This window comes from Ensifer sp. NM-2, assembly GCF_003024455.1.
In the GTDB taxonomy this organism is placed as follows: domain Bacteria; phylum Pseudomonadota; class Alphaproteobacteria; order Rhizobiales; family Rhizobiaceae; genus Ensifer; species Ensifer canadensis.
Genome location: NZ_PVZR01000001.1, coordinates 505888 through 563558 on the forward strand (window position 1 = coordinate 505888; position 57671 = coordinate 563558).

The following is a 57671-nucleotide window of genomic DNA, read 5'->3' on the forward strand; positions in this document are numbered from 1 at the left end:
GCCCATCACGTGCTGGTGCCGCTGAAGCCGGAGTTTGGTTTTCACATGCAGGCCGCCGATATCGAGAAGGCGATCACGCCGGAATGCCGGGTGCTGCTGCTCAACACGCCGCACAATCCGACCGGGGCCGTACTGACCGCGGCTGAAATCGCCGAGATCGGCGAGGTCGCGCGCCGCCACGATCTCTGGATCGTCTGCGACGAGGTCTACGAGGAATTGGTGTTCGACGCCGTGTTTGCCTCTCCGTTCGACAATCCGGATCTGGCCGAGCGCACTATCGTCGTGTCGTCGATCTCCAAGTCGCATGCAGCGCCAGGCTTCCGCAGCGGCTGGGCCGTCGGGCCGGAGGAGTTTACCAATAGGCTTCTGCCGGTGTCGGAAACCATGCTGTTCGGCGTGCAGCCGTTCATTGCCGATATGACGGCTTACGCGCTGACGCATGACATCGATACGGCGCGGCGGATGCGCGAGACCTACAAGTCTCGCTCGCGCCGCATCGTCGAGGGCCTCGCCAATGCGCCAGGCATCCTGGTCTTGCCACCGGAGGCTGGCATGTTCACGCTGATCGACGTGTCGGCCACCGGCATGACCGGCGAAGCCTTCGCCTGGGCGCTTTTGGAGGAAGAGGGGGTCGCGGTGATGCCGGGATCCTCCTTCGGTGACGAGGCGCAGAACTTTCTGCGCGTCAGCCTGACCGTGCCCGACAAGGACATCGACGAGGCTTGCCGTCGCATCACCGTGCTTGCCGAGCGCGCCACACTGCGTCAGGAGCGCCGCGCATGACCACGAAAACAGTAGGCGAAGCCCTGGTCGATCTGCTCGAGGCCAATGGCGTCGAGATGGTGTTCGGTATTCCGGGCGTTCATACGGTCGAGCTCTATCGCGGCCTGGCGGCATCGAAGATCCGCCACGTCACCCCCCGTCACGAGCAGGGCGCCGGCTTCATGGCCGATGGCTATGCCCGCGTCAGCGGCAAGCCGGGCGTCGCCCTTGTCATCACCGGACCGGGCTTGACCAACACCATCACCGCCATGGCGCAGGCCCGGCAGGATTCGATCCCGATGCTGGTAATTTCAGGCGTCAATCGTCGCGATTCGCTTGGGCACGGTCGCGGGCTGCTGCATGAGCTTCCCGACCAGCACGGCATGATCAAGACGCTGGCGCTCTATTCGCACACCTTGCTCAATCCCGACGACCTGCCTTTTGTCGTCGACCGGGCTTTCTCTGTGCTGCTGTCCGGCCGGCCAGGGCCGGTGCATATCGAGATCCCGACCGACGTCATGACGGCACGGATCGAGCCGAAGACGATCCGCTCGGCCGCCGCGACCCGTCCGCGCTCCGACAGCGAGACGCTACAACGCGCCGCGATCCTCTGCGCCGACGCGACCCGCCCGGTGATCATCTGCGGCGGCGGCGCTCTGACTGCCGAGGCGGAGGTCAGGGCACTTGCCGAGCAGATCGGCGCGCCCGTCGTCACGACGGTGAATGCGCGCGGCATGCTGGCCGGCAGCCCGCTGCGCGTTCCGGCAAGCCCCAGCCTCAAGGCGGTGCGATCGCTGCTCAAGGAGGCTGATCTCGTGCTGGCGCTTGGCACTGAGATGGGCCAGACCGACTACGACATGTATGCCGATGGCGGGTTCCCGGTGCTGCGCAACCTGATCCGTACCGACATCGATGCAGCACAGCTGGCCCGCGGTCCGCATGCCGCACTTTCGATCCTCTCCGGCGCCAAGACGGCGACGGCGAGCATTCTGGCTTTCCTGCCGGGACATGCGCCGAAGGATGGAGCGGCCCGCGCCGAGGTAGCGCGTAAGGCGGCGCTGAAGGAGCTGACGGCGAAGATGCGGGCCGAGATTGCCGTGATCGATGCGGTCTACAAGGCGCTGCCGGACTGCACCATCGTCGGTGACTCCACTCAGGCCGTCTACGCCGGCAACCTTTATTGCGACGCGCCGCGCCAGCGCAGCTGGTTCAACTCGGCGACGGGGTACGGGGCATTGGGCTACGCGCCGCCGGCAGCCGTCGGTGCTGCCGTGGCCGACCCGTCGCGGCCGGTCGTCTGCCTTGTCGGCGATGGTGGTTTCCAGTTTTCGCTTGCCGAGATTGGTTCTGCCGTCGATGTCCAAGCGCGGGTGATCTTCCTCGTCTGGAACAACGACGGCTATCAGGAGATCGAGTCCTACATGATCGATTCCGGTGTGACGCCGGAGGGTGTGAGGCCGTCTGCGCCGGACTTTATCCTCGCCGCCAAGGCCTATGGCATCGAGGCGGAAAGGCTGACGTCGGTCACTGACCTTTCGCGGGCACTTGCGGATGCCGGCGCGCGCAGCGGGCCGTCGCTGATCGAGATTCATCAGGTGAAAACCAGCGGCGCAACCGCGTAACCTGCAAATCATGTCACCGTTTGAGCGGCGCGAAATTTGACATTTCGCGCCCGCAATGGTGTTAAGAGCGCCTCGTGCTCGATTCCGGCCATGTTCTTCGGCTAGATTTGTTGCATTCCGGCTGAATTGAACTTTCAGGCGCCAAGCGCCGAGGAAGGGGCGGCGTCCCGAATGGACCCAGTGTGTGGTGGCAACAGAGGCAAGTTTGCCGGCCGGCTAATCGCCGTGCTGTGGCTCTTCTGTGCCTCGCTCGCCATGCAGCTGATCGTCGTCGGGCAGGGCTTCTCCTCGCGTCTTTCAGCCGAACAGCAGGCGGGCAATTTCTCCGCGCCTGACACCGTTCCTTCGGATCACCCCGCCGCGCGCCAGATTTCGCGCGCCACCCCGGTTTCGGATCTGCGCTTTACCGCCGAACGCAAGGATGGCAAATCCGCGACCGGCGACGGCGCGATGCCGATGCTGCTTGCGTCGGTCCAGTTTCTTGCTTTCGAGCCGTCCGGCGAAGACCTCGCTTTCGGCCGTACCCCCTTCGCCGATGGTTTGTCGAACCGCGGCCCGCAAATCCGTGCGCCTCCGCGCGCCTCTGGTGATTGCTGATATTCGGGCACGATGATCGCTGCGATCGTGTTCATGCCCTTGATGAAACAAAGTCCTGATCACGCGGCTTTCGCCCGTACAGGCTCTCTTGGAACCACAACATGCGTACATCCAAATGGGCGATTTTCGCCTATGTCGTCGTTATCATCTTCGGATGCATAGCAGCGCTGCCAAACGTTCTCTCGCCGGCACAACGCGAGCAATTCGGCGCCTGGCTGCCGGTGAAGCCCGTTACCCTCGGCCTCGACCTGAAGGGCGGCTCTCACCTCGTCCTCGAGGTCGACGCCGCCGGCCTGCGCAAGGCGCGGCTTGAAACCCTGCTCGACGATACGCGCAGGGCGCTTCGCGGCGAGCGCATTCCCGCCTCGTCGGCGCGCATCAGCGGCGATGCCGTCACCGTCAAGATCGACGATCCGGCCGACCTCGAAAAGGCGCTGCCGAAGCTCAAGGAGCTCGCAGCCCCTGTCGGCACGCTCGGTTTCGGTGGTTCGGCCTCGGATATCGAAGTCACCGAGAACGGTGGCAACATTAGCCTGGCAATGACCGAAGCCGGCCTCAACGACCGGATGACCAAGGCGGTCGAACAGAGCCTCGAGATCATTCGCCGGCGCGTCGACACGGTCGGCGTCGCCGAGCCGTTGATCCAGCGCGTCGGTTCCAACCGTATTCTCGTCCAGCTTCCGGGCCTGCAGGATCCGACCGGGCTCCGCCAACTCCTGGGCTCGACCGCCCAGATGAGCTTCCACATGCTGGATCAGACCGTCGACGTGACGCAGCCGGCGCCCCGTGGCGTCGACATCCTGCCCGGTGCCAACGACGGCAACAGATATCCGGTCGAAAGCCGCATCGCCATTTCAGGCGAGCGTCTGGCCGATTCCAAGGCCGGCTTCGACCAGCGCACCAATGAGCCGATTGTCTCGTTCACCTTCGATTCGCTCGGCGCCCGGCAGTTCGCCGAAATCACCCGTGACAATGTCGGCCGGCCCTTCGCCATCGTGCTTGACGGCAAAGTCCTGACCGCGCCCGTCATCCGCGAACCGATCATCGGCGGTAACGGTCAGATCAGCGGTAATTTCACCGCACAGGAAGCAACCGTTCTTTCGGCACTGCTGCGCTCGGGCGCACTGCCCGCACCGTTGACCGTGATCGAAGAGCGTTCCGTTGGCCCGAACCTCGGCAGCGATTCCATCCGCATGGGCATCTTCACCGGCCTTGCCGGTTTCGGCCTCGTGGTTGCCCTCATGGTCGTGCTCTACGGCGCATGGGGCATGATCGCTAACGTCGGCTTGGTACTGCACACCATTCTGACGATCGGCGTGCTCGCAATGCTCGGCTCGACCCTTACGCTTCCCGGCATCGCCGGTATCATCCTCGGCATCGGCATGGCGGTGGACGCCAACATTCTCATCAATGCCCGTATTCGAGAAGAAACCGAGGGCGGCGCCGGCGCCATGAAGGCGCTCGATATCGGCTTCAACAAAGCCTATGCGACGATCATCGACTCCAACGTCACCACGCTTTCGGGCACCGTGCTGCTGTTTGCGTTCGGCTCCGGACCGGTCAAGGGCTTTGCGGTGACCATGATGCTCGGCATCGTCATCTCGATGTTCACGTCGGTGACCGTCGTGCGCCTGATGATGCGTGAAGTCGTCATCCGCCGGAAGATGAAGAAGCTCGAGATCCCCTCGCTCTTCGGACGTGTTCCGCATCTGCCGTCCTTCTCCTTCATGAAGGGCCGTTTCGTTGCCATCGGCATGTCCGCCTTCCTGTCGATCAGCTCGGTCGTGTTGTTCTTCACGCCCGGCCTCAACTACGGCATCGACTTCGTCGGCGGTATCCAGGTGGAAGCGACATCCAAGCAGAAGCTCGATCTGCCGGCGCTGCGCCATGGTCTGGAGTCGCTCAACATCGGTGAAGTCGCCCTTCAGGAATTCGGCCAGGACAAGTCGGTCCTGATCCGCGTTCAGCGCCAGCCCGGCGGTGAGCAGGAGCAGACGGTTGCCCTGAACAAGATCAAGGATGCAGCCGTTCAGACCATTCCCGACGTGACCTTCGAGCGGACGGAAGTCGTCGGCCCGACGATCAGCACGGAACTCGCGCGTTCGGGCTTCCTTGCCGTCGGTCTCGCGATGGTGGCGATCCTGTTCTACATCTGGTTCCGCTTCGAATGGCACTTCGCCGTCGGCGCGATCGCGGTCCTGCTGCTCGACATCACCAAGACGATCGGCTTCTTCGCGCTCACCGGCATCGACTTCAACCTGACGGCCATCGCCGCACTGCTGACGATGATCGGTTACTCCGTCAACGACAAGGTCGTGGTCTACGACCGCATGCGCGAGAACCTGCGCAAGTACAAGTCGATGCCGTTCTCCGACCTCATCGACATGAGCATCAACCAGGTGATCGCGCGATGCATCTTCACCTCGATGGCCACGGCGCTGTCACTGGTGCCGATGGCAATCTGGGGCGGCGATGCCGTCAAGAGCTTCGCCTGGCCGATGATCTTCGGTGTTATCGTCGCGACGACGTCGTCGATCTACATCGGCGGCCCGATCCTGCTCTTCCTCAATCGTTGGTGGAAGGATCGCGAAGCGACCCGCACCGGCACCGGAACCACGCAGCCGGGCGCACCGGCCGCCTGATATCAGGGCTGAGGTTATAAAATGTGAAGGGGCGGTCCTATGGGCCGCCCCTTTTTTGTCAGAAAGTGCTGTCTTTATCGCCCCCGTACCTTGCAGGTTGATTCGTCGCTTCCTAGATAGCGAGGGTCTCCGGTTTCGGATCGGGAGAACGGATATTGCATCCGGGACCCCTAAAATTTGATGGGTTGAGAAATATTTTTCGCGTCATCATGTTTTTAATTGACGGAATTGGTAGATTATTCTAGTTTGCAGCTCTGTGACGCGGGCGAGTCCGCCTCACAGTTGTTCATGAACCGCTCCGGCATTGCGATGCCGGACCAAGCCAAAGGAGTGTGACATGTCCGAAACCGTCTCGACCGCCGCCTTCTTCGGCACGCGTTCCCATTGTCGTGCAACAGTGAAGAAACGTCTCATTCGCCTCTGCCGAATGTGATCCTCGAACTCTCGAAATTCATCCTTTGCCGAAATTGAAATGTCCGCGCCTCCGGGTGTGGAAGGAGCGTTATTTGCATGAGCAAGCAGGTTATCGAATATGGCGGCGAAGCCGTCGGGGTCGTCGTCCCGGACGACGGCCGGTTCAAGTTCCTGGCAGTCAAGTACCATGTCTGGGATCTGGACGCTCAGCGGTTCCGGTCGGCTGACGAAGCACGCGCGGCAATTCGCCATCTGCTCGCGCGTCAGGCAGTGCCTGCCGAACGCCATGGCGATGCGGCCGCAGCATAATGTCTGGGGCGGCCGCCCCCTTATTCCGAGTATAATCCCAGACCAAGCTTTGCATTGATTCTGTGCCACAATTGTGTGTTTGCCGCACGATTCTTGTGCTATGCCAAAACAAGATTGCGTTTGCGCGGATGATTCCCGTTCTCAAGGGAACCGTAGGGAAAGCTTGCCGGAATGCTGACGAAGAAGGGAAAGTACGGATTGAAGGCTCTTGTCGACCTCGCTCGACTGGAGCCGGGAGAGACGGCTTTCATTACCGAAATCGCCCAGCGCAACAATATCCCGAAAAAATTCCTGGATACGATCCTGCTCGAACTGCGCAACGCCGGCATGCTGCGTTCGAAGAAGGGGCCAGGCGGCGGCTATTCGCTGTCGCGCCCGGCGGCGGAAATCCGCATCGGCCATGTCATCCGGACGCTTGACGGTCCGCTTGCGCCGATCCGCTGCGCCAGCCGCACGGCTTACGAGGTCTGCGAGGACTGCAATGATCCCGAGACCTGTCAGGTCCGTGTGTCGATGACGACCGTGCGCGACGCGGTTGCCGCGATCCTGGACTCCATGACGCTCGAAGAGTTTGCGGCCGACAAGTCGATGCCGCTCGAAGCGCCGGAAGAACAGCGCGTCGGCTGACGAAACCGTCGTCTTTGTGGGATTTCCTGCCGAAACTCGATGGCTTTGGCTTGGTTTGCCAAGAAAAAGCGCCTATCTGCCTGCAATGGGTCTGAGAAACGCCGCTTCTAACCGGCGCAAACGTCTTCGCGGGAATGGAAACATCATGGGTTTGAGACACGCATCAGCGGATGAGCGACGCGGTTCTGCCGCATTGGAGTCGGTCGGCAGGACGCTGACGACGGCGATGGCAGGCATCAAGGCGCTGGCCGATCATCTCGGTGCCGATACGGCGTTTGCGCAAAGCATGGTCGAAGCGATCGAACTCATTGGCGAAAGCCAGGGGCGCGTTGTCGTTTCCGGCGTCGGCAAGAGTGGCCATATCGGCCGCAAGATGGCGGCGACCATGGCATCAACAGGCACGTCCGCCTATTTTGTCCATCCGACCGAGGCGAGCCACGGCGATCTCGGCATGGTCACGTCGCAGGACGTGCTGATCCTGTTGTCCTGGTCGGGCGAAACGGCGGAACTCGCCAACATGCTCACCTATGCCAAGCGCTTCAAGGTGCCGGTCGTTTCGATTTCGTCCAACCGCGACAGCGTTCTCGCTCGCAACTCCGAAGTGCCGATCGTGCTGCCGAAGGTTCAGGAAGCCTGTCCGCATGGGCTGGCGCCGACGACGTCGGCGATGCTGCAGCTTGCGGTCGGCGACGCGCTTGCCATCGCCCTGCTCGAGCGCCGCGGTTTCTCCGCCGAAGATTTCAAGACCTTCCATCCCGGCGGCAAGCTCGGCGCTCAACTGCGTCTCGTGCGCGAACTGGCGCATGCCGGGGAACAGGTGCCGCTCTTGAGCGTCGGTCGCCCGATGAGCGAAGCCGTCATCGAGATGTCTTCCAAGGGCTTTGGTGTCGTCGGCATCGTCGACGAGGATGGCAAGCTGACCGGCGTCATCACCGACGGCGACCTCCGTCGCCACATGTCGGGCGATCTGCTTGCGCAGACCGTCGAGGCGGTCATGTCGCGTAACCCCCGTGTCATCAGGGGAGATGTTCTGGCAAGCGGTGCAATGGAGTTCATGCAGGATCACAAGGTGACCGTGCTGTTTCTCGTCGACGACGACGGGCTTCCCGTCGGCATCCTGCACATTCACGATCTGCTTCGCGCCGGCGTTGCCTGAGTTAAGCCGTCTTGGAATTTTTACGGCCAGCCTATGCCGATCGCGAGGCTGGCCGTTGTCTTTTCTGCGGCTTCCGGCGCGGTGGCGGATCGATGAACGCGCCGGGCTGGTTGACCGTGTTCTCGTGCAGGCGCTCGGCGATTGCCCGGGCGCCTGCGTCGGTTCCTGTTCTTGAATAGAGATTGCCCCGCACCTGGATCGAAGCCGCAAGCAGCCGGAACATGGCGCTGCTCACCTCGGCGTCGGGTGCTGTCGGCCTTTGCCAGAAATCCTCCAGCGGCTGCTGGTCCGTCAAACCGGCAATGTCGAACACAGCCGTGCCCAGCACCCTGACCGGGCGTCCCTGCTTTAGCGCGTGCAGACCGGCGGTCGAGTTGACCGTGACCATGCCGGCGCTGGCCTCTGCCAGCACATCGAGATTGCCGCCATCGAGATAGAACACGCGACCGGTCAGCCCGAGTTCCGCTGCCTTGTCGTCGATGAATTTGCGCCAGGCGATCAGATCGTTGTCGAGCGGATGAACCTTGAAGACCAGTCTGGTTTCCCTAGCCGCATCGGCTGCAAACGAGTGCATGACCTCGTCGATCGCGTCCTTCTGGCTGTGGAACGGCGAGTGGGCGCGCAGCTGGAAATCGGTTTCGAGCTGCAGCGGATAGACGAAAAAGGGCACGCGTTCCGAAAGCAGGATGCGGACCGTTTCCTCGGCCTCGGCACTGCGTCTTTTGCCGGTGAAAAGGCGGCGGATCCAGCCGGCATATTCGGCAAGTGGATGAAAGATCGCGTGACGGCGATAATGCGGAAAGAGGAACCACAGGAAGACGTTGGGCAGGTTGTAGAGAAGGTCGTAGCTGGCATCGGCGAGAAAGGTCTGGCTGTAGTGCTTGCGCCAATCCGGCTCCGGCAGGGTCTTCGCGGCTTCGACGATATGGGCGGCGTCGGCGGGAAAGTGGGAGTTCGACGACATGCCGTCGCGCTCGAGTGTTAGCCAGTCGGGTCGGAGATAGCCCATCTCGACGATGGCGATCGCGACCCCGGTCCGCCGGGCGACCGCAGTGGCAGCCTGATGATAGGGGCGCTCTTCGCCAAGCAGGATCATGTCGGTGACCTGGTGCAGGCCGATGAAGCGTGCCAGATAGTCCGGCCAATCCTCCGCTCTCCCGCGGTAGTTGGATGCGCCTTTGCGACGCCAGATGATCTCGTCGCCGACATTGAGGTTTATCCGCAGGCAGGTGTGGCCGTAGCTCTCAAGCCGATCGGCGATCTTGCGGAAGATCGGCGATGACGGGCCTTGCAGGAACAGGAAGACCCGTCGGCTTGGCCGATCGGCTGACACACGGGTGTTCAACGCTGCGTTTTCCATCGTCTCGCCGCCGCTAACGCAGCGTGTCCTTCTTGAGGTTGGCGTGGTTGAGCAGCGCCTCGATCAGATCCCAGGCAGCGACATCCCGTGGTTCGACCGGTCGATGATGCGTCGATTTCGCCTTGGAAAAAGGCACGATGAGATAATCCGTGCGTGGGTCGGGGAAGGGGTCTGCGAACGATTTCAGCAGCGGCGCATGATCGCCATAAAAGACGAACCAGACAGGCCGGTCGAGCCTGTCGAGCCGATCGGTCAGCTGCTTCAGTGCTGCGTCGGATTGCTCAAGGATCGCCAGATAGATGTCCACCGGGTTGGCAAGATCGCCAACGCGACCCGGTTCCCAAGGTCCGTGGTTTGCCATCGAGGCGACGAAAACGAAACCGCTCTTGTCTTCCGGCAGGTTCTCGCAGGCATCGATGACCCTGGCGGCGAGCTTCTCGTCGGAGACGTAAGGCCCGTCGCGCGCCGGCACGTGGTCGAATCCATCGAGCATCGTCAGCTCGGCAAAGCCGAGCTGCGGCATCGCCTTGTGGCGCAGGAAGAACGTGCGGTCGTAAGGATGCATGAAATGGGTGTGCCAGCCGGCGCGTTTCATCTTTCCCGGCCAGACGACGTCGGAATAGTGGGACGCGCGCAGATAAGGGTAGCTTGCATCCACGTGGATATCGTCGGGCACGAGCCCGCTGATGACGGCAAACTCGGTGCGCAGCGTATAGCCGCCTTCGAAGACGCTGCTGAGGCGTCCCCACTGGGCGGCCTGACGCCGCAACCGGTCGAGTGTCGGCATCTTCAGCGTGTCGACACCGAAATGGCGCATGTCGATGAAGGACTCCGACTGCCAGACGACGATGAGCGGCGAACCGTCGTCACCGATCAGGTCCTGGACGGCCGCCCGAACGATTTGTGAGAGTTCGGCGACGATCTTCTCCCGCTTGACGCCGAGCCAGATGATGAAGCGGAAGATCACCGACCCGAAGGTGCCGAAGCGCACCGTATTCATTTTGACGTCGAGCACTTTGACGAGCCTCTGAACGAGGGCCGCCGTGGGTCGGTTCACCGGGCCGTAGAACAGCAGGAGCCATGGGCCTGCGGCGACTGCCACCATCACCAGGATCCAGAAGGCCTTGCCGCTGTTGGGCAGAACAGACGGTTCGAAATAGAGGTAGAGCCCGGAAACGCCGAAGACATAGAGAAATGCAACGGTCCAGAACACGATGTTCAGCGAACTGGCATAGAAGATCGTCTTGTATTTGAAGACGTCGACGACGAGGGCGATGTCGGAAAAGATCAGCGGCTCGCGGATGAACTTGAACTTGGCCCTAGAAATCCCGGTGAAGATGATGAAGAAGCTCATCGTGCCGGCGGCGGCATAAAGTGGCCGCCAGGAGCCAGCGAAAAAGCCGGCGAACACCAGCGCGATGACCGGCAGGCGGGCAATAACATCGATGATGTCCTGCTTGCGGCCAAAGGGAGACGGGTTTTTCCGGCGTTCCCGTTTCGGCAGAGCGAAGCGGTCGGTGAAGAAGATCACCGCACAGGACAAGATGAAACAACAGATCGTCAGCGTTATCGGATAGTCGTGCAATTGAAAGGGGAGCAACGCCAAGCGGAAACCTTCATGCTTTCTTGCACACCGGCGCCGCCTCATGCAGCACGGCATCCGCCTGACACTTAGATCCTATCGCCGGCGCGCACAAGCGCCGTCACCTGCCGCCCTTTGATACTCCACCGCTACTGCGGGCGATTGCGCGGTCGAACCACCAGTTGAGGAGTGGTCTGACGGTGGGGCCGAACCGACCGAGAAGAAAAAGCGTCATTCCAAAATAGACTTCGAACCGTCCGCGCTCGATGCCGTAGACGATCTTGCGGGCAACTGCTTCCGCCGGCCAGGGGCTGACCGTACCCATGACGGCGGCGGCTTCAGGGGGACGGAAGGCAAGCTCGCGCTGGAACTGCGGCGTCTGGGTGTCCGGCGGGAAGCAGATCGAGACGTCTATCCCATGCGCGCGCGCCTCGGAGCGGAGTGCCTGGGCAAAGCCGTGCAGTGCGAACTTCGAGGCGCAATAGGCCGAATAGCCATAGATGCCGAGAAGGCCGGCACCGGAGGAGATCATCATGATCTTTCCGTGCCCACGCTGCTTCATGCCGGCGTAGACGGCGCGAACCGCATGGACGGTACCGGAAAAATTCGTTTCCATCTGACGCCGGAAGGCGGCGCTGCCGAGTTCGTCGAACCGGCCCGGCTCGACGACGCCGGCAGAGGTCACCAGGATGTCGCAGGGCCCGAATGCCGCTTCGCAGCGATGGATGGCGGCGATGATTTCCTCTTCCCGCGCGACATCCGCCGTCTCGATCCGGATGTCGCCGGCTGTTGCCGACTTGGAGGAGAGTTCATCCTGGGCACGCTTCAGGATCTCGGCCGAACGGGCGATCAGCGAAAGGCGCGCGCCACGACCCGCATAGATCGATGCGATCGCCAGCCCTATGCCGCTCGAGCCGCCGGTGATGATCACATGGGTCATGCTGGTTTCCGCCTGCGGCATCCGGCCCGTGAAGGGCGCCTGCACGTCATCCTCAGCGCGCCGAGAGCGCCTTCATCATCTGATCGATATCGATGCCGCCGAGGCCGAAGTTGCGTTCGGTCAGGTCCTTCAGGCGTTCCGCCGTCAGGGCCACCGTCTTGCGGATCTGCTCTTCGGTATGGTCGCTGGTGATGAAGAAGCGCAACCGCGCCAGTCCTTCGGGAACGGCGGGGTGGATGATCGGCAGCGCATTGACGCCGGCCGCAAGCAGATCGTTGGACAGCTGAACCGCGCGCAGGGAATCCCCGACCAGCACCGGCACAACCGAAAAGCCGCTGCTGAGGCCGGTGTCCAGACCCGCTTCCTTGGCAAGCTTGAGGAAGAGCGCGCCATTGCGCCGGAGGGCGGCAGTGCGCGACGGCTCGCGCGCAAGCACGTCGAGGCTGGCGGCCGCCGAGGCGGCCAGAACCGGCGCCAGGCCGACGCTGTAGACGAAGCCGCCGGCAGAGGCCTTGAGCACGGCAACAAGCGCCTCGCTGCCGGCAATGTAGCCGCCGCAGCTGGACGTCGTCTTCGAAAGCGTTCCCATCCAGATGTCGATCTCATGCGGATCGACGCCGAAGTGCTCGGCAAGACCACGACCATGCTTGCCGACGACCCCCAAGGAATGGGCCTCGTCGACCATCAGCCAGAAGCCGTATTCGGCCTTGAGCTTCAGGAGGGCCGGCAGGTCGGCGATGTCGCCGTCCATCGAGTAGATGCCCTCGACGATGACAAGGATACGACGATAGTCGCCCGAGACCGTGCGCAGCACGTGTTCCAGGTCGCTCGCGTCATTGTGCTTGAACAGCCGGCGCGTGGCGCCGGAGAGCTTGATGCCCGCAAGCGCGCTATTGTGAATGAACTCGTCGTGGACAACCAGATCCTTCGGGCCCATCAGGCAGCTGATGGCCGCGACATTGGTGAGATAGCCACTGACGAAGCAGACCGCGGCATCGACGCCGTAGAAGCGCGCGATCTTTTCTTCGAGCTCCACATGAACAGGGCGCTCGCCAGCGACAAGCCGGCTGGCAGAAGCCGAGATCCCGAAGGCGTCGACGGTTTCCTTTGCCCTTGCCAGCACTTCCGCGTGCCGGTTGAGGCCGAGATAATCATAGGAGGCGAAGTTGATCAGCTTGCGCCCGTCGATGACGGTGGTGGCGCCGGCTGCGGTCTGATGCGCGCGGTAGAACGGATTGGCGATCCCCAGCTGTTCGCTGGCAAACTTCTGGGTCAGAACCTGCTTGTACTCCGGCAGGTCCTCGAAACGGGCCTGTTGCCGGCGGGCCGGCGGCGGCATCTCCCGCTCCGAACGCGCCATGCGGTTGCGCTCGGAGGATTGATGCGTGTTTCTCATCCGGTCCAGCAGGTTCTCCTTGAGGCTGCTGGTCATCTTGGATGAGCCGGGACCATTTCCGTTCGTGCTCATTGGCTCTGTGCTTTTTCCTTTGCCGTGCCGACATGCCGTTGCGCCAGTTCTGTGACCAACTTGTCGTCCGCACCGTCGCTCTCTTCGCCCTGGTCGCGCTTGCTGACCTTGTCATAGAGCTTGCGGGCGACGTCGCCAACCGTCGTGTTGTCTGCGACACCACTGAGCGGCATGTCGAAACCGGTATTCTGCTGGAAGCTCATGCCGAGTTCCACGGCCATCAGGCTGTCGAGGCCGATTTCCTTCAGGACCTTGCTGCGCGTGACCGTATCCTTCGAGACCCGAAGGATGGCGGCAATTTCGCCTGCGACCAGTTCGAAGAGAATATCCTCGGCTTCCTGCGCCGACTTGCCCTCGATCATCGCGACGAGGTCCATCTTGGTGCCTTCGCCGCCGGACGAATGCTGATCGGCGCTACGCAGGATGACTTCGAAGAGCGCGTTGCGCGCGACCGGCAAGTTGCGGGCGGCCGACCAATCGATCTCCGATATCATCACGACGGCGGCGTCGACTGTGCCGGGATCGCTGGCGAGATGGCTCTCGACCATGTCCAGCGCCGTCTGCGCCTTCAGTGCCGTCTTGCCGATGCGCTTGGCCAGCAGATCGTTGACGTCGGTGTTCTGCACGAGATAGCCCTTGTCGGCGATCGCGCCGAAACCGACCGCCAAACCGGCAAGACCTTCCGCGCGCCGGGCGCGGGCAAGACCTTCGAGGTAGCCGTTGGCCGCAACGTAGTTTGCCTGGCCGGGATTGCCCACCAGCGTCGTTGCCGACGAGAACAGGATGAAGTTGTCGAGCGCATCGTTGCGGGTCAGCTGATCGAGAACAGCGGCACCCTTTGCCTTCGTGTCGATAACCGGCCGGTTGCGCTCGCGATTGAGATTGCTGATCAGCGCGTCATCCAGCACCATCGCTGCATGAACGATGGAGCGTAGCGGTGCGATGGCTCGCAATTCGGTGAGCAGGAGATCCGCAGCGGTTGCATCGGTGATATCGCAGGCGTGAACCGTGGCCGAAATGCCGGCCTTGGCCCAAAGCTCGATCATCGCCGTCGTTTCCGCGTCGGCAAGGCCGCGCCGCGAGCAGAGCGCGATCGTCTTGGCGCCCTTTTCCGCAAGCCAGTTGGCGGCGGCCAGGCCGAAGCCACCGATGCCACCGACGACCAGGTGCATGCCTTCGGGGTCGACCTTGACGCCACCGTGCGGCCGGGTCGCGACCTGGTGTTTGCCGGCCACCGGCGGCAGCACGACGATCTTGCCGATGTGACCCGCGTTCTGCATCAGGCGGAACGCATTGCCGATCTCGTCGAAATCGAAAGCACGGTACGGCAGCGGCGTAAGCTTGCCGTCCTCGAACAGGGCGCCGATCTCGGTGAAGATGCGCTTGGTCAGGGCCGGCGCGTTGACCAGCAACTGGTCCGCGTCGATGCCGAAGTAGCTGACATTGCGGCGGAACGGCCTGAGGCCGATCTTGCTGTCTGCGTAGTAGTCACGCTTGCCGAGTTCGAGGAAGCGGCCGAACGGTTTGACCAGTGCCAGGCTCTGCTCCATCGCCTCGGCGAAGAGTGAGTTCAGCACGAGGTCGACGCCCTCTCCATCAGTCACGGCGCGCACGTCGTTGACGAAACCGAGCGAGCGCGAATCGAACACATGATCGGCACCGAGCATCGAAAGGAAGCGGCGCTTCTCGCGGGTGCCGGCCGTGGCGATGACTTTCGCGCCCTTGAGCTTGGCAACCTGCAGCGCTGCGAGGCCGACCCCGCCGGCCGCACCATGGATGAGGATCGTTTCACCGGCCTGGATGCGGCCGAGCTCGACCATGGCGTAGTAGGCCGTGAGGAACGCAACAGGCACGGTGGCCGCGGCAACCGGGCTGACCGATTGCGGCAGCCTGGCGACGCCGGCGCGCGAAACGACGGCATGGGTGGAGAAGGCCGCAGACGCGATCGCCATGACCGCATCGCCGACCGAAAGGTCGTCCACGCCTTGACCGACGGCAACCACGTGACCGGACAGTTCCATGCCGATCGTCGCACCGGCAAAGCCGTCCTCGAGGGCTTCTTCAGGCAGAAGACCCATCGCCCACATCACGTCGCGGAAGTTGAGGCCGGTGGCCGCAACCTTGACGACGACGTCGCCGGGGCCCGCGGACGGCACGTTGCTTTCTTCCCAAACGATGCTGCCGACCTGAGAGGCGACACGCTGGCGGATGGTGGCGGCCTCGAAGGAGGCCGTCGAGCCATGGGCGTTGTCGGTCGGACCGGGAACCGCACGGATTTCCGAAAGCGATCCGTTCGGTCCTTCCAGCAGCCATTCGCGATTGCTGCCGGAAACGGTGAGCAATGGAAGCGATGCGGCAATCTGCTCGTCAGACGTCGAGGCGTCTGCGGCCAGATCCAGAGCATGAACGTCCAGGAACTCATATTCGTTCTGCAGCACCCGGGCGAAAGCCCAAAGGCCGGCATTGGTGCCGGAGCTTGCGGCCGTCGTGCCTGAGACACGGCTGGCGACCGGCGCCCCGCCAGGCGCGACAAGAACGAGCCTCGGACGTGCGTCGCCACTTGGATCGGTATCGCCGACATGCCGCCGCAATACTTCGGCTACGGCGCTAAACGCCAGAACCTGGTTTTGCAGCGAGGCAGAATCGTCCGTCCGGCTCTTCGGCGCAGGCGACGAAAGGAAGACGGCGCGAACGGGGCGATCGCGGAAGGCCTCAAGTGCATCGCGAAGCAAGGCCGCATCCGTCGCCGCATCACCCGTCAGGTCGACGGGGATGGCGCCGGTGGACGACTGCTTTGTCTTGGGCGCGCCGATCTGCAACAGAAGGTAGGAGCCCGCCGCTGAGGCAGCAGCATTCGCACCGGTCTCGACAGCCGCCGGCGCTTCCACGCCGCGTGCTTCAAGAACGATGACATTGCCGGACGCGCATTCACGGTCGGTGACGTCAATCTCGCGAAGATCGAGGTCGGCCAGACATTTCTGCCAGTGAGGAACGGCGGCGAGGTTGCCGATCGGGAACTCGGCCGCCTGGCTGCGGGCAAACCAGCCATCCGACAGTCCAAGCGCAAAATCGTTGAAAAGGGATGGCGCGCCGACGCCAGCGACGAGACCACCCGTCCGGCGCAGCGTCGAGCGGAGTGCCGTGCGTACATCGATGTCGTCTTCGATCAGGCCGTAGAGCCGGTCGGAGGCACTGATGGCGAGATCGAACGGCGCCTGTGTCGCAAGCTCACCCTTCTTGAGAATGCGCACATGGGCATCGTTTTCGAAGGCGAGTTCAAGGCCGCGTTGGGCATTGTCACGCGGCTCGACCACACCGAGGCTCGCGCCGTGTTTGGCTGCAAGCGTCGCGATGCGGCGCGTGAACCCGGCAGACACGCTGCCAAGCTCGAGAACGCGCAGACGTGTTCCCGTCGGCTGCGCCCGTAGCGCGCTTTCGACCGCATCAAGCACGAGCGCCATACGCTGGCGGCTTACTTCAGAATGCACGGCCTGATGATCGAGCGTCGCATCGCTGATGAAGCCGGCATTGGCAACGATTTCGGCATCGCCACCGGCTGGGGCCGCCAGCAGGACGTCGAGGCGTGCGAGCGCTTCCGCATAGGCGTTGTTGATCAGCACCGCCTCGACGGCACGATCAGGACGTTCGCCATAGAGTTCGCGCAGGATTTCTGGAACGCTCGGCAGGCTGAATTCCTGGGCGACGACCCAGACTCCATCCTTGTGCTCGCAGAGGCCGGCATCCTCAAGCACGTAAAGGCAGCTCGCCAGGAAACACTGGAAGGCGAAATCACCGGGCAGGCTATCGCTGCGCACGATCGATCGGCCCTTGCCGAGCTTCAGCGCAATCTCCTGGCAGGCGCGGTAGATCGCCGCGTTGAACAGCAACGTCGTGTTGTCGACGCCGGCATCGGCCGCCGTCTTGACGCCGAGGGTTACCGGCGTGAGGACGTCGGCCTCAACTGTCGGCAGGAACGTTTCGGAAAGGACTGTTTCGTAGTGGAAAGAGAGAGCGTCCAGCGCCTTGTGCTTGCGCAGATAGGTGCGTCGGAAACGGCAATCCTCGAAATGAGCGATCGGGTCGCCCGACTTGTCGAAGAAATGGAACTTGGCCTTGATCGAATTGGCGCTGACACGTTCGATCTCGATCGTGGCGCGCGCGATCGGCTTGCCGGCATTGACGACGCGCACGGAACCGAAGCGCACCGGAATATAGGGTGCGCCGCTCTTGTCGCCGGTGAAGCGGTCAAAAAGCGCGACGAGGCCGTGGAACGTGGCGTCGACCGAGATCGGATTGAGGGCATAGGTGACGAGCGGATGTCCCGGTTTGTCCGGGCTCTTCAGCTCGACGTCGACGATCCGGTCGTTATAGGCAACCGCCTTTGCCAGCAGCTGGAAACGCGGACCGTAGTCGAGGCCGAATTGCCGTGCGGTATCATAAGCCTTGGCCGGAGCGACGGTTGCCGTCTTCTGCATGCCGGCAAAGGAAGGCAACGCGCGTTCTTCACTCGGCAACGGCTTGCGGGACCGGGCGACCGCATGAACGGCCCAGTCGTCTTCGGACAGGCGCTCGCGCGAGCGGATCTCGATATCGCCGGTTTCCGGCGACAGGATGGTCGACAGTTCCATGATGCGGCTGTCGCTGAGCTCCAGCGGCCGGACGATTTCCAGATTGGTGATCTCGACTTCGTCTGTCCCGTAAAACTGCTGTGCCGCTGCGACGGCAATCTCGATGAAGCCGCTGCCCGGCAGGATAGCCTTGCCATCGACAACGTGCTCGGCCAGATCCGGGAAGAGGGGCGCATCGATGTGGTTCTTCCAGCTGCCGCTGTTCGGGTCGCTGCGCCATCCGATCAGGCGATAGGGTTTGGCGGTGCGGCCAAAGAGATCCGTGGCGTCGGTCGTGGCCGCCGGTCGCAATTCGACCGGCTCGAACGGCAGGCTCGGCAGCGAAATCGCCGCATTGCGCTTGCCGAATACGCGCGCGGTGTCGACGATTGCGCCGTGGGCGACAGCACGCGCCATAGCGGCCGAGATCGGATCCTGACCGGTCTCTCCGACATCTCGAAGCAGCGTCGGCACGACCATGCCTGGTGCCGCCGCCTGCTTGATCGTCTCCTTGACGTAAGAGGACAGGATCGGGCGCGGAGAAATCTCGATGAAGAGCCGGCAGCCGAGCTCGATCGCCGCCTCTGCCGCCGCCTGGAAGCGAACCGGCTCACGAACATTCTTCCACCAGTAGTCGGGGTCGAGTTGCGTGCCATCAAGGGCAGCACCCGTAACCGTCGATAGGTAGGTAACGTCCGCACGACGGGGCGCGATATCGGGAATATCCGACAGGAATGCGTCCTTGGCCCGGTCGATGATCGGGTGGTGGAAGGGATAGTTGATGTCGAGGATCTGAGCAGGGATCTTCGCCTTGCGTGCCGCGTCGCGGAAGGCGGAAATCTCATGGGCCGGGCCCGAGATCGTCACCGAATTGTGGGCGTTGACGGCAGCGACGCAAAGCTCATCGAGGCCGTGCGCCTCGGCGAAGGCGCGCGCGGCGTCTTCGCCCAGCATCACGGCGGCCATCGTGCCGTGGCCCGCGAGCAGATCCTGGTGCAGCGACCGCTTTGCAACGATCGAGACGGCGTCGACCATCGACAGCGCGCCGGCTGCATAAGCAGCGGCGATCTCGCCGACCGAATGACCGAACACGGCGACTGGCTTGACGCCCATGGCGACAAGCGAATCGGAAAGAGCTGCCTGGACGGCAAAAAGCAACGGCTGGGCGATCTTCGTGTCGGACAGCTTCTTGTCGAGGTCAGGATCGGTCAGAAGCTCGATGAGCGAGATGTCCGAATGGAACTTGAAGAGCGCGCTGACAGATGTGAAACACTGGCGGAAATGCAGGTTCTCACGGAACGCTTCGACGCCCATGCCGGCCCATTGCGAACCGTTGCCCGAAAAGACGAAGGCGACCTTGGCATCTCTGGTGACGGCTTCGCCGACTTCGCCGATATCGGAGCCCGGCTTTTCCACATGGCTTGCGATCGCACGGACGATATCTTCGGGATGATCGCTGCGGGCCGCGAACCGATAGCGCATATGGGTGCGGTTGGCGCCCGACGCTGCGACCATCGAGCGGATTTCGCCCTTGGAAGCGTTGGCAAAACGCGTCTTGTAGTCCTTCAGCAGTGCTTCGAGGCTCGACGCGGTATGGGCGCTTGCAAGGAAGACGTGACCGGACGACGGCGGATTGTTGATCTTGTCTTCGGAAACGGGCTCCGGATCGCTGATGACCACGTGGGCATTGGCGCCGCCGAAGCCGAAGGAGTTGATGCCGGCAAGCCGCGCACGCTTGCCGCGCAGCAGTTCGATCGGGCTTGCCGTGACGCGCACGTTCAGGCCATCGAAATCGATATGTTCGTTCGGCGTGTCGAAGTGCAGCGACGCCGGCAGGTAGTTGTTTTCGAGCGCCAGGATCGCCTTCATCATGCCGAAAAGGCCGGAGGCAGGCTCCGTGTGGCCGATGTTCGACTTGATCGAGCCGATCGGAACCGGTGCCCGGCGATTGGCGCCGATGACCGTGCCGATGGACCAGACTTCCGCTGGGTCGCCGACCTTGGTGCCGGTGCCGTGGCCCTCGACGAAAGCCACCTGATTGGCATCGATGCCGTTGCCTTCGTAGATCGCCCGCAGCAGATTTGCCTGGGCTTCGCGCGAGGGCAGGGAGATGCCGTTCGTGCGGCCGGCCGAATTGACGCCAGTCGCAACGATCCGGGCATAGCTCCGGTCTTTTTCGCGGCGCGCCCGGTCCGAGCGGCGCAGCACGAACACGACGCCACCTTCGGCGCGCACATAGCCCGCGCCATCGTTGTCATAGGCGCGGCAGAGCCCTTCAGGCGACAGCATGCGCGCCTGCGCAAAGCCGACGAACGGCAGCGGATGGGCGAGAATATTGACGCCGCCGACGATCGCCGTGTCGATTTCGCCGGCGTTCAGTGCGCGCATCGCCTGATCGAGCGCGACGAGCGAGGACGAACAAGCCGTATCGACCGTCATGCTCGGACCGCTCAGCCCGAAGATGTGCGAAATGCGGTTGGAGACGATCGACAGGGTGTTGCCGGTCATGAAATACGGGCCGGCCGCCGCCGGGTCCTCAACCGTCAGGTTGGCGTGGTCGAGGCTCGATGCGCCGATGTAGACGCCGACATTCTCGCCGTGCAGCGACGTCGTCGAGATATTGGCGTCCTCGAGCGCGCGCCAGGCGAGCTGCAAGAGCACGCGCTGCTGCGGATCCATATACATGGCTTCGCGCTGCGACATGCCGAAGACGGCCGGGTCGAAGTCATAGAGCTGATCCAGCACGCCCGCGGCGAAGGAATAGGTCTTGCCCTGCGTGCCCATGACCGGGTGCCAGAAACGCGCAACGTCCCAGCGATCGGACGGGATGCTGGTGACTGTGCACTTGCCCTGACGAAGAAGTTTGAACAACGCCGAAGGCGATTCTGCTCCAGGGGCGAGGCATGCACGCCCAATAATTTCAACAGCCATATATGATCGAACGCTCTAAACTGACGTTAAAGTTGCATCTGCGATTGCGCTTCCAAGCGGAAAACGCAACTGCCAATCATTCCGCCCCAGGGTTATCCCCACGTATATTCGTTCCGCCTCATTAGTCAGCTTTTAACTTAAAGTACCTAGCTTTCAAGTCCAATGGCCTAACATATACATGCCCAGAACCTTCATCCAAGACAAATCGGGCCGCAAACCCGTCAAGGTGTAGGAGGTATGACCGGAAAGGCGCAGGGCCAATTATTTTGCTCGTCTTCGTCTGCAAGTGACTTGTTGTGAGACGGCTATTGTGCTTTTCAGAGACCGGCGGATTCCCGACCGGGAGATCATGCGGTGCAGAACTATGAACAGAATCATGGCTGTGCCGAATTCGGAGTGTCTTAGTTGAAACGTGTAGCTGCCCTTCTGCTTTCTACCGCGCTTGCGGGATGTCAGGCTGTTCCGGGCGAGGGGCCGCTGGCCGGGGCCATTGTTGCGGATGCCGGCCAATCCGGCGCCGAAATCGGTCGAAAGAACGCCACCGTATTTGATATCGTCGATGTGACCGGTCAGTCCGCACGCCTTGTTTCCGACTACGTGTCGTCGACGCTCAACCGCCGGTTCGGTATCGGCGGCGGTGTGGGCCGGGTCGTCATCGGTGTTGGCGACGCTCTGAAAGTATCGATCTTCGAGGCCGGCAGCGACGGTCTGTTCTCGACGCAGGACTCCAAACAGACAAGCATCGACCTCGTCGTCCAGCCGGACGGCAAGGCAGCCATCCCCTATGTCGGCTCGGTCCGATTTGCCGGCCTGACGCTGGAACAGGCGCGCCAGGAAATCCTGGAAGCGCTGAAGCAGAAGGCGGTCGAGCCTGATGTCATCGTCACGAGCATGAGCACCGCCTCGCGCAACGTCACCGTTTCGGGCGCTGTCGGCAAGTCCGCAGTCGTCCCGCTCAGCCTCGTCGACGAGACGATCAACGAGGTCATCGCCAAGGCGGGCGGCCCCGTGGCGCAGCCCTACGAGACCTATGTCACGCTGGTGCGCGGCAAGAAGACCGGCACGGTTCTCCTGAAGTCGATCATCGAGAACCCGTCTGAAAACATCCATGTGAAGCCGGGAGACCAGATCTTCGTTGCGCGCGATCCGCGCCGCTTCACTATCCTTGGCGCCGTCAAGGCCAACCAGCGCGTCGAGTTCGGCGCCAACGACCTCAACCTGCTGGAAGCCATGGGACTTGCCGGCGGCGGTTCCGACTATGCGCTCGACATGAAGGGCTACTTCATCTTCCGCTACGAAGAGCCGGATGTCGTCATGAGCCTTCTCGGCCAGCAGCGCTTCAACGAGATGTTGCGCAAGGGCATGCAGACGGACAGCCAGGGGCGCTATCCGATCGTCTACCGCTTCGACATGAGCAAGCCGGACAGCCTGATCGTCGGCCAGACCTTCCCGATCAAGAATCGCGACGTGATCTATGCCTCGCGTCATCCGTCGGTGGACTTCTCGAAGTTCCTGAACTTCGTGGCGCAGCCGGTCGGCATTGCCAATTCCGGCTTCTCCATCGCCGACAACCTCAACGGCAACTGATCCAATTCAGGCTGCAGTTCTTGAGAGGGCGCCGACCGTGGTCAGCGCCCTTTTTCTATGTGCGTCAAGGATCGTGCCGTGGGGTGTCGAAGCAGGTTGCCGTCGCTCAAATTCTGTGATTGATCTTGGACTTAAATCGATTTTGGTGATCGATAGGGATTGGTCCGCTCAAGGGGAAAGCGATGGCTGGTGAGGCGTTGATCGTCGTCGACGTGCAAAACGATTTTTGCCCGGGCGGAGCGCTTGCCGTTTCCGGCGGCGATGAGATCGTGCCTGCGGTCAACGATCTGATCGGGAGGTTCGAGCATGTGGTGCTGACGCAGGATTGGCATCCGGTCGGCCATTCGAGCTTCGCATCCGTCCATTCGGGAAAAGCGCCGTTCGAGACGGTAACGATGTCCTATGGCGAGCAAACGCTTTGGCCGGACCATTGTGTTCAGGGCAGTACCGGCGCCGACTTTCACCCATCGCTGAAATGGACACGCGCCGAACTGGTGATCCGCAAGGGCTTTCGCACCGGCATCGACAGCTATTCCGCCTTCTTCGAGAATGATCGCCGCACGCCGACCGGGCTGACTGGCTACCTCAGGGATCGCGGTATCGGCAGCGTTACCTTGTGCGGCCTGGCGACCGATTTCTGCGTCGCCTTTTCCGCGCTCGACGCCGTGGCCCAGGGGTTTTCAACCTCCGTCGTGCTTGATGCCTCCAGGGGTATCGATCTCAACGGTTCGCTCTCCGCCATGATCACGCGCATGCGGCAAGCCGGCGTGCGTATGCTTTAGCCATGCAGCAATTCAAAGTGCTACAGCGACCTTTGCGCGTCTCATAAGACGCGCTGCGCTGTAAGAGGAGCAATTCCTAAGATGACCAAGACCGATATCGCCAGGCGCGTCTACAATCATGCCTGGAAGCTCGACCCGATCGTGCGCAGCCTGCTCGACACGGATTTCTACAAGCTTTTGATGCTGCAGATGATCTGGCAGCTCTATCCGGATGTAGACGCGACCTTCTCGCTGATCAACCGGACCAAGACCGTGCGCCTGGCCGACGAGATCGACGAAAATGAACTGCGCGAGCAACTCGATCATGCGCGCGAGTTGCGGTTCTCCAAGAAGGAGATGATCTGGCTTGCCGGTAACTCGTTCTACGGTCGCAAGCAGATTTTCTCGCCGGAGTTCCTCGCCTGGCTCGCAAAATTCCGCCTGCCGGATTACGAGCTGTCGCGACGCGACGGCCAGTTCGAGCTGACCTTCCGTGGGCGCTGGGCCGAGACCACCATGTGGGAGATCCCGGCGCTGGCGATCATCAACGAGCTGCGCTCGCGCTCGGCCATGAAAGGGCTCGGCCCCTTCACGCTCGATGTGCTCTATGCCCGTGCCAAGGCGAAGATGTGGTCGAAGGTCGAGCGCCTCAGGCAGTATCCCAACCTGCGGATTTCGGATTTCGGCACGCGAAGGCGCCACAGCTTCCTGTGGCAGCGCTGGTGCGTCGAGGCATTGAAGGAAGGCATCGGTGCATCCTTCTCCGGCTCCAGCAACGTGCTTCTGGCGATGGATACGGACCTGGAGGCGCTCGGCACCAACGCGCATGAATTGCCGATGGTGGCAGCTGCACTTGCCCGCACCGATGCCGAACTCGCCGCCGCACCCTATAAGGTGCTGCAGGACTGGAATCAGCTCTACGGCGGCAATCTCTTGATCGTGCTTCCCGATGCCTTCGGCACGGCCGCGTTCCTGCGCGATGCGCCGGCATGGGTGGCGGACTGGACCGGCTTTCGTCCGGACAGCGCCCCGCCGATCGAAGGCGGCGAGAAAATTCTCGCCTGGTGGAAGAAGATGGGGCGCGACCCGCGTGAAAAACTGCTCATCTTCTCCGATGGTCTCGATGTCGAAACGATCATCGAAACCTACAGGCATTTCGAGGGACGCGTGCGCATGAGCTTTGGTTGGGGAACGAACCTCACCAATGACTTTGCCGATTGCGCGCCGACGGAGATCAAGGGCCTCAATCCGATATCGATCGTCTGCAAGGTCAGCGACGCTGATGGCCGGCCGGCGGTCAAGCTGTCGGACAACCCCCGCAAGGCGACCGGCGACGCGGCCGAGGTGCAGCGCTATCTGAAGTTCTTCGGGAGCGAGGATTTCGTCGAGCAGGCCGTCAAGGTCTGACGGCGGTCGTTTGGACAAAAAGAAACCGGCGCGAGCCGGTTTCAAAAGGGGATTTAAGCGTTGCGATTGTCCATCATCGCGATGTCAAATCTAGGGACAGAATCTTAAGGTTGCGTTAAGGCGCATCTTTCGATGTCTGCAACTACAAATTAAATCTTCCGCTTGAGCGTTTCGATCGAGCGATCTCCTCAGGTTTCCTGAGCGACCCATCAGAACACGAACATGTAAAGCAGAACGATGACGATCAGGGGTACGCCCATGAGCCAGAGAACGATGCCTTTCATTTCAAGACCTCCACGTCGTTGCCGTTGAATTGGTAACGCAGGCTGGCGGGAAACGTTCCCTGTCTCAAGCAGGTCACGCAAGAGTGCCCAGCGGTTGGCGATAACCGCTGAGAGGCAACTGGACTTTAAATTGCGACGAGCTGATCTTGGAGATCGCGCCCGCATTTTGGGATTGAAGCGTTGCCGCGCGGAATATCAAACAGGGTCGTCTGACGACGCCGTAACATCGAGAAATCGCTTCATAATTCCACCTCGATGCGTCGCCGGTTTGAGGTGGAATTATCCAGTCGCCGGTGACAACAGGGCAATAAAAAAGGCCGGGCGAACCCGACCTTCCCATTCGCTGCACTGCCGCTGCCCGCAAATCTGCGTCCGGCGACGACGCGCGAAAATGACTTGGCCTAATTACTTGGCCTGCAGGTTGTCTGCAGAAGACTTGCCGGTCTTGCGGTCGCGCGTCAGCTCGTAGCTGATCTGCTGACCTTCGTTGAGGCCGGAAAGGCCTGCGCGCTGAACGGCCGAAATGTGAACGAACACGTCCGGGCTGCCGTCGTCAGGCTGGATGAAGCCGAAACCCTTGGTGCTGTTGAACCACTTTACTGTGCCTGTAGCCATGACGATTCCCTTTCAATCGCTCGTAATAGACATTTCCGGAAAAAACCTCCGGATCAGGATAACCGATTTTGAAGAGGGAAGTCCGTCTCTCACGCGCTTAGGGCGCCGACACAAAGTTCGTCAGCAATATCGATTTCCGCCAAATAGGAGCTGAATGTGACGATTGCAAGGCTTTGTTCGCCCATGTCTGGACGGGTTGAGCGGCTATGCACATGTGCGTGTTCATCGCGGTGCAACGGTGGCGAATAGCGCCATGGTTTTGAGGCAAAATAGAAGGAAAACTGGTGCTGCTAGAGAGATTTGAACTCTCGGCCTCTCCCTTACCAAGGGAGTGCTCTACCCCTGAGCTATAGCAGCATCTCGCGGCCGGTTCGTTGACAAGCCGCATCAAGCGAGGCGCCTATTGCCATAGCTGGACGGGGAGCGCAAGCCGCATTTCGAAGTTTTCGCTGTTGTTCCGTGAGAAAATCGGTTTCGGCTTCCGAAGCCCCTGCTTTTGCGCTAAAGCATCGCCCATGCAAACAGACGACAAGAAAAGCGCCAAGGGCGAGGTTTCGCCGCAGGAGCAGCAGGCGACTGCGCCGACGCGCAAGAAGAAAGATACGACCGAGTCGGATCTGAGAAAGGCGCGCCTTGCCAAGACCCTTCGCGACAATCTCCAGCGCCGTAAACAGCAGATGCGCGCGCGCCGTTCCGGCGCCCCCGACGAAGCGATTGGTCTGCCTGCCGCAAAAACGGACGAATCCGAAGATTAGTACGACGAGGGAGGGGCTGCCGTTCGGCATTCCCCCACGCATGCAGGCGTCTGCCTTGCGTTCAAGGCACTTCTAATTTCGCGGCGTCTCCACTAAAGAGGCGCCTTCAGACACACTTCATTTTTTTGGAAAGGCGGGCCAAGCCCGTTCGAGAGGCCTCATGGATCGCATCAGGATTGTAGGCGGGAATGAACTTCACGGGGTCATCCCGATCTCCGGCGCGAAGAATGCGGCCCTGCCGCTGATGATCGCATCGCTTTTGACCGATGACACGCTGACGCTGGAAAACGTTCCGCATCTGGCCGACGTCGAGCAGCTGATCCGCATCCTCGGCAACCATGGCGTCGATATCTCGGTCAACGGCCGGCGCGAGCGCCAGGGCGAAAGCTACGCCCGCACGATCCATTTCACCTGCCGCAACATCGTCGACACCACCGCGCCTTATGAGCTGGTGTCGAAGATGCGCGCAAGCTTCTGGGTCATTGGCCCGCTGCTCGCACGCGAAGGCAAGGCCCGCGTGTCGCTGCCGGGCGGTTGCGCCATCGGCACGCGCCCGGTCGATCTGTTCATCGAGGGTCTTCAGGCGCTGAGCGCCAACATCGAGATCGACAGCGGCTACGTTAACGCGACGGCGCCGGCAGGTGGCCTGATCGGTGCCCGCTACACCTTCCCGAAGGTTTCCGTCGGTGCCACCCACGTGCTGATGATGGCGGCGACGCTCGCCAACGGCACCACCGTGCTCGGCAACGCCGCGCGCGAGCCCGAAGTCGTCGACCTAGCCAATTGCCTGAACGCCATGGGCGCCAAGATCACCGGCCAGGGCACGGCGACGATCACCATCGAGGGCGTGCGCTCGCTGTCCGGCGCGCGTCACCGCGTGCTGCCCGACCGTATCGAGACCGGCACCTACGCCATGGCCGTTGCCATGACCGGCGGCGACGTCATCCTCGAAGACACGGATATGGCGCTGCTTGACACCGCACTCGAGGCGATCCGCCGGGCCGGCGCTGAAATCACGCCGACCAACAGCGGCATCCGCGTCGTGCGCAATGGCGCCGGCATCAAGCCGGTCGATATCGTCACCGATCCGTTCCCCGGATTCCCGACCGACCTGCAGGCGCAGTTCATGGGTCTGATGACCAAGTCGAACGGCGTTTCGCACATCACCGAGACGATCTTCGAAAACCGTTTCATGCACGTGCAGGAACTGGCGCGCCTCGGCGCCAAGATCTCGCTGTCGGGCCAGACGGCCAAGATCGAGGGCGTCAGCCGGCTGAAGGGCGCCCCCGTGATGGCGACCGACCTGCGCGCCTCGGTGTCGCTGGTCATCGCCGGTCTTGCGGCGGAAGGCGAAACCATGGTGTCGCGCGTCTACCATCTCGACCGCGGTTTCGAGCGGCTGGAAGAAAAGCTCACCCGTTGCGGCGCTCACGTCGAGCGTGTCAGCGACTGATTTTAGCCGTCGCGCCTGATGCCGTTGCGGTTTCAGGCGCGACGTCCTATGTCCATTTCAATTGTGGCACGCAAAATGTGCGACGAAAGCGAAAGGAATGGATCGCATGGATGGTCTGAAGCTGCTGGCGCTCGATGAAGAGGACCTGGCCGTCGTCTCCGCCCACGTCCAGGATGCCGTGTTCAAGGTTTCCGGACTGGAATACGACGCACGCCGCAAGCAGTTTTCGCTCATCGTCAACCGGTTCGTCTGGGAGATGGCCGACGGCAAGCGGCGTTCGTTCGAGCGCCGGCGCGCCGTGCTCCTGTTCAAGCGGGTGAGCGCCGTGCGCTCGCTTGGCTTCGACCGCCGCAACGGCGAGGCCGTGCTCGATCTGCTGGCGGTGACGTTCACGGTCGCCGGCGAGGGGCCGGAAGGCGCCGTCGAACTGGTGCTTGCCGGCGAAGCTTCGATCGCCCTTGATGTGGAATGCATCGAGGTGCAGCTTGCGGATACCGGCGGAGCATGGGAAACCGCTTTCAAGCCCCGGCATCCCGAAGGCGTTTGAAACCCGCGACACAGGCATACCACAAGGACATTTTGCGTTGGCAATCAGGCTGAACTATCTCGACGGTAACTTCGAACAGCAGTTCGCGGCATTCCTGACCACCAAGCGCGAAGTTTCCGAGGACGTCAACGCCGCGGTCAAGGCGATCATCGACGATGTTCGCCTGCGCGGCGACGAGGCGGTGGCGGAATATTCCGCCCGCTTCGACGGCATCGACTTTGCAACGACCCCGATGGCCGTCAGCGCCGAGGAAATCGATGCGGCGATCCAGGCCGTTGAGCCGGAAGTGCTGGGCGCGCTCAAGGTTGCCGCCGTCCGCATCGAGGCGCACCACGCCCGCCAGCGGCCGAAGGACGATATCTACGAGGATACGATGGGCGTCGGCCTCGGCTCGCGCTGGACGGCGGTCGACGCCGTCGGGCTTTACGTGCCTGGCGGCACGGCGAGCTACCCAAGCTCGGTGCTGATGAACGCGCTGCCGGCCAAGGTCGCCGGCGTCGAGCGCATCGTCATGGTCGTGCCGGCAAACGGCGGCAAGATCAACCCGGCGGTGCTGGCAGCTGCGCGTCTGGCCGGTGTCGAGGAAATCTACCGTATTGGCGGCGCGCAGGCGATCGCCGCCCTTGCTTATGGCACCGCGACCGTCGCGCCGGTGGCAAAGGTCGTCGGCCCGGGCAATGCCTATGTCGCCGCCGCCAAGCGCCAGGTTTTCGGCACCGTCGGCATCGACATGATTGCTGGCCCGTCCGAGGTGCTCGTCATCGCCGACCGCGAAAACAATCCGGACTGGATCGCCGCCGACCTCCTGGCGCAGGCCGAGCACGATGTCGGCGCCCAGTCGATCCTGATCACGGATGACGCGGCCTTCGGCGAGGCGGTCGAAGCGGCGGTCGAACGTCAGCTGAAAACCCTGCCGCGCGCAGAGACCGCATCGGCGAGCTGGCGCGATTTCGGCGCGATCATCCTGGTGCCGGACCTCGAAAAGGCCATACCGCTTGCAAACCGCATTGCCGCCGAGCATCTGGAGCTGGCGCTTGCCGATCCCGAGCCGATGGTCGCCAAGATCCGCAATGCCGGCGCCATCTTTGTCGGACGCCACACGCCCGAAGTCATCGGTGACTATGTCGGTGGCTCGAACCACGTACTGCCGACGGCGCGCTCGGCGCGGTTCTCCTCCGGTCTCGGCGTTCTCGACTACATGAAGCGCACGTCGATCCTGCGCCTCGACGCGGAGCAGCTTCGCATCCTCGGCCCTGCAGCAATCGCGCTGGCGCGGTCGGAAGGCCTTGAGGCTCATGCGCGCTCCGTCGCCATTCGCCTCAATCTCGGGGATGCGGGATGAAGGCAGACCGCAACCAGCGCCTCTGCGACGTCGTATTGGACGAGACGATCGGCCGTTCGACGCCCGACGTGGAGCATGAGCGCGCGGTTGCGATCTTCGACCTTCTCGAAGAAAACCTGTTCGAACCGGTCGGCCACCCGGGCGGCCCCTACAAGCTCAACCTTTCTCTCATGGACGCCAAGCTGGTCTTTGCGATCTCCACCGAGAAAGGATCTGACGTCGCCACCCATATTCTCTCGCTGACGCCGTTTCGCCGGATCGTGAAGGACTACTTCATGATCTGCGAGAGCTATTACGAAGCGATCCGCTCGGCGACGCCGAGTCAGATCGAAGCGATCGACATGGGTCGCCGCGGCATCCACAACGAGGGCTCGCAGACGCTGATGGACCGCCTGTCGGGCAAGATCCGGCTAGATTTCGACACCGCCCGCCGCCTGTTCACGCTCGTCTGCGTGCTCTACTGGCGCGGATGACGGCGGAGACCGGGATGACGGCAACCGCGACGCCTCAACCGACAAGGCCCCGTTCCGTTCTCTTCATGTGCGGCATGAACGCAATCCGCTCGCCGATGGCCGAGGCACTCGCCAAGGCCGCCCTGCCGGCGGGAACCTATGTCACCTCCGCCGGCGTGCGCCACGGTGAGCGCGATCCCTTCGTCGATGTCGTGCTCGACGAGATCGGCCTGTCGATCGGGCGGCATCAGCCGCGCACCCTGGACGAGCTCGAGGACGACTATTTCGACCTCATCGTCACGCTGGCGCCCGAGGCCCATCACATGGCGCTGGAATTGACTCGCTCCATGGCCGTCGACGTGGTCTATTGGCCGACACCTGACCCGACGGTTGCCACCGGCACGCGCGAACAGATTGTCGATGCCTATCGCGCCGTTCGCGATCACCTTGCCACTCTGATTAATCGCCGTCTGGTAGTAGCGCCCGCGGGCGAAAAAGCTTAATACCAACCTGCGCTGATATTGACCTATTGCGTGCGACCGTATGCGGTCCTCCGGCAAGGAGCATATCTGAGAGCGATGCCTGGGCATCGGTCGAGGATTGCGACGCTGCCGGCGGCCGACAGACGGCCCACCCGAAGGGCCGGGCGCTTTTGGTCTCCGACAGCGTCGACAATCCTCACCGGACTGCTCGGGTCCGGTTGCGGTTTTCTCCTTGCCGGAAACCAAAATCGCTCCGGCGCAATCGATCAATATCAGCGCAGGTTGGTATAAGGCAGTACAAAAGCTGAAAAGCCGGCGCAAAGCGGTTCACAAATCCTCGTCGATTGTGTAGTTTCCGGCGAATTTTTCGGGATGCGTGTCGTATCCCCGAACAAACACAGAAAGAACAGTCCTACATGGCGAAAGAAGAAGTCCTCGAATTCCCGGGCGTGGTCACGGAATTGCTTCCCAATGCGACCTTCCGCGTGAAGCTCGAAAATGAACATGAAATTATTGCCCACACCGCAGGCCGCATGCGCAAGAACCGTATCCGCGTTCTGGCCGGCGACAAGGTGCTCGTCGAAATGACGCCCTATGACCTGACCAAGGGTCGCATCACCTACCGCTTCAAGTAAACCGCCCGACAGGTGGCTTCATCATATTTCTGGGGTGACGGCGCGTTCCGATGACAACGGCTCAAAAACTGATACTGGCGTCCGGTTCGCCGCGTCGCGTCGAGCTTTTGGCCCAGGCAGGTATCGAGCCTGCGCGCCTGATGCCGATGGATCTCGACGAAACGCCGAAGCGCTCCGAGCATCCGCGCTCGCTGGCGCGTCGTCTCTCGGCTGAAAAGGCCAAGGCGGCGCTGGCTGCAATCAAGGGTGAAGCCGGTTGGGATGGCAGCTATATTCTGGCGGCCGACACCGTCGTCTGCGTCGGTCGGCGCATCCTGCCGAAGCCGGAACTCGTCAGCGAAGCCTCGAGCGCCCTGCATCTTTTGTCGGGCCGCAGCCACCGCGTCTATACCGGTGTTTGCCTGATCACACCCGACAAGACGTTGCGCCAGAAGGTGGTCGACACCAAGGTCCGCTTCAAGCGCCTTTCCGGTTTTGACATCGAGAGCTATCTTGCCTCCGGCCAATGGCGCGGCAAGGCAGGCGCCTATGGCATCCAGGGCATTGCCGGCAGCTTTGTGGTCAAGCTCGTCGGCTCCTACAGCAACGTCGTCGGCCTGCCGCTCTACGAGACGGTCGGCCTGCTGGTCGGTGAAGGCTACGACGTTCACAATCGCTGGCTGGAAGGCTGAAGGCAGTGACTGACGAAGACAAGAAAAGCGGCTCGAACGTAGCACCTCTGCGCGCCCCGCGTCCTTGCCCCGAATGCGGCCGCCCATCGCACCGCGAGCACTATCCCTTCTGCTCGGACCGCTGCCGCAATGTCGACCTCAACCGCTGGCTCTCGGGCTCCTACGCCATTCCCGTCGCAGACGACGAGGCGAAAGCGGACGACGACGATCGCTGACCGCGATCTGCCTGAATATCCACGGTTTTTTGGCTTTTTCCACTAACTTTGAAATTCCTGCCAAAAAACTTTCATTTGGTGCTGGACACCGCCGAACAAGATGTTATAACCCCGCTCGCTTCCGGGGCACAGACAACGCCCCGAGGGCTCCGAGAGGAGCCGCTGCCCGCAACGGCAGGATGCCCGGATAGCTCAGTTGGTAGAGCAGCGGATTGAAAATCCGCGTGTCGGTGGTTCAAATCCGCCTCCGGGCACCATTCATAATTGCATGGTTTCCTTTGATTTTTAGCCTCTTGATTTAGTCGGTCGCTTGCCGCGTCTAGGCAGGTCTTTTCAGCGTTCTGGAAGTTTCCGTTCTTCCTTCTGCTCACTTCCTTTTTGAAGTCAGCAATGGTGCGTGTCGCAGATGGTAGCCACGTCGAACCTCGCCGCCTCCTCCAACCGAATGTGGCGGGTCTCTAGGGCACGGTCACACTGGCAAGAGCATATCGGGGCAGGGGTGGCTGCTTCCCCTTGCCGATGCAAAGCCGGAGCCGAAGAAGCCGTAATCTTAGCGCTGACGCCCTTACAAGGGCTAGGGCGCGGTCTGTGACTGCGCTCTGATGCAAGCTGCTTCCGATACCCTGCCGCCACCTTATTCAGCCAAGCGGCGATTTTTTCACCTGGCTCTGTCGCCGCCATCCCGCCATGCGGCTGGTATTCCGCATGGGCCCGAAGGGCGCCGCGCCACCTATCCACCCAACACCGCAGACAATGAGATTAACCAATTGTTAACCATGTCGGCGCAACCTGAAACACTGTTGGCAGATTGTGCACCGATCTGGTGGGATCGTGTCAGTCAGGCGTTTCGAGCTTGGAATATACCGGGCATGCCGCGCCCCAAAAGCAGACGAATTCGTTCATTCCTGAGGGAGTAGAGGCAAGGGTGTACGAAATGGCAGATCACATGATGAAGATGCTGATGAGCATCATGGCAGCGCTGTCGCTTGGCTCGCTGCTGTTTCTGATGGCCGTTCTCTAAAGCGCGTCGCGATTTCCAGGATCCGCTTGTCGCGCTTCAAGCTCTTGTTCTTTCGCATGTCATCGCGAAAGCGCTGCACATTTTTGCGCGACATTTCTGGTGACGGCGAAAAGCTCGGGCGTTTGCGCGCACCCGCGGTCCGGTCTGTCAGGGATAGAGGTAGAACTCGTCCCAGTTCTCGCGCGGCACGAGATCGCCGATCTTATATTCGAAGGACAGGATGCCCAGGTGCTCCGCGTCGGTGCGGCACTTGAATTTTAGCTTGTACCATTCCCCCTTGCTGCGGAAAACCGCGCCCGGCGCCTTCATCTTGTCTTCCTTCATGACCGGTTCGGCGAAGGTGTAGGCGATCACCTTGTCGGGCTTGAAGGTCGTCTTGTCGGCGTTGATGCGCTCCATCGCCTCGGTGTCGCAGCGCTGTTCCAGGCGGGTCTGCGGGTCAAGCTTTTCGAACTGGCGCACCAGGGACTGATCCATCGCCAGCGCCGGGGAAAATGTGGCGGCGAAGATGAGCGGGTACGCGACTATCTTCATGCTCGACGGACTCCTGATTCTGGAAAGGGCCGCGCCCGGCAAATCACTGCCGGAGTGCGCCTGCGGTTTCAGTTAAGCTTTGTGGCCATTCCAAGGCACGGATTACGTTTCCGAAACGTCGATCCATTCGGCGCCGGTCAATTCGACGATACGCTGCGGATTGATGTGAACGGCGGCATTGGTGGCGCCAGCGGCAGGAACGACGATGTCGTAGGCTTTCAGCGACAGGTCGCAATAGATGCTGTGGGGCTTGGCAAGGCCGAACGGGCAGACGCCGCCGACTGGATGACCGGTCTCCGCCTCGACCTCGTCGAAGCCGAGCATGCGGGCCTTGGTGCCGAAGCGGGCTTTGTATTTCTTGTTGTCGAGCCGCGCGTCACCGCGCGTGACGATGAGGATCACGTCGTCGCCGACGCGGAGCGCCAATGTCTTGGCGATCTGTGCCGGTTCGACGCCATGGCCCTCGGCGGCAAGTGCCACTGTTGCCGTGCTCTGCTCGAGTTCGATGACGTCGATGTCGGGGGCGTGCTGCGAGAAGAACTGTTTGACGGATGTAAGGCTCATGGTGGGTCTTCAGGCTCTGGAAATGGCTTCATGAAAAAAAGTCGAGCGGACGAACGCTTGGAGAGGCGTCGAGCGCCAAGGGTGCTGCCGCCGGCAGGAATGCCTCAATCGTCGTTGGAGGCGTCAAGGTCTTCCGGGCGTCTGCCTTCCTGCTGCGGCGGCAGGTAGCCATGGGTCGTGAACCAGTTTTCGAGGATCGCCGCGATCGCCTGCTCGCGTGTGAGCTTGCCGGGATGGTCGGCCATGAACGCCTTCAGCGCCGTTTCGATATTGTCGGAGTTCGGCTCGCTCATGGTGATTTCCTTCCGTTGGACTGGCACGGCCCGCCGGGTCGGCGAGCCATGCGGTATGGTCGCGTGGCGGTGGTTCGTCACGCCTGTTTGACGATGCGGATCAGCACCAGCAGGATCACTGCGCCGATCGTCGCGTGCAGGATCGCCGAAAGCACGCCCGATCCAAGGCTGATACCGATGGCGGGAAAGAGGAAGCCGGCGATGAAGGCGCCGATGATGCCCACGACCATGTTGCCGATCAGGCCGAAGCCGAACCCCTTGACGATCAAGCCGGCAAGCCAGCCGGCGATCGCTCCGACAATCAGGAATACGAGAATGCTTTCGATACCCATGAATGGTTCCCTTTCCGTTGGACCTAGAAGGGAAAGATAGACCAGGATTTCAAATCAGATAGGGGGCAATTTCATCGCGCGATGATTTTTTGCAGGAATGCGAAGCATTTGTGCGGGACAATCCGGCGCCGTCCGTCAAACAGGGCGCACAAAAGGCCGCGGTCACGCTCGCTTTATGATCCGCCTACGAGATCGGAGCCGATCCGCGAGACGATATCAATCGTGCGTGAAAATGCCGGGCAGCAATCGCTGCCCGGCATTTAGATTGTGGGATGGGGGAGTGGATCTCAGACGATGCCGCCGCCACCGCCGGCAACGGCCGGCCGCTCGCCGGCCACCTTGGCGCGATAGCCGCTCGCCCGATAGGTCGCAACCGGCGCAATCGCCCCGCCGCTTTCGAAGCGCGCCATCGCCAGGATCGGCTCGACGTCGGTGCGAAACGCGGTCTTCAGCGTTTCCGCCGCCATCAGTGCATCATTGTCCTGCTGGAAGCTGTCGAGCGCTGTGCGGTCGACGATGAGGGCCTGTGCATAGGCGCGGCAGACCTCCATCGCGCTCGTCATCAGGCTTTCGATCGGATCGGTGACATTGTGGCTCTGGTCGAGCATATGGGCCGGATCGAAGCCTTTGGCACCCCGCGTCTCGGCATCGACGAGTTCATTGAAGACGAGGAACAGGCGATAGGGGTCGATCGAGCCGGTATCGAGGTCGTCGTCGCCATATTTCGAATCGTTGAAGTGGAAACCACCGAGTTTCCTGAACTGGATCAGCCGGGCGACGATCATCTCGATGTTGACGTTCGGCGCGTGGTGGCCAAGGTCGACCAGGCAGAAGGCCTTGGGTCCAAGTTCCTGGGCGATCAGGTAGTTGGTGCCCCAGTCCTGCACCACGGTCGAATAGAAGGCCGGCTCGAACATCTTGTGTTCGGTGAAGACGCGCCAGTCCTCGGGCAGTGCGGCATAGACCGCTTTCATCGCATCGAGATAACGCTCGAACGATCTGGTGAAGTTGCTCTGGCCGGGAAAGTTGGAGCCGTCTCCGACCCAGACCGTCAGTGCCTTCGAGCCGAGCTGTCGGCCGATGTCGATGCATTCGAGATTGTGCTCGACCGCTTGGGCGCGCGTGGCCGCGTCGCTGTGCGACAACGATCCGAACTTGTAGGAATGTGCCTGTCCGGGCGCATCCGAGAAGGTGTTCGAGTTCATCGCGTCGAAGCCGAGGCCGAGGGCGGCACCTTTCTGCTTCAGTTCCTGGAGATCGCTGACCTTGTCCCACGGGATGTGCAGCGAGACGTTGGGCGTTGCCCGTGTCAGCTGCTGGATGACGGCGCAATCCTCCAGCTTGTCGAAGATATTGCGCGGCTCGCCCTTGCCGGGGAAGCGGGCAAAGCGGGTGCCGCCGGTGCCGACCCCCCAGGAGGGGACTGCGAGGCCATAGGCCGCAACCTTGCGCTTGATGGCGTCGACGTCGATGCCGCGGCGCGCCAGCCTTTCGCCAAGGCTTTCATAGTCCTGGCGAAGTGCCGCCTCGCGGCGCTCGTTCTCTGCGTCAAGGATGGTCTTGCCGATCATGGTGGTGCTCATCAAAATCTCCGGATCAGCGGGTGAACGACTGGGCATTGCCCGCGTCGACATTGACGATGTTGCCGGTCGATTTCGCCGACATGTCCGAGGCGAGGAAGTAGATCGCCTCGGCGATATCCTCCGGGAAGACGCTGAGCTTCAGCATCGAGCGTTCGCGGTAGTGCGCCTCGAGGTCGTCGACATCCATCTTGTAGGCGGCGGCGCGCTGCTCTTTCCACTCGCCGGTCCAGATTTTCGAGCCGCGCAGCACGGCGTCCGGGTTGACGACGTTGACGCGGATCTGGGCGGACGCGCCCTCGAGCGCCAGGCAACGGGCGAGGTGGATCTCGGCTGCCTTTGCGGTGCAGTAGGCCGATGCGCCGGGCGACGCGGCAAGACCATTTTTGGAAGCAACGAAGACGACGTTGCCGCCGGCCTTCTGGTTGCGGAAGACCCGGAAGGCCTCGCGCGAGACGAGGAAGTAGCCCGTCGCAAGGATGTCCATGTTCTTGTTCCAGAGCGCCAGCGTCGTATCCTCGACCGCGGCGGAGGAGGCAAGGCCGGCATTCGACACCAGGATGTCGAGACCGCCGAAGGCTAAAAGCGTATCGCCGAAGCCACCTTCTACCGCCGCCTCGCTGGTCACGTTCATGCTGAGCGAACGCACGAAATCCTTGCCGTGGCGGGCCGCAAGCTCGCTTTCGGCGCTAGCAAGCGCCGTTTCGTCGATATCGGCGATGACGACGCAGGCACCTTCCTGCATCAGCCGGTGTGCCGTTGCCTTGCCGATGCCGCCGGCGCCGCCAGTCACCAGCGCGATGCGTCCCGCAAGGCTTTTTGGCTTCGGCATGCGCTGAAGCTTGGCTTCCTCGAGCAGCCAGTATTCGATGTCGAAGGCTTCCTGTTCCGGCAGGCCGACATAGGTCGAGACGCCGGATGCGCCGCGCATGACATTGATGGCGTTGACGTAGAATTCGCCGGAGATGCGCGCCGTCGCCTTGTCCTTGGCAAAGGTGATCATGCCGACGCCGGGCACCAAGTAGACGACCGCGTTCGGATCGCGCATGGCGGGGCTGTCTGCATGTTTGCAGCGCTCGTAGTAGGCGGCGTAATCGGCGCGATAGGCAGCGATTGCGTCGGCAAGCCCGGCAAGGGTCTTTTCGATGTCTGCAGCGGCAGGATCGAAATCGACGACAAGCGGGCAGATCTTGGTTCTGAGGAAATGATCCGGGCAGCTGGTGCCGAGCGCTGCCAGCGGCTTGAGATCCTTGGCGGTCACGAAGTCGAGCACCGCCTGGCTGTCGTCGAAATGTCCGACCTTGCGCTCGTCGGCGCTGATCAGGCCGCGGATGACCGGCATCAACCGTTTGGCAATCGCCACCCGGTCGCTCGCATCGAGCGTCGGCTTGGCCACGCCGCCGAAGGCCGGCCTGGTGTTTTCCGTCTCGAACCAGGCGATCGCCTTGTTGATGATTTCGACGGTGGTCTCGTAAGCTTCTCTGGCCGTGTCGCCCCAGGTGAAGAGGCCATGGCTTTCAAGCACGACGCCGCGGGCGGACGGATTCTCCAGGCAGAACTTTTCCAGCCAGAGGCCGAGTTCGTAGCCCGGGCGCTTCCAGGGCAGCCAGCCGATGTCGTTGCCGAAGATTTTTGCCGTCAATTCCCTGCTGTTTTTGGAGGCCGCTATCGCGATGATCGCATCGGGATGCATGTGATCGACGTGCTTTTTCGGAACATAGGCGTGCAGCGGCGTGTCGATCGAGGCGGCGCGCGGGTTGAGGTTGAACGTGCAATGCGGAAGATAGCCGACCATCTCGTCTTCGAAGGCGACGCCGCGATAGATGCCTTTCAGGGCATTCAGCTTGTCCATGCAAAGCGTGGCGAAGCCGTCCATCTTGATCGTGCCGACGTCGCCGCCAGAGCCCTTGACCCAGAGGACTTCGACCGTGCCGCCGCCGAGCGGGTCCTTCTCCATCACCTTGGCCGAGGTATTGCCGCCGCCGTAGTTGGTGATGCGCTTGTCGGAGCCGAGCAGGTTCGAACGATAGAGAAGACGTTCGGCCTCGCTCATGCCGGCCGCCTTCGTCTCATCCCATAGATTGGCAAGCCGCGCGCCCTGTTGCTTGTCGAGCATCTCGAAAATCCTCCCGGTCCGTTGCCACGCGGCTTGGCGGCCGCGTGGAGATGTGGTTGGCATCAGATCACATGGCCCGAGAGTCATTGTCAATCAAAAACGATCAAATTCGCGCATGTCGCACTGCACAATGAAAAAATATGATTGATTGTGATTGACAATGTTTGGTCGTGATGGAAGCATGCAAATTATCGGAGGAGCGAATGCACGAGAAAGAAAGACATCGGATCATTCTGTCGGCGGTTCAGGAAAAGCCCGTGGTCACGGTGCCGGAACTGGTCGATCTGACCGACAGTTCCGAGGCGACGATCCGGCGCGATATCGCGGCGCTCCACGTGCAGAAGCGGTTGCGGCGCGTGCGCGGCGGGGCGGAAGCGATCAATCCGCCGCAGTTCGTCGGGCTGGCCGGGCGACCCTTCAAGGTCAATGAAAGCCTGCATGCGCGGGAGAAGCAGGCGATCGCCAAGGAGGCGGTGGCGCTGTGCGAAGATGGCGAGCCGATCATCATCAATGGCGGCACGACGACCTTCCAGATGGTGCACTTTCTCACCAATCGCCGGATGCAGGTCTTCACCAACTCGTTTCCGATCGCCGAGCATCTGCTCAAGCACTCGAAAAACACGGTGATGCTGTCGGGCGGCACGATCTACCGCGAGCAGAACATCATCCTCAGTCCGTTCGACAATGACGTGACGCGCAATTTCTATGCGCGCCGCATGTTCATGGGCGCCCAGGGGCTTGGTCCGCTCGGTCTGATGGAGGCGGATCCGCTGCTGATCCAGGCCGAGCAGAAACTGATCGATCAGGCCGACGAGCTCGTCGTGCTCGTCGACTCGTCGAAATTTCACAAGCGCTCCAGCCTCATCCTGTGCGGATTGAAGCGGATCGCCACTGTGATCACGGATTCGGGCATCGAGGACAGGCATGCTGCGATGCTCGAAAATGCCGGCGTGCGATTGGTGATCGCCAACGCCAGGTCCGGCGCTGACGCGGAGAATGCATCCTCGACCGCTTGAGACGGCCGAGGGGAGGGGAAGGATCGGCACCGGTCGGAAAAGACCGGGCCGGTTGCGAATTCGAGAAGGTTAGTACCGGACGATGCGGTCATCCCGATCGCGTTCCGGTCCATGGGAGGAGTGGAAATGAAGATCCTGAAATCATTGATGGTCACGGCCGCCGTGTCGTTGGCGCTGATGGCCAATGCCGCACATGCGGAAAACAAGAAGATCGCCCTGGTCGTCAAGGCGCTCGGCATCGGCTTCTTCGAGGCTGCCAACAAGGGCGCGCAGGAAGCCGCAAAGGAACTGGGCGACGTCGAGGTGATCTACACCGGTCCAACGACGACGACCGCTGAAGGCCAGATCGAGGTGATCAACTCGCTGATCGCCCAGAAGGTCGATGCCATCGCTGTTTCCGCCAACGACACCGATGCTCTCGTTCCGGCGCTGAAGAAGGCGATGGATCGTGGCATCAAGGTGATCTCCTGGGATTCCGGGGTCGCCAAGGACGGCCGCCAGATGCACCTCAACCCGTCGTCAAATCCATTGATCGGCAACATGATCATCAAGCTCGCCGCCGACAACCTGCCGGATGGCGGCGATGTCGCCGTGCTCTCGGCTTCGGCGACAGCCACGAACCAGAACACCTGGATCGAGGAAATGAAGAAGGTTCAGGGCAACTACAAGGGCATCAATGTCGTCGCGACCGTCTACGGCGATGACCTTGCCGACAAGTCTTACCGCGAAACGCAAGGGCTCATTCAGTCCTATCCCAACCTGAAGGCGATCATCGCGCCGACCTCGGTCGGTATCGTTGCTGCGGCACAGGCCGTCACCGATGCCGGCAAGATCGGCCAGATCAATGTCACGGGCCTCGGCCTTCCCTCGGAGATGGCCGGTCACGTGAAGTCGGGCGCATCCAAGTCCTTCGCGATCTGGAACCCGATCGATCTCGGCTATTCCGCAACGATGATCGCCTATGATCTCGTCAACGGTGCCGAAGCCAAGCCCGGCGCGGAATTGAAGATGGGCCGCATGGGCGCTGTGAAGCTCGACGACAACAACGAAGGCGCCATGGCCGACCCGTTCGTCTACGACGCCTCGAACGTCGAAGAGTTCGCAAAGATCTTCTGATCGGCGAGGGGCGGTTACCTCTCACCCGGCCTGCCGGCCACCTTCTCCCCGTTTGACGGGGAGAAGGGAAACATGCGGCGATGCTCCGCTCCTAATGGGCGTCGGCGTAAGCGGCGACACGCCAACGGGTCCCCTCTCCCCGCGAGCGAGGAGAGGGTTAGGGTGAGGGGCAATTTTGCAGACGTGGCGCCTTGGATGTCAGGCCCACAAATCAGGCGGATGGAATGTGTTGCAGGATACGATCACATCGCGGATGAAGCCCGCCATTGCGCTTGAAGGCATCTCCAAGTCCTTTCCCGGCGTCAAGGCATTGTCCGACGTTTCGCTGTCGCTCTATCCGGGCTCCGTGACGGCACTCGTCGGTGAGAACGGTGCGGGGAAGTCGACCCTCGTCAAGATATTGACGGGCATCTATCAGCCTGATGGAGGCAGCATCCGCGTTGCGGATGCGGAAACCGCCTTCCCGACCGCGCTTTCTGCTGCAAGGGCAGGCGTAACCGCCATCCATCAGGAAACGGTTCTGTTCGACGAACTGTCCGTCGCTGAAAACATCTTCCTCGGCCATGCCCCGCGCAACCGTTTCGGCCTGATCGACTGGAATAAGCTCAATGCGGATGCACGTGCGCTCTTGCATCGCGCCGGCGCTGATTTCGATCCGACGATCCGGCTGCGCGATCTCGGCATTGCCAAGAAACATCTGGTGGCGATCGCCCGGGCTCTGTCGGTCGATGCCCGCGTCGTGATCATGGACGAACCGACGGCGGCGCTGTCGCACAAGGAAATTCACGAACTCTACGCGCTCGTCGAACGGCTGAAGGCCGACGGCAAGGCGATCCTCTTCATTAGCCACAAATTCGATGAGATCTTCCGCATCGCCGATCGCTACACCGTGTTTCGCGACGGAACGATGGTCGGCGAGGGGCTGATCGCCGATGTCAGTCAGGACGATCTCGTGCGCATGATGGTCGGCCGCGCCGTCGGCTCCGTCTATCCGAAGAAGGACGTAGCCATCGGCGACCCCGTTCTGACAGTCTCCGGCTACCGTCACCCGACCGAGTTCGAGGACATTAACTTTGAACTGAGACGTGGCGAAATTCTTGGCTTCTATGGGCTGATCGGCGCGGGCCGCTCCGAATTCATGCAGTCGCTGATCGGCATCACCCGCCCGTCGGCAGGTGCCATCAGGCTGGATGGCGAAATCCTGGTGATCCGCAATCCGTCCGAGGCGATCAGGAGCGGTATCGTCTATGTGCCAGAGGAGCGTGGGCGTCAGGGCGCGATCATCGGCTTGCCGATCTTCCAGAACGTGACGCTGCCGTCGCTGTCGCGCACCTCGCGCTCCGGCTTCCTCAAACTTGCCAACGAGTTCGCGCTTGCGCGGGAATATACGTCTAGGCTCGATCTGCGGGCCGCCTCCCTCGATCAGGACGTCGGCACGCTTTCGGGCGGCAACCAGCAGAAGGTGGTCATCGCCAAATGGCTGGCGACCAAGCCGAAGGTGATCATTCTTGATGAACCGACCAAGGGCATCGACATCGGCTCCAAGGCCGCGGTGCACGCCTTCATGAGTGAGCTTGCCGCACAGGGCCTCAGCGTCATCATGGTCTCATCGGAAATCCCCGAAATCATGGGCATGTCGGATCGCGTCATCGTCATGCGCGAGGGCCGCATTGTCGGCCGCTTCGAGCGGGAAGAATTGACGGCGGAAAAGCTGGTGCGTGCCGCCGCCGGCATTGCGGAGGCCGCATGATGGCCAAGCTCCTGAAAAACCGTGAACTGCTGCTTGTCGGCGCGATCCTGGTGCTGGTCGTCCTGATCGCCTGGCGCTTCCCGCCCTTCATTGCGCCGACCAATCTGGCACGCGTCTACAACGACACCTCGATCCTCATCATCCTGGCGCTCGGCCAGATGGCCGTGATCCTGACGCGCTGCATCGATCTGTCCATGGCGGCAAACCTGGCGCTTTCCGGCATGGTCGCGGCAATGCTGAACGCCGCGTTCCCCGGCCTGCCGATCCCCGTCATCCTCCTGTCGGCCATAGCGCTCGGCGCGGTGCTCGGGATGATCAATGGGGCCCTGGTCTGGAAACTCGACATCCCGCCGATCGTTGTCACTCTCGGCACGCTGACGATCTATCGCGGCCTGATCTTCCTCTTGACCAACGGCAAGTGGATCAATGCCCACCAGATGAGCGATGCCTTCAAGAGCTTTCCGCGCACTGATCTTGCCGGCATTCCCGTGCTGTCCTGGCTCTCGGTCGTCACGGTCGCGGCGATCTTCCTGGTGATAAGCCGCACGCCGCTCGGGCGGGCCTTCTTCGCCGTCGGCGGCAATCCGCATGCGGCTGTCTATACCGGCATCGACGTCGGCCGGACGCGCTTCTTTGCCTATTGCCTCTCGGGGACGCTTGCCGGGCTGTCCGGCTATCTCTGGGTGTCGCGCTATGCCGTTGCCTATGTCGATATTGCCGCCGGCTTCGAACTCGACATCATCGCCGCCTGCGTCATCGGCGGCATCTCGATCGCCGGTGGCATCGGTTCGGTGCCGGGAGCGGTGCTCGGCGCGCTGTTCCTCGGTGTGATCAAGAACGCTCTGCCGGTCATCAACATCTCGCCCTTTGCCCAGATGGCGATTTCCGGCATGGTCATCATAACGGCCGTTGCCGTCAATGCGCGTGCCGAACGGCGCAAGGGACGCGTCATCCTCAAAAAGGCGGAGGCTGTCTGATGGCAGAAACGCATCTCTCCCCCCGCAACATTCCCGATCGCCTCGAAGGGCGCGGCGCGCGCCTGCTGAAGAGTTGGGAAAGCCTGCTGTTCGTCGTCGCCTGCCTCATCTTCATCGGCAATTCGCTGGCCTCACCCTATTTCCTCGACCCGTGGAACCTGTCCGACGCCACCTTCAACTTCACCGAAAAGGCGATGATCGCCTTCGCCATGGCGCTGGTGATCATTTCAGGCGAGATCGATCTCTCGGTCGCCTCGATCATCGCGCTCGCCTCGACGGCGATGGGTTATGCCGTCCAGCTCGGCTTCGACACGCCGGCGCTGGTGGTTGTCGGACTTTCGGTCGGGCTCGCCTGCGGCGTCGTCAACGGCCTGCTGATCACCGGTCTCGGCCTGCCGTCGATTGTCGTCACTATCGGTACGATGAGCCTGTTTCGTGGCCTCTCCTTCATCATCCTTGGCGATCAGGCCTTCACCGGCTATCCCGGAAGCTTCTCCTGGTTCGGGCAGGGCTATGTCTGGTGGGTGTTCTCGTTCGAGTTCACGCTCTTTGTCGTCCTGGCCGTGATCTATGGCGTCGTGCTGCACAAGACCAATTTCGGCCGCGCCGTCTACGCGATCGGCAACAACCAGACGGCCGCGCTGTTCTCCGGTATCCGCGTCGGCCGCGTGAAGTTCACGCTGTTTCTGCTCACCGGCCTGATGGCGGGGCTTGCCTCGATCTGCCTGACCTCGCGCCTCGGCTCCACCCGACCGTCGATCGCGCTTGGTTGGGAGCTGGAAGTCGTGACCATGGTGGTGCTTGGCGGCGTCAGCATTCTCGGTGGCTCCGGTACCATACCGGGGGTCGTGCTTGCGGCCCTGATCATGGGCATGGTCACCTTCGGCTTCGGGCTCCTGAACGTGCCGGGCATCGTCATGTCGATCTTCATCGGTTTGCTGTTGATCTCGGTGATCGCCCTGCCCATCCTGTGGCGACGCGCCCGCCGCCGTCTTGCCCACTGAGGTTTCCATGGAAAAATACGCCTTCCGTATGCGGCTCAATCCGGGAATGGCCGCCGAATATACCGCACGTCACGATGCCATCTGGCCGGAGCTGGTGACCCTGTTGAAGGAGGCCGGTATTTCGGACTACTCCATCCATCTCGACGAGGAGAACGATCTGCTCTTCGGCGTCCTCTGGCGAGCGGACGACCACGGCATGGCCGATCTGCCCTCCCATCCGGTGATGCGGAAGTGGTGGGCTCATATGGCCGACATCATGGAAACCCGCGAGGATAACGATCCGGTCGCCGTACCGCTCAAAACCGTTTTTCACATGAGCTGACCCGATGCGGATCGTGGGCGTCATTGACATCGGCAAGACCAATGCCAAGGTCGCAGCGGTTGATCTCGATCGCTTCGAAGAGGTTGCCGTGCGCAAGACCGCAAACCGTGTCGTCGCGGGCGAGCCCTATCCGCATTTCGATGTCGAGCGTCTCTGGGCCTTCGTGCTCGATAGCCTGACGGCGCTCCAGGCCGAGCATCCCTTGCAAGCGATCTCGATCACCACCCACGGCGCAACCGCGGTTGTCCTCGACGAGGCCGGCGACCTTGCCTTGCCGGTGCTGGACTATGAATTCGTCGGGCCGGATACCCTGTCGGAAGCCTATGAGGCCGTTCGTCCGCCTTTTGCCGAAACCGGCTCCGCGCGCCTGCCTATGGGCCTGAATGTCGGCGCGCAGCTGTTCTGGCAGCAGCAGACCTTTCCCGACGCCTTCGCCAGGATCGCAACGATCCTGACCTATGCGCAATACTGGACCTTCCGGCTGACCGGCGTGCGCGTCAACGAACTGACCTCGCTCGGTTGCCACACCGACCTCTGGAACCCGACGGAAGGCGCCTTCTCGACGCTGGTGGAAGGCCAGGGCTGGCGGCACCTGTTTGCGCCCGTCCGCAAGGCAGACGATATCGTCGGCAAGCTGCTGCCCGAGCTTTGCCTCGCCACCGGCATTCCCGCGGGTACGCCTATCTACTGCGGCATCCACGATTCCAACGCGTCGTTGCTGCCGCATCTGCTGACCCGAACGACGCCGTTTTCCGTGGTGTCGACCGGCACCTGGGTCGTGATGCTGGCGGTTGGCGCCGCCAAAGTGACGCTCGATGAACATCGCGACACACTGATCAACGTCAACGCTCTCGGCGACCCGGTTCCCTCGGCGCGTTTCATGGGCGGTCGTGCCTTCTCGCTGCTGCTCGGCGACGGCACGACGCCCACCGCGTTTGAAGACGAGGAGGCCGTCATTGCGGCAGGGCACATGCTGTTGCCTTCGCTTCCCGAAGGCTCCGGACCTTTCCCATCCGCCAAGGCGCGCTGGACGGTGGACGAGGAGAAGCTGACGCCGGCCGGCAGGGTCGCCGCCGTTTCTTTCCATCTGGCATTGATGACGGCGACATGCCTCGATCTCATCGGGGCGCGAGGGGATATCGTGGTCGAGGGACCGTTCGCTGCAAACGCCGCCTATTTGCGCATGCTTCAGGCGGCAACGGGGCGCCCGGTCCTTGCCGACAGCCACAACGTGACCGGCACCAGCCTCGGGGCTGCAAGTCTTGTCGACGGCCGCCACGTGCGGACCGGCGTGCAGGCCTTCGCCGGCCCCGTGCCTGAGAGCTTTGTGCACTATGCAGAAAACTGGCGGTCGCTAACGAAAAGCCATGTGCAACAGGCCAATGGCAACCAGTAACGGTGAAATATAGGAGAGTAACGGTGCCGCATGAAGTGCGCGGTTGACGACGATGGCGTTCGTTTTTTCGCTTAGAAAACCGAGCTGCGGTTCGTCGAGCGGTTATGCTCGAGATTGAGCACGATGGATACGGCCATCATTGTCAGGATTGCTGTGAGAGCGGCGCCAATTCCAAGAACAATCATTGTTCGTTTCCCGTCAGCGCATCGTCATGATGTCGCTTTGCTTGCTGCAAAGGTTTCTTCCGCGCGATCTGCGCCCACTTCACGTTCGCTTCGATACGCGAGCGCAAGTAGAAGTACAATTCTAAACTCTTGTGAGTGAAAACCTGTTGAAATTCGGGGTCAATAGTGCGGCATTGCTGCGCCGCAAAAACAGCGCCAGGAAACACCCGGCGAATTTTAGTGATTCCGGTTACAGGCCATCGACCGTTAACCTTCAAGCAAGGAATTAACCATAAACATTGTCCCACACGTCGGAATGGGAAAATTCACAGTCTCCTCAAGGCATGATGCCGCCCCGCCGTACCGGTTCCGGTCCGGTATCGATTCTTCACCGAATTTACTTGCGGGATGGACGATAGCAGACGCCCAAGCGGCGGGGGCTGATCTCATTGATGTGGCGTGCACGTCCGGTGGACCGTGGACCGTCCGGATACTCCCCAGGCAAATTCCAAGCATGCAAAGCCGGGGATTTAGCGTTGAGGCAGGAAGCATCGTCAGAACAGGCAAGGAAGGGCCAGGCAGGCAGTCTGCTGGAGCGCTTGCGCTTTGCCGGGCTCGACGACGAGAGTTGTTCCCGCGTCCGCGACACCAGGCAGAAACTTTCCCCTCGCATCGACGCAGCCCTTCGCGATCTCTTCCAGCGCCTGCAGAGCTATCCCGACGCAGCCCGCCATTTCGACAACGACCGGCAGCTCGATCGCCTGCAGGACATCCAGTCTTCGCACTGGAACGTGCTGACCGATGCCCGCTTTGACGGCCTCTATGCCGAGCGCGTCAAGGTGCTTGCCGACACATCGAACCGCATGGGCCTCGATCCGCGCTGGCAGATGGCAAGCCACGCCGTCGTGCTGGAACACTTGTTGGTCGGCCTCATCGAAGAGGCCTGGCCGAAGTCCTTCCTGCCGATGGGCAGGGGACGTCGCAAGGAACTGTGCGATCTGGTTGCGGCACTAGTCCGTACCGTTTTCGTCGACACCGAGATCGGCGTCTCGCTCCGCTTCAACGCCCTTCGCCAGCAGCATCAGCGCCAGCTCGCCGACCAGCACAGTGCCGACGAGCAGGCGGTAACGACCCTATTCGGCGACTTCGCCAAAGGCTTGAACGACGGCGACCTGGGCGTGCGCCTGTCCGAGAGCGCGCCGGATGCCTACCAGCCGATCGTCGCCAGCTTGAACGCGGCACTCGACACGATCCAGCAGAGCCTGCAGTCCGCCGATCAGCGCGGTCAGGCGGCGGAGACTTTCATTGGCCGTCTGCGCGACGGAGCGGCCGGTTTTTCCGACAAGGCGGCGGCTGAAGCCGATGCCCTCTCGGGTCAGCTCGCAGCGCTTGCCGACATGACCGAACGCATGGCGACGGGCTCGAGCCGCATCAGCGCCACCGAGATCAAAGCCACCGAGACAAGGGTTGCTGTCGAGCGCAGCGGCGAGATTGCCGGCCAGGCAATCTCCGCCATGGCCGACATCGAAGCGTCGGCCGAAAAGATCGGCCAGATCATCGGCGTCATCGACGAGATCGCCTTCCAGACCAACCTGTTGGCGCTGAATGCCGGCATCGAGGCTGCAAGGGCAGGCGACAGCGGCCGCGGCTTTGCCGTCGTCGCCCAGGAAGTGCGCGCGCTGGCGCAGCGCTCCGGCGAAGCGGCACGTGAAATCAAGCAGCTGGTGACGGGCACCAAGGCGCAGGTCGAGACCGGCGTCGAGATCGTCGGTCGCACTCAGGATGCGATCAGCAGCATCGTCCAGCAGGTCACATCGATCAATGCCGCCGTCTCCGGTATCGCCCGTGAGGCTGAACAACAGGTCGGCGATCTCAAGGGCGTTGCCTCTGACATCGGTGCGATTTCGCAGGCCGTGCAGGCAAGTGCCGCGATGGCGGGCGAGACGGTCCGGTCTTCCGACGACCTGCACAATGTCATCGTCGAGCTCGGCGAGACGATCCGCAGGTTCCGCGTTGAACGCCGCCACGCGGCCTCACCAACACCGGCCGCCAGCCAGGGACGCGGCCTCGTGGCTCCTGCGGCGATGGCCGACGATGAAATGGCGGCGCCATTGTTCGACGACGGTCCGCAACGTCAGTTCGCCGGTTGGCAACGCTGATCTCAAGGGCACTCAAGAGTTAGCAGTCGAGGAAAACAGGAATGGCCAGCAAAAAGACCGCTCAGAAGACGCTCAGCCTCGCTCCGGTGTTGGACCTGAACGAAGCGACAGCGCTGCATGAGAAGCTTTTGGGCCTGAAGGGCAGCGATCTCACGATCGACGCCTCGGCGGTCGAGCGGGTTGGAACGCTCTGCGTCCAGGTGCTGATGGCCGGCGCCAAGACTTGGGAAGAGGATCATTTGTCTTTCACCTTCAGCAAGGTGTCGGACGCTTTCGAGAAAACGACACAGCTCATCGGGGTCGATATCGATCACCTGATGGCAAAGGAGATTTGAAGAATGAAAAAGCGAGTTCTGACAGTCGACGACTCCCGGACGATCCGAAACATGCTTCTGGTCACGCTGAACAATGCCGGTTTCGAAACGATCCAGGCAGAGGACGGCGTCGAGGGCCTCGAGGTTCTCGAAGAAGCCAATCCGGATGTCATCGTCACCGACATCAACATGCCGCGTCTCGACGGCTTCGGCTTCATTGAAGGCGTGCGCAAGAACGACCGTTACCGCGCTATCCCGATCCTGGTCCTGACCACGGAAAGCGACGCCGAAAAGAAGAACCGCGCCCGTCAGGCCGGAGCTACCGGCTGGATCGTCAAGCCGTTCGACCCGACCAAACTGATTGATGCAATCGAGCGCGTAACGGCCTGAAGTCCGAGGATAGCCTCCAATGGATATGAACGAAATCAAAGAGATCTTCTTCCAGGAATGCGAGGAACAACTCGCCGAACTGGAATCGGGTCTGCTGAAGCTCAATGACGGCGACCGCGATCCGGAAACGGTCAATGCGGTGTTTCGCGCGGTGCACTCGATCAAGGGTGGCGCCGGCGCTTTCGGGCTCGACGACCTCGTCTCCTTCGCCCACGTGTTCGAGACGACACTTGATTGCGTTCGTTCCAACAGGCTCGACCCCGGTCCTGAGGTTCTGAAGGTGATGCTGAAGTCGGCCGACGTGCTCGCCGACCTGACGAACGCTGCCCGCGATGGCGGTAGCGTCGACGAGGCGCGCAGCCGCCAGTTGATCAAGGAACTCGAGGCGCTTGCCAACGGCGAGGTACCGCAGGCGTCGGCCGCTGCCGAGCCGGTCACCAAGGCCGCCCCGGTTGTAACGGCACCCGTCGCCAACGACGAAGGCTTCCAGCCCGTCGCGTTCTCCTTCGACGATTTCGAGGCAGACGAGCCGGCGCTGATGGAGATGCCGACCTACGAGATCGTCTTCAAGCCGAGATCCGATCTCTACGCCAAGGGCAACGAGGCAACGCTGCTTCTGCGCGACCTTTCCCGCCTTGGCGAGATGAGCATCCATTGCGACATGGACGCGCTTCCGGCGCTCGATCGCCTAAATCCGGAATCCGCCTACTTCTCCTGGAAGATCTCGTTGAAGACGGACAAGGGCGAGGACGCGATCCGCACCGTGTTCGAATTCGCCGAGTGGGATTGCGACCTCGAGATTTTGCTGGTCTCCGATGACACAGCCGCTCCGAGCGAAGAGCTGCCGATGCAGCCGGTGCCGTTCGACCTCTCGATCCTCGACGACGAGCCGGCTGTTTCGGTCGGCGTGATCGAGGAAGAAGAGCAGCTGGCAGCCCGGCAGGCGATCCGCGATGCGGCCGTCTCTGCCGCCGGCACGGCCAGCAACGTGCTGCAGATGGCCCAGTCGACCGCCCGTGCGCCTGTTGAAAAGTCGGCCGGTGCCGCCGCCAGTGCCGCGGCGCAATCCGCAGCCGCGCAGCAGGCAGCCGCATCCGCCGCGACACCGACCATCCGCGTCGATCTCGATCGCGTCGACCGCCTGATCAACCTCGTCGGCGAACTGGTGATCAACCAGGCGATGCTGTCGCAGAGCGTGGTCGAAAACGACGCCAACGGCACCTCGTCGATCAACATGGGCCTCGAGGAGCTGCAGCAGCTCACCCGCGAGATCCAGGACTCGGTGATGGCGATCCGCGCGCAGCCGGTAAAGCCGGTGTTCCAGCGCATGTCGCGCATCGTTCGCGAAATCGCCGACATGACCGGCAAGTCTGTCCGTCTCATCACCGAAGGCGAAAACACCGAAGTCGACAAGACGGTCATCGACAAGCTGGCCGAACCGCTGACGCACATGATCCGCAACGCCGTCGATCACGGCCTCGAAACGCCGGAGAAGCGTCTCGCCGCCGGCAAGAGCGCCGAAGGCACCGTGCGCCTGACGGCCAAGCACCGGTCGGGCCGCATCGTCATCGAGCTTGCCGACGACGGCGCCGGCATCAACCGCGAGAAGGTGCGCCAGAAGGCGATCGACAACGATCTGATCGCCGCCGATGCCAATCTCTCCGACGAGGAGATCGACAACCTGATCTTCCACGCCGGCTTCTCCACCGCCGACAAGATCTCCGACATCTCCGGCCGCGGCGTCGGCATGGACGTGGTCAAGCGCTCGATCCAGGCGCTCGGCGGCCGCATCAACATCTCCTCGAAGCCCGGCCACGGCTCGGTCTTCACCATGAGCCTGCCGCTGACGCTCGCCGTGCTTGACGGCATGGTGGTCACGGTCGCCAACCAGACGCTGGTGGTGCCGCTGACGGCGATCGTCGAGACCTTGCAGCCGGAAGCCGCCGCAATCCATTCGTTCGGCTCCAACCAGCGGCTGATATCGATCCGCAACTCCTTCTGCCCGCTGGTCGACGTCGGTCGCATCCTCAACTTCCGCGCCAGCCAGGCAAACCCGGTCGAAGGCGTCGCACTTCTGGTGGAATCCGAAGGTGGCGGCCAGCGCGCACTGATGGTCGACGCCATCCAGGGCCAGCGCCAGGTCGTCATCAAGAGCCTTGAGGCCAACTACACCCACGTGCCGGGCATCGCTGCGGCGACCATTCTTGGCGACGGTCGGGTGGCGCTCATCCTCGATGTCGACACGATCGTGGCCGCCTCGCGTGGCCATTCGCTGAAGGCTGAAATGTCTCTCGCTGCTGCTGGATGAATGCGATGACCTATGCCGCAAGGAATCTGACCACGGACGGACGAGAGCTGATTGCTTTCCGCGTCGGCGATCAGGAGTTCTGCGTGAACGTGATGTCCGTGCGCGAAATCCGCGGATGGACACCGGCGACTGCAATGCCGCATGCGCCGGCCTATATGCTCGGCATCATCAATCTGCGCGGCGCGGTGCTGCCGATCATCGATCTGTCGGCACGCCTCGGCATGAAGCCGGCCGAGCCGACCGTCCGCCATGTCATCATCGTCGCCCAGGTGAAGAACCAGGTCGTCGGCCTGCTGGTCGATGCCGTCTCCGACATACTGACGATTACCGATGACAAGATCCAGCCGACACCTGATGTCATCTCGTCCGAATTCGAAAGGAGCTTCGCCCGCGGCGTGCTCGCGATCGAAGGCCGGCTGATCTGCCTGATAGAACTCGAATCTGTCTTCCCGCAGGAAGAAAGGGAAGCAGCATGAGAAACCAGGCCATTCTGGAGCAGAAGCAGTCGCCCGATGAATGTTTGGCAAGCGGTGAGTATCCGCTGACGCGCCGCGATCTCAGTGAAATCGCAGCGATGATCTATGCCGATGCCGGCATCTATCTCAACGAGACCAAGGCATCGCTGGTCTATTCCCGCCTGTCGAAGCACATCCGCAACCTCGGTCTCAAGGGCTTCCGCGAGTACTGCCAGCTGGTCTCCTCGCCGGCAGGCGCTGCCGCCCGCCGCGACATGCTCTCGCATCTGACGACGAACTTCACCCGCTTCTTTCGCGAGAATCATCACTTCGAGCATCTGAAGACGGAGGTTCTGCCGGAGCTGATTGCCCGCGCCAAGGCCGGCGGTCGCGTGCGTATCTGGTCTGCGGCGTGCTCGGACGGGCAGGAGCCCTATTCGATCGCGCTGACGGTGCTGTCGCTGCTGCCGAACGCGGCCGATTACGACTTCCGCATTCTCGCGACCGATATCGACCCGAAGATCCTGACGCTGGCACGGGCCGGCGCCTATGATGCCACCGCGCTCGAAACGGTCAATCCGGCCATGCGCAAGCAATGGTTCGACGAGGTCAATGCCGGCGGCCGCTTCAAGTGGCAGATCGACGATCGCGTCAAGCGGCTCATCACCTTCAACGAGCTCAACCTGATGGCCCAATGGCCGTTCAAGGGGCCGTTCGATGTCATCTTCTGCCGCAACGTGGTGATCTATTTCGACGAGCCGACGCAGATGAAGATCTGGTCGCGTTTTGCCGGAATGCTCGGCACCAATGGACATCTCTACATCGGTCATTCCGAGCGCGTGTCGGGCGACGCCAAGTCGCAGTTCGACAATATCGGCATCACCACCTACCGCCATACCGGCAAGTTTCATGGAGGACGGGCATGACCGCACCCGCTCGCGTTCTCGTCGTCGACGACTCCGCCACCATGCGTGGCCTGATCACCGCAGTTCTCAATTCCGATCCCGGCGTGACCGTCGTCGGCCAGGCGGCCGATGCGATGGAAGCGCGCCAGGCGATCAAGCAGCTCGATCCCGATGTCGTCACGCTCGACATCGAGATGCCGAACATGAACGGCCTGGAATTCCTCGACAAGATCATGCGCCTGCGCCCGATGCCGGTCATCATGGTCTCGACGCTGACACACAAGGGTGCCGAGGCGACGATTGCAGCACTTGAAATCGGTGCGTTCGATTGCGTCGGAAAACCCCTTCCGGGCGATCCGAACCCCTTCGGCGATCTGATCGACAAGGTGAAGGCCGCAGCCCGCTCGCAGCGAAAGTTCATCATCACCGGCAACAAGGCGGCAGCGCCGACGGCGGCCAATGTCAACGGTGCCTCGGAATATCGGGCAGGGCGCAAGATCATCGCCATCGGCGCTTCCACCGGCGGCGTCGAGGCCCTGATCACCGTGTTGCAGAAGTTCCCGCCGAACTGCCCGCCGACTGTGATCACACAGCATATGCCGCACACCTTCACCAAGAGCTTTGCCGAGCGGCTCAATCGCCTGTGCGCACCGACGGTGCAGGAAGCAACCGATGGCGCACGCCTCGAAATCGGCAAGGTCTATCTGGCCCCGGGCGGCGAGCGCCACCTGCAGGTCTCCAATCCGACGGCGCCTTGCTGCCGTCTGGTCGATCGGGATCCGGTCAACGGCCACCGTCCTTCGGTCGACGTGCTGTTCGATTCGGTCGCCGAACTTGCCGGTCGCAATGCGATCGGCGTCATTCTGACTGGCATGGGCCGTGACGGCGCATCCGGTCTCCTGAAAATGCGGCATGCCGGGGCAAAGACCTTCGGACAAAACGAAAAGACGTGTGTCGTCTACGGTATGCCGAGAGTTGCCTATGAATTGGGCGCCGTCGAAACGCAGCTCCCCCTCGGTTCCATCGGGGAGGAGATACTGAAGACCGCGGCGTTCCGGAAGGAAGGAAGCGAATAATGTCCATCGCCGAAAAAATAAAAGTTCTGATCGTCGACGATCAGGTCACGAGCCGCCTGCTTTTGGGCGACGCCCTGCAGCAGCTGGGCTTCAAGCAGATCACCGCCGCCGGTGATGGGGAACAGGGCATGAAGATCATGGCCCAGAACCCGCATCACCTTGTCATCTCCGACTTCAACATGCCGAAGATGGATGGCCTTGGCCTGCTCCAGGCAGTGCGGTCGAACCCGGCTACCAAGAAGGCGGCCTTCATCATTCTGACGGCGCAGGGCGACCGCGCGCTGGTCCAGAAGGCGGCAGCGCTCGGAGCCAACAACGTGCTGGCCAAGCCGTTCACGATCGAAAAGATGAAGGCCGCGATCGAAGCCGTATTTGGGGCATTGAAATGAACATGGAAGCCGTCGGCAAGCGCGTGCATGTCATTCAGGGCGAGTACAAGGTCTTCAACGATCCCAATGTGGTGTTGTCGACCATTCTCGGTTCCTGCGTGGCCGCGTGCATGCGCGATCCCGTGGTCGGAGTCGGCGGCATGAATCATTTCCTGCTGCCGGGATCGGCGTCGTCGCCCGCTTCCGGCGGCGATGCGACCCGCTATGGGGTCCATCTCATGGAACTGCTGATCAACGGTCTGTTGAAGCAGGGCGCCCGGCGTGATCGGCTCGAGGCCAAGATCTTCGGCGGCGCCAAGACCATCGCCCGGTTTTCGAATGTCGGTGAGCAGAATGCCGCCTTTGCCCGGCAGTTCCTGCTTGACGAAGGCATCCGCATCGTCGGCGAGAGCACCGGCGGTGAACACGGCCGCAAGCTCGAATACTGGCCGTCGTCGGGACGCGCCCGTCAGTACGCACTGACAGGGGTGGAAACCCAGCGCACGGTCCAGCTGGAAGAGCGCCCGGTGATCGCGCCACGTCCGGTCGAAAGCTCCATCGAATTCTTCTGATCCTGCGGGGCATGCTCCGCAGGCGAACCACACGCCTGCACTATCGTCAGAAAAACCACGTGAGAACCGACAATGCAGACTGACTACCAGGGCCACATGCCGCACGTGGAAGAATCGCTGCCCGAAGTGTTGATGCGCGTCGTCACCGAACTTCACGACGTCGCCTATCTCATCGAACGGATCGAGCCTCAGCTGCTCGGCGGTCGGGGCGCCTCGGCACTCGACAATCGCGACGAGATGATGGTGCTGCAGGGCATCGATCTGGCCGTGCAGAAGACCCGCGGCCTGGCCGAGTTCATCGACACGATCACCGCCGTGATCCCCGATACCTGCCTCGTCGACGTGACCACGGCTGTTAGCCTGGTCAAGCTCGCCGACATGAAGAAGGCGCTGGGCAACGGCATGTTGCGTCACGGCCATTCGCAGCCGCTGACCAAGGCGGCGGGCGACTTTGAGGCGTTCTAAAGCCTTCCCAGGAAAAGTGCGGAGCGGTTTTCCGTCAGGGAACGCGTAAAAACAAAGAGAGCGTTTCCGCGCCCCGTTTAAGATGGACGCGCTCTTTTAAGATGGAAGCGCTCTGGCCTTTGGGCTGCATCGTCCGTCGGTGCAGCCAGATTTCTCTACAGCTATATCCCCCGATTTCCCCGAGACTGGCGGCGAAAGCCAAGTTCGCGCAAGTTTCGTTTCCTACGGTCCCGATCGGGGCTGATGGATTCGTGTGTGTTGGAAGTCGTTGCGGGGCACGCGACACCCACCAAACCCAAAATGTTGGAACTGCGCAGGGCGCTCGTCGGATGACCGGCTCGAATGTCCTGCGATACTGGGTGCGGAAACAGAATGAGTCTGTTGAATCAATTTTCGATGTTCACGAAGAACCTCGCCAGTCTGGGGCAAGGCAAGCTGATAGCGCTGGCGGCCGCCGGCATTGTCGCTGTCGGCATGGTCCTGGGGGCCGGTATCTACGTCAACAGGCCATCGTTCGAGACGCTCTATGTCGGGCTTGAGCGAAGCGACGTCACTCAAATCAGCATTGCGCTTGCAGAAGCCAACATCGACTTCAACGTCGGTGCGGATGGCGGCAGCATCCAGGTTCCCGTCGGCATGACCGGCAAGTCCCGTCTGCTCCTGGCCGAGCGCGGCCTGCCGAGCAGCGCCAATGCCGGCTACGAACTCTTCGACAATGTCGGCTCGCTCGGTCTGACCTCCTTCATGCAGGAAGTCACCCGGGTTCGCGCGCTTGAAGGCGAAATCGGCCGCACCATCCAGCAGATCTCCGGTATCGCCGCCGCCCGCGTCCACATCGTGATGCCTGAGCGTGGCAGCTTCCGTAAGGCAGACCAGAACCCGACCGCCTCGGTGATGATCCGCGCCAGCGCCACGGTCGGCCGCAATGCCGCAGCCTCCATCCGCCATCTCGTCGCCTCGTCCGTACCGGGGCTCGACTTCGATGACGTGACCATCCTCGATTCGACCGGCCAGCTTCTCGCCTCTGGCGACGATCCGGCCAACAGCGCCCTCAACCAGTCGCTGGGCGTGGTGCAGAATGTCCAGACCGAGCTTGAGAAGAAGATCGACAACGCGCTCGCCCCATTCCTCGGCATGGACAACTTCCGCACCAGCGTTACGGCTCGTCTGAACACCGACACGCAGCAGATCCAGGAAACGATGTTCGATCCGGAATCGCGCGTCGAACGCTCCACCCGTGTCACCAAGGAAGAGCAGAAGTCCAGCCAGCAGCAGCCGGACAATGCCGCAACCGTACAGCAGAACATCCCGCAGGCCGCTCCGCGCGGCGGTGCCGGCCCGCAGTCGAACGACCAGGCCGAGAAGAAGGAAGAACAGACCAACTACGAGATCAACAGCAAGACGATCGCCACCGTGAAGAACAGCTACACGGTCGAGCGCCTGTCGATTGCGGTGGTCGTCAATCGCGGCCGCCTTGCCGCCATGGTCGGTGAGCCGGTCGATCAGGCAAAGATCGATGCCTATCTTCAGGAGATGCAGAAGATCGTATCGTCAGCCGCCGGCATTGATGCGAACCGTGGCGACGTGGTGACGTTGAACGCCATGGACTTCGTCGAGACGCAGTTGCTTGACCAGGCCATCGCGGGTCCGGGTCTCATGGAGACGCTGACGCGCAATCTTGGCGGCATCATCAACGCGCTCGCCTTCGTCGTCGTCGCCTTCCTGGTGGTCTGGATGGGCATGCGGCCGCTGGCTCGGCAGCTCGGCCTTGGCGGAAGCTCCGGCCAGCTCGCCAACGAATCCGCCGGTCTCGAACTGCCCGATTTCTCCCCTGCGACAGCAGGTGCCGGTGGCGCCCTCATGGACGGCTTCGGCTCCGACTTCGGCTTCGACAGCACCGACGATCTGCTCAGCATGGGCGAAGACGCAGGCGCCTTCAACCGTCGCGTCAAGGAAGGACCGGAAAGGCGCCTTGCACGCATGGTCGAGATCAGCGAAGAGCGCGCCGCAAAGATCCTGCGCAAATGGGCTCTCGAGAAAGCCGCCTGATCACACACAGAAATCGTCTGATAGTGACAAATCCCGCCGCATCGGCGGGATTTTTCGTTTCGCAGGCGTTGCGGGTGCAGCGCTCTTGCCGTCGTGTCCCGTGCAAATATTGTGCGAGTCTCGGCGGTTGCCGGTATCGGCCGCTGAATCCACGGTAAGAATCGTTGTGCCGTCGCCCGAGTCATGGGTGCGGCCCGCGATT

49 protein-coding genes and 2 tRNA genes (1 of these 51 running past the window's edge) are annotated in these 57671 nt (G+C 61.9%); 38 read left to right on the top strand and 13 right to left on the bottom strand.

Features of this window, described 5'->3' with window-relative positions:
* The 7 genes from C6558_RS02530 to C6558_RS02560 form a co-directional block, all read left to right on the top strand.
* Positions 1 to 783: the 3' portion of a pyridoxal phosphate-dependent aminotransferase gene (locus C6558_RS02530; RefSeq protein ID WP_025425856.1), read on the top strand. The gene continues 408 nt to the left of window position 1, outside the view; 783 of the gene's 1191 nt are visible here — the last part of the coding sequence; its start codon lies off the left edge, out of view; its stop codon occupies positions 781 to 783.
* Positions 780 to 2384, top strand: a complete 1605-nt coding sequence (locus C6558_RS02535) for a 5-guanidino-2-oxopentanoate decarboxylase (RefSeq protein ID WP_057212496.1) — start codon at positions 780 to 782, stop codon at positions 2382 to 2384. Before C6558_RS02530 ends, C6558_RS02535 begins: the two co-directional genes overlap by 4 nt.
* Before the next feature lie 171 nt (positions 2385 to 2555).
* On the top strand, positions 2556 to 2981 hold the full coding sequence (locus C6558_RS02540) for a hypothetical protein (RefSeq protein WP_107026821.1): 426 nt from the start codon (positions 2556 to 2558) through the stop codon (positions 2979 to 2981).
* Positions 2982 to 3082: 101 nt separating this feature from the next.
* A complete protein-coding gene (gene secD / locus C6558_RS02545) occupies positions 3083 to 5623 on the top strand; it encodes a protein translocase subunit SecD (protein WP_057204246.1) in 2541 nt (846 codons plus the stop codon).
* A 510-nt stretch (positions 5624 to 6133) separates the two neighbouring features.
* Positions 6134 to 6346: a hypothetical protein gene (locus tag C6558_RS02550; protein WP_025425860.1), complete on the top strand. Its 213-nt coding sequence runs from the start codon at positions 6134 to 6136 to the stop codon at positions 6344 to 6346.
* Positions 6347 to 6517: 171 nt separating this feature from the next.
* Positions 6518 to 6973: an Rrf2 family transcriptional regulator gene (locus C6558_RS02555; protein WP_025425861.1), complete on the top strand. Its 456-nt coding sequence runs from the start codon at positions 6518 to 6520 to the stop codon at positions 6971 to 6973.
* Positions 6974 to 7118: 145 nt separating this feature from the next.
* Positions 7119 to 8129, top strand: coding sequence for an SIS domain-containing protein (locus C6558_RS02560; RefSeq protein ID WP_038575867.1), 1011 nt, complete (start codon positions 7119 to 7121; stop codon positions 8127 to 8129).
* A gap of 31 nt (positions 8130 to 8160) precedes the next feature.
* On the opposite strand, the gene C6558_RS02565 is transcribed toward C6558_RS02560, so the two are convergent.
* From C6558_RS02565 to C6558_RS02585, 5 genes are read right to left on the bottom strand one after another with little or no spacing between them, the layout of a single operon-like run.
* Positions 8161 to 9474, bottom strand: coding sequence for a capsule biosynthesis protein (locus tag C6558_RS02565; protein WP_371412228.1), 1314 nt, complete (start codon positions 9472 to 9474; stop codon positions 8161 to 8163).
* A 28-nt stretch (positions 9475 to 9502) separates the two neighbouring features.
* Positions 9503 to 11137, bottom strand: coding sequence for an LTA synthase family protein (locus C6558_RS02570; protein WP_038575873.1), 1635 nt, complete (start codon positions 11135 to 11137; stop codon positions 9503 to 9505).
* 55 nt (positions 11138 to 11192) lie between these two features.
* Complete coding sequence (locus C6558_RS02575) at positions 11193 to 12011, bottom strand: SDR family oxidoreductase (RefSeq protein WP_025425865.1); 819 nt, start codon at positions 12009 to 12011, stop codon at positions 11193 to 11195.
* 52 nt (positions 12012 to 12063) lie between these two features.
* The gene (locus C6558_RS02580; RefSeq protein WP_057204242.1) at positions 12064 to 13479 is read right to left on the bottom strand and encodes an aminotransferase class I/II-fold pyridoxal phosphate-dependent enzyme; all 1416 of its coding nucleotides are present in this window, start codon (positions 13477 to 13479) and stop codon (positions 12064 to 12066) included.
* The gene (locus tag C6558_RS02585) at positions 13476 to 21017 is read right to left on the bottom strand and encodes a type I polyketide synthase (protein ID WP_025425867.1); all 7542 of its coding nucleotides are present in this window, start codon (positions 21015 to 21017) and stop codon (positions 13476 to 13478) included. The genes C6558_RS02580 and C6558_RS02585 overlap by 4 nt, the downstream gene beginning before the upstream one ends.
* A 405-nt stretch (positions 21018 to 21422) precedes the next feature.
* Here C6558_RS02585 and C6558_RS02590 point away from each other — a divergent pair, with 405 nt between their 5' ends.
* From C6558_RS02590 to pncB, 3 genes are all read left to right on the top strand, one after another.
* Positions 21423 to 22604, top strand: coding sequence for a polysaccharide biosynthesis/export family protein (locus C6558_RS02590; RefSeq protein ID WP_025425868.1), 1182 nt, complete (start codon positions 21423 to 21425; stop codon positions 22602 to 22604).
* Between the two features lie 182 nt (positions 22605 to 22786).
* Positions 22787 to 23386, top strand: coding sequence for a bifunctional nicotinamidase/pyrazinamidase (gene pncA / locus C6558_RS02595; protein ID WP_025425869.1), 600 nt, complete (start codon positions 22787 to 22789; stop codon positions 23384 to 23386).
* 81 nt (positions 23387 to 23467) lie between these two features.
* On the top strand, positions 23468 to 24772 hold the full coding sequence (gene pncB, locus C6558_RS02600) for a nicotinate phosphoribosyltransferase (RefSeq protein WP_025425870.1): 1305 nt from the start codon (positions 23468 to 23470) through the stop codon (positions 24770 to 24772).
* 689 nt (positions 24773 to 25461) lie between these two features.
* Here the strand turns inward: pncB and C6558_RS02605 are convergent.
* Together C6558_RS02605 and C6558_RS02610 are read right to left on the bottom strand one after the other, a co-directional pair.
* Positions 25462 to 25671, bottom strand: coding sequence for a cold-shock protein (locus tag C6558_RS02605; protein ID WP_025425871.1), 210 nt, complete (start codon positions 25669 to 25671; stop codon positions 25462 to 25464).
* A gap of 282 nt (positions 25672 to 25953) precedes the next feature.
* Positions 25954 to 26028: transfer RNA gene (locus tag C6558_RS02610), tRNA-Thr, on the bottom strand.
* A 158-nt stretch (positions 26029 to 26186) separates the two neighbouring features.
* Between C6558_RS02610 and C6558_RS02615 the strand changes: the two genes are divergently transcribed.
* The 10 genes from C6558_RS02615 to C6558_RS02660 all read left to right on the top strand — a co-directional run bounded on the left by C6558_RS02615 (position 26187) and on the right by C6558_RS02660 (position 32480).
* The gene (locus C6558_RS02615; protein ID WP_025425872.1) at positions 26187 to 26426 is read left to right on the top strand and encodes a hypothetical protein; all 240 of its coding nucleotides are present in this window, start codon (positions 26187 to 26189) and stop codon (positions 26424 to 26426) included.
* A gap of 160 nt (positions 26427 to 26586) precedes the next feature.
* The gene (murA, locus tag C6558_RS02620) at positions 26587 to 27879 is read left to right on the top strand and encodes a UDP-N-acetylglucosamine 1-carboxyvinyltransferase (RefSeq protein WP_025425873.1); all 1293 of its coding nucleotides are present in this window, start codon (positions 26587 to 26589) and stop codon (positions 27877 to 27879) included.
* Positions 27880 to 27985: 106 nt separating this feature from the next.
* Positions 27986 to 28426, top strand: a complete 441-nt coding sequence (locus C6558_RS02625; protein WP_025425874.1) for a DUF2948 family protein — start codon at positions 27986 to 27988, stop codon at positions 28424 to 28426.
* 37 nt (positions 28427 to 28463) lie between these two features.
* Entirely contained in the window at positions 28464 to 29768 is a 1305-nt protein-coding gene (gene hisD / locus C6558_RS02630; protein ID WP_025425875.1) for a histidinol dehydrogenase, read from the top strand.
* The gene (locus C6558_RS02635; RefSeq protein WP_025425876.1) at positions 29765 to 30241 is read left to right on the top strand and encodes a UPF0262 family protein; all 477 of its coding nucleotides are present in this window, start codon (positions 29765 to 29767) and stop codon (positions 30239 to 30241) included. The genes hisD and C6558_RS02635 overlap by 4 nt, the downstream gene beginning before the upstream one ends.
* Before the next feature lie 14 nt (positions 30242 to 30255).
* On the top strand, positions 30256 to 30723 hold the full coding sequence (locus C6558_RS02640) for a low molecular weight phosphatase family protein (protein ID WP_025425877.1): 468 nt from the start codon (positions 30256 to 30258) through the stop codon (positions 30721 to 30723).
* Between the two features lie 395 nt (positions 30724 to 31118).
* Complete coding sequence (infA, locus tag C6558_RS02645) at positions 31119 to 31337, top strand: translation initiation factor IF-1 (RefSeq protein ID WP_004435948.1); 219 nt, start codon at positions 31119 to 31121, stop codon at positions 31335 to 31337.
* A gap of 50 nt (positions 31338 to 31387) precedes the next feature.
* Positions 31388 to 32008: a Maf-like protein gene (locus tag C6558_RS02650; RefSeq protein ID WP_025425878.1), complete on the top strand. Its 621-nt coding sequence runs from the start codon at positions 31388 to 31390 to the stop codon at positions 32006 to 32008.
* 5 nt (positions 32009 to 32013) lie between these two features.
* A complete protein-coding gene (gene yacG / locus C6558_RS02655) occupies positions 32014 to 32223 on the top strand; it encodes a DNA gyrase inhibitor YacG (protein ID WP_025425879.1) in 210 nt (69 codons plus the stop codon).
* Positions 32224 to 32404: 181 nt separating this feature from the next.
* Positions 32405 to 32480 (top strand) — tRNA-Phe (locus tag C6558_RS02660).
* A 911-nt stretch (positions 32481 to 33391) separates the two neighbouring features.
* On the opposite strand, the gene C6558_RS02665 is transcribed toward C6558_RS02660, so the two are convergent.
* The 6 genes from C6558_RS02665 to C6558_RS02690 all read right to left on the bottom strand — a co-directional run bounded on the left by C6558_RS02665 (position 33392) and on the right by C6558_RS02690 (position 38663).
* Complete coding sequence (locus C6558_RS02665; protein WP_025425881.1) at positions 33392 to 33778, bottom strand: DUF930 domain-containing protein; 387 nt, start codon at positions 33776 to 33778, stop codon at positions 33392 to 33394.
* 102 nt (positions 33779 to 33880) lie between these two features.
* Positions 33881 to 34342, bottom strand: a complete 462-nt coding sequence (locus C6558_RS02670; RefSeq protein ID WP_025425882.1) for a YbaK/EbsC family protein — start codon at positions 34340 to 34342, stop codon at positions 33881 to 33883.
* Between the two features lie 104 nt (positions 34343 to 34446).
* A complete protein-coding gene (locus C6558_RS02675; RefSeq protein ID WP_025425883.1) occupies positions 34447 to 34635 on the bottom strand; it encodes a hypothetical protein in 189 nt (62 codons plus the stop codon).
* A 77-nt stretch (positions 34636 to 34712) separates the two neighbouring features.
* A complete protein-coding gene (locus tag C6558_RS02680) occupies positions 34713 to 34967 on the bottom strand; it encodes a GlsB/YeaQ/YmgE family stress response membrane protein (RefSeq protein WP_025425884.1) in 255 nt (84 codons plus the stop codon).
* A 287-nt stretch (positions 34968 to 35254) separates the two neighbouring features.
* Positions 35255 to 36550, bottom strand: coding sequence for an L-rhamnose catabolism isomerase (rhaI, locus tag C6558_RS02685; protein ID WP_107026822.1), 1296 nt, complete (start codon positions 36548 to 36550; stop codon positions 35255 to 35257).
* Between the two features lie 13 nt (positions 36551 to 36563).
* Positions 36564 to 38663 (bottom strand): bifunctional rhamnulose-1-phosphate aldolase/short-chain dehydrogenase, encoded by a 2100-nt coding sequence (locus tag C6558_RS02690; RefSeq protein WP_025425886.1) that lies wholly within the window; start codon positions 38661 to 38663, stop codon positions 36564 to 36566.
* A gap of 203 nt (positions 38664 to 38866) precedes the next feature.
* On the opposite strand from C6558_RS02690, the gene C6558_RS02695 reads away from it, so the two are divergent.
* From C6558_RS02695 to fliF, 18 genes are all read left to right on the top strand, one after another.
* Positions 38867 to 39679: a DeoR/GlpR family DNA-binding transcription regulator gene (locus C6558_RS02695; protein ID WP_025425887.1), complete on the top strand. Its 813-nt coding sequence runs from the start codon at positions 38867 to 38869 to the stop codon at positions 39677 to 39679.
* 126 nt (positions 39680 to 39805) lie between these two features.
* The gene (rhaS, locus tag C6558_RS02700; protein WP_025425888.1) at positions 39806 to 40795 is read left to right on the top strand and encodes a rhamnose ABC transporter substrate-binding protein; all 990 of its coding nucleotides are present in this window, start codon (positions 39806 to 39808) and stop codon (positions 40793 to 40795) included.
* Between the two features lie 253 nt (positions 40796 to 41048).
* A complete protein-coding gene (locus C6558_RS02705) occupies positions 41049 to 42545 on the top strand; it encodes a sugar ABC transporter ATP-binding protein (RefSeq protein ID WP_025425889.1) in 1497 nt (498 codons plus the stop codon).
* On the top strand, positions 42542 to 43522 hold the full coding sequence (locus C6558_RS02710) for an ABC transporter permease (protein ID WP_025425890.1): 981 nt from the start codon (positions 42542 to 42544) through the stop codon (positions 43520 to 43522). The genes C6558_RS02705 and C6558_RS02710 overlap by 4 nt, the downstream gene beginning before the upstream one ends.
* Entirely contained in the window at positions 43522 to 44526 is a 1005-nt protein-coding gene (locus C6558_RS02715) for an ABC transporter permease (protein WP_025425891.1), read from the top strand. The genes C6558_RS02710 and C6558_RS02715 overlap by 1 nt, the downstream gene beginning before the upstream one ends.
* 7 nt (positions 44527 to 44533) lie before the next feature.
* Positions 44534 to 44848, top strand: coding sequence for an L-rhamnose mutarotase (rhaM, locus tag C6558_RS02720; protein WP_025425892.1), 315 nt, complete (start codon positions 44534 to 44536; stop codon positions 44846 to 44848).
* Positions 44849 to 44852: 4 nt separating this feature from the next.
* Positions 44853 to 46244: an FGGY-family carbohydrate kinase gene (locus C6558_RS02725; protein WP_025425893.1), complete on the top strand. Its 1392-nt coding sequence runs from the start codon at positions 44853 to 44855 to the stop codon at positions 46242 to 46244.
* Positions 46245 to 46944: 700 nt separating this feature from the next.
* Positions 46945 to 48567 carry a globin-coupled sensor protein gene (locus C6558_RS02735; RefSeq protein WP_025425895.1) on the top strand — a complete coding sequence of 541 codons (1623 nt, stop codon included), beginning with the start codon at positions 46945 to 46947 and terminating at the stop codon, positions 48565 to 48567.
* A 41-nt stretch (positions 48568 to 48608) separates the two neighbouring features.
* A complete protein-coding gene (locus tag C6558_RS02740) occupies positions 48609 to 48902 on the top strand; it encodes an STAS domain-containing protein (protein ID WP_025425896.1) in 294 nt (97 codons plus the stop codon).
* A gap of 3 nt (positions 48903 to 48905) precedes the next feature.
* Positions 48906 to 49271, top strand: coding sequence for a response regulator (locus tag C6558_RS02745; protein WP_025425897.1), 366 nt, complete (start codon positions 48906 to 48908; stop codon positions 49269 to 49271).
* Positions 49272 to 49290: 19 nt separating this feature from the next.
* Complete coding sequence (locus C6558_RS02750; RefSeq protein ID WP_025425898.1) at positions 49291 to 51579, top strand: chemotaxis protein CheA; 2289 nt, start codon at positions 49291 to 49293, stop codon at positions 51577 to 51579.
* Between the two features lie 5 nt (positions 51580 to 51584).
* On the top strand, positions 51585 to 52055 hold the full coding sequence (locus tag C6558_RS02755; RefSeq protein WP_025425899.1) for a chemotaxis protein CheW: 471 nt from the start codon (positions 51585 to 51587) through the stop codon (positions 52053 to 52055).
* Positions 52052 to 52960, top strand: a complete 909-nt coding sequence (gene cheR, locus C6558_RS02760; protein ID WP_025425900.1) for a protein-glutamate O-methyltransferase CheR — start codon at positions 52052 to 52054, stop codon at positions 52958 to 52960. Before C6558_RS02755 ends, cheR begins: the two co-directional genes overlap by 4 nt.
* Positions 52957 to 54015 (top strand): chemotaxis response regulator protein-glutamate methylesterase, encoded by a 1059-nt coding sequence (locus C6558_RS02765; protein WP_025425901.1) that lies wholly within the window; start codon positions 52957 to 52959, stop codon positions 54013 to 54015. The genes cheR and C6558_RS02765 overlap by 4 nt, the downstream gene beginning before the upstream one ends.
* Positions 54015 to 54404 (top strand): response regulator, encoded by a 390-nt coding sequence (locus tag C6558_RS02770; RefSeq protein WP_025425902.1) that lies wholly within the window; start codon positions 54015 to 54017, stop codon positions 54402 to 54404. The genes C6558_RS02765 and C6558_RS02770 overlap by 1 nt, the downstream gene beginning before the upstream one ends.
* Positions 54401 to 54955: a chemoreceptor glutamine deamidase CheD gene (gene cheD / locus C6558_RS02775; RefSeq protein ID WP_025425903.1), complete on the top strand. Its 555-nt coding sequence runs from the start codon at positions 54401 to 54403 to the stop codon at positions 54953 to 54955. The genes C6558_RS02770 and cheD overlap by 4 nt, the downstream gene beginning before the upstream one ends.
* 72 nt (positions 54956 to 55027) lie before the next feature.
* Positions 55028 to 55420: a hypothetical protein gene (locus tag C6558_RS02780; protein ID WP_025425904.1), complete on the top strand. Its 393-nt coding sequence runs from the start codon at positions 55028 to 55030 to the stop codon at positions 55418 to 55420.
* Between the two features lie 372 nt (positions 55421 to 55792).
* Positions 55793 to 57469, top strand: a complete 1677-nt coding sequence (gene fliF, locus C6558_RS02785) for a flagellar basal-body MS-ring/collar protein FliF (RefSeq protein ID WP_025425905.1) — start codon at positions 55793 to 55795, stop codon at positions 57467 to 57469.
* Positions 57470 to 57671: the final 202 nt, after the last annotated feature.

What these genes read in the sequence shown, in the direction of transcription:
- C6558_RS02740 (WP_025425896.1), top strand. Translation starts at nt 48,609, where the DNA reads ATGGCCAGCAAAAAGACCGCTCAGAAGACGCTCAGCCTCGCTCCGGTG.
- C6558_RS02550 (WP_025425860.1), top strand. Translation starts at nt 6,134, where the DNA reads ATGAGCAAGCAGGTTATCGAATATGGCGGCGAAGCCGTCGGGGTCGTC.
- cheR (WP_025425900.1), top strand. Translation starts at nt 52,052, where the DNA reads ATGAGAAACCAGGCCATTCTGGAGCAGAAGCAGTCGCCCGATGAATGT.
- C6558_RS02770 (WP_025425902.1), top strand. Translation starts at nt 54,015, where the DNA reads ATGTCCATCGCCGAAAAAATAAAAGTTCTGATCGTCGACGATCAGGTC.
- C6558_RS02535 (WP_057212496.1), top strand. Translation starts at nt 780, where the DNA reads ATGACCACGAAAACAGTAGGCGAAGCCCTGGTCGATCTGCTCGAGGCC.
- rhaI (WP_107026822.1), bottom strand. Translation starts at nt 36,550, where the DNA reads ATGAGCACCACCATGATCGGCAAGACCATCCTTGACGCAGAGAACGAG.
- C6558_RS02580 (WP_057204242.1), bottom strand. Translation starts at nt 13,479, where the DNA reads ATGAGCACGAACGGAAATGGTCCCGGCTCATCCAAGATGACCAGCAGC.
- C6558_RS02680 (WP_025425884.1), bottom strand. Translation starts at nt 34,967, where the DNA reads ATGGGTATCGAAAGCATTCTCGTATTCCTGATTGTCGGAGCGATCGCC.
- pncB (WP_025425870.1), top strand. Translation starts at nt 23,468, where the DNA reads ATGACCAAGACCGATATCGCCAGGCGCGTCTACAATCATGCCTGGAAG.
- C6558_RS02755 (WP_025425899.1), top strand. Translation starts at nt 51,585, where the DNA reads ATGACCTATGCCGCAAGGAATCTGACCACGGACGGACGAGAGCTGATT.
- C6558_RS02635 (WP_025425876.1), top strand. Translation starts at nt 29,765, where the DNA reads ATGAAGGCAGACCGCAACCAGCGCCTCTGCGACGTCGTATTGGACGAG.
- C6558_RS02615 (WP_025425872.1), top strand. Translation starts at nt 26,187, where the DNA reads ATGCAAACAGACGACAAGAAAAGCGCCAAGGGCGAGGTTTCGCCGCAG.
- C6558_RS02710 (WP_025425890.1), top strand. Translation starts at nt 42,542, where the DNA reads ATGATGGCCAAGCTCCTGAAAAACCGTGAACTGCTGCTTGTCGGCGCG.
- fliF (WP_025425905.1), top strand. Translation starts at nt 55,793, where the DNA reads ATGAGTCTGTTGAATCAATTTTCGATGTTCACGAAGAACCTCGCCAGT.
- C6558_RS02575 (WP_025425865.1), bottom strand. Translation starts at nt 12,011, where the DNA reads ATGACCCATGTGATCATCACCGGCGGCTCGAGCGGCATAGGGCTGGCG.
- rhaM (WP_025425892.1), top strand. Translation starts at nt 44,534, where the DNA reads ATGGAAAAATACGCCTTCCGTATGCGGCTCAATCCGGGAATGGCCGCC.
- cheD (WP_025425903.1), top strand. Translation starts at nt 54,401, where the DNA reads ATGAACATGGAAGCCGTCGGCAAGCGCGTGCATGTCATTCAGGGCGAG.
- C6558_RS02640 (WP_025425877.1), top strand. Translation starts at nt 30,256, where the DNA reads ATGACGGCAACCGCGACGCCTCAACCGACAAGGCCCCGTTCCGTTCTC.
- murA (WP_025425873.1), top strand. Translation starts at nt 26,587, where the DNA reads ATGGATCGCATCAGGATTGTAGGCGGGAATGAACTTCACGGGGTCATC.
- secD (WP_057204246.1), top strand. Translation starts at nt 3,083, where the DNA reads ATGCGTACATCCAAATGGGCGATTTTCGCCTATGTCGTCGTTATCATC.
- C6558_RS02695 (WP_025425887.1), top strand. Translation starts at nt 38,867, where the DNA reads ATGCACGAGAAAGAAAGACATCGGATCATTCTGTCGGCGGTTCAGGAA.
- C6558_RS02585 (WP_025425867.1), bottom strand. Translation starts at nt 21,017, where the DNA reads ATGGCTGTTGAAATTATTGGGCGTGCATGCCTCGCCCCTGGAGCAGAA.
- C6558_RS02540 (WP_107026821.1), top strand. Translation starts at nt 2,556, where the DNA reads ATGGACCCAGTGTGTGGTGGCAACAGAGGCAAGTTTGCCGGCCGGCTA.
- C6558_RS02715 (WP_025425891.1), top strand. Translation starts at nt 43,522, where the DNA reads ATGGCAGAAACGCATCTCTCCCCCCGCAACATTCCCGATCGCCTCGAA.
- C6558_RS02670 (WP_025425882.1), bottom strand. Translation starts at nt 34,342, where the DNA reads ATGAGCCTTACATCCGTCAAACAGTTCTTCTCGCAGCACGCCCCCGAC.
- rhaS (WP_025425888.1), top strand. Translation starts at nt 39,806, where the DNA reads ATGAAGATCCTGAAATCATTGATGGTCACGGCCGCCGTGTCGTTGGCG.
- infA (WP_004435948.1), top strand. Translation starts at nt 31,119, where the DNA reads ATGGCGAAAGAAGAAGTCCTCGAATTCCCGGGCGTGGTCACGGAATTG.
- C6558_RS02765 (WP_025425901.1), top strand. Translation starts at nt 52,957, where the DNA reads ATGACCGCACCCGCTCGCGTTCTCGTCGTCGACGACTCCGCCACCATG.
- C6558_RS02650 (WP_025425878.1), top strand. Translation starts at nt 31,388, where the DNA reads ATGACAACGGCTCAAAAACTGATACTGGCGTCCGGTTCGCCGCGTCGC.
- C6558_RS02690 (WP_025425886.1), bottom strand. Translation starts at nt 38,663, where the DNA reads ATGCTCGACAAGCAACAGGGCGCGCGGCTTGCCAATCTATGGGATGAG.
- C6558_RS02675 (WP_025425883.1), bottom strand. Translation starts at nt 34,635, where the DNA reads ATGAGCGAGCCGAACTCCGACAATATCGAAACGGCGCTGAAGGCGTTC.
- C6558_RS02780 (WP_025425904.1), top strand. Translation starts at nt 55,028, where the DNA reads ATGCAGACTGACTACCAGGGCCACATGCCGCACGTGGAAGAATCGCTG.
- C6558_RS02560 (WP_038575867.1), top strand. Translation starts at nt 7,119, where the DNA reads ATGGGTTTGAGACACGCATCAGCGGATGAGCGACGCGGTTCTGCCGCA.
- C6558_RS02750 (WP_025425898.1), top strand. Translation starts at nt 49,291, where the DNA reads ATGGATATGAACGAAATCAAAGAGATCTTCTTCCAGGAATGCGAGGAA.
- C6558_RS02555 (WP_025425861.1), top strand. Translation starts at nt 6,518, where the DNA reads ATGCTGACGAAGAAGGGAAAGTACGGATTGAAGGCTCTTGTCGACCTC.
- pncA (WP_025425869.1), top strand. Translation starts at nt 22,787, where the DNA reads ATGGCTGGTGAGGCGTTGATCGTCGTCGACGTGCAAAACGATTTTTGC.
- C6558_RS02665 (WP_025425881.1), bottom strand. Translation starts at nt 33,778, where the DNA reads ATGAAGATAGTCGCGTACCCGCTCATCTTCGCCGCCACATTTTCCCCG.
- C6558_RS02705 (WP_025425889.1), top strand. Translation starts at nt 41,049, where the DNA reads ATGAAGCCCGCCATTGCGCTTGAAGGCATCTCCAAGTCCTTTCCCGGC.
- C6558_RS02625 (WP_025425874.1), top strand. Translation starts at nt 27,986, where the DNA reads ATGGATGGTCTGAAGCTGCTGGCGCTCGATGAAGAGGACCTGGCCGTC.
- C6558_RS02745 (WP_025425897.1), top strand. Translation starts at nt 48,906, where the DNA reads ATGAAAAAGCGAGTTCTGACAGTCGACGACTCCCGGACGATCCGAAAC.
- C6558_RS02570 (WP_038575873.1), bottom strand. Translation starts at nt 11,137, where the DNA reads ATGAGGCGGCGCCGGTGTGCAAGAAAGCATGAAGGTTTCCGCTTGGCG.
- C6558_RS02605 (WP_025425871.1), bottom strand. Translation starts at nt 25,671, where the DNA reads ATGGCTACAGGCACAGTAAAGTGGTTCAACAGCACCAAGGGTTTCGGC.
- C6558_RS02725 (WP_025425893.1), top strand. Translation starts at nt 44,853, where the DNA reads ATGCGGATCGTGGGCGTCATTGACATCGGCAAGACCAATGCCAAGGTC.